This window comes from Streptomyces sp. NPDC059534, assembly GCF_042743475.1.
In the GTDB taxonomy this organism is placed as follows: Bacteria; Actinomycetota; Actinomycetes; order Streptomycetales; family Streptomycetaceae; genus Streptomyces.
This window is the reverse complement of sequence record NZ_JBHWAQ010000011.1, coordinates 1-55965: the sequence shown is the minus strand read 5'-3', so window position 1 is coordinate 55965 and position 55965 is coordinate 1. Positions and strand designations below refer to the sequence as shown.

Sequence of the window (55965 nt, the reverse complement as noted above, 5' to 3'; positions counted from 1 at the left end):
GGGCACTGGACGGATTCGGGCCGTGGAGCGCCACCGGCGTGCGCGGGGTGCTGGCCGCCGCCATCGCGCTGGTGGCCCTGCTCGTGACGCGCGCGCCGCTGCCGGCGCGGGCGGACTGGCCCGCCCTCGCCATCGTCGCGGGAGGCTGCGCGATCGGCTTCCCCCTGCTCACCACGCTCGCCCTGCAGACCTCGTCCACGGCGCACTCCGCGATCGTCATCGGCGCGCTGCCCATGGCCACGGCCGTCTTCTCCGCGGTCCTCACCCGCAGGCGCCCCTCGAAGGTGTTCTGGGCGGCGGCCGGTACCGGCGCCGCGACCGTCATCGCGTTCACGCTCACCCGGAACCACGGCCGGCCGACCCTCGCCGACCTCTACCTCTTCGGCGCCCTGCTGGTCTGCGCCGCCGGCTACGCCCACGGCGGGCGGCTCTCCGCGCGCATGCCGGGCTGGCGGGTCATCGCCTGGGGCGTGGTGCTGGCCGCGCCCGTCAACCTCGCCGTCGCCGCCTGGGCGCTCCCGCACGAGCCGGTCCACCTCACGGCGAAGGCCCTCCTCGGCATGGCGTACATCGCGGGCATCTCCCAGTTCGGCGGATTCGTCGTCTGGTACAAGGGCATGGGCCTCATCGGCGTGGCGCGGGCCAGCCAACTGCAGCTCGCCCAGCCGCTGCTGACCCTGGTGTGGGCGGTCCTCCTCCTCGGCGAACAGGTCGGCCCGACGGTTCCCCTCACCGCCGCGATCGTCCTCGCCTGCATCGTCGTCACCCAGCGGGCCAGGGCCGCCTGACCCGGCGGGCCCTCGCCCTCGCCCTCGCTCTCCTCCCCGACGGAACCCCGGGTCGCCGACCCGGGGCCCCGCGCGTGGGCCCGCGTCTCGAGTTGAGGCATCGCGCCACCGGCGTAGCGTAAGGAGAGCGGAGTTCTGCGACAGGGCGCGTGGTGGCGTGCGAGATCCCACGGAGAGTGCAGACGCCCGCCCCCGCCGGGATCGCGTCCGCGTGGCAGGGCCGGCGGCGTACCGGCACGAGGAGCGATCGCTATGGGCAAGATGTCGATCGAGCAGTTGCGCGAAAGTGTCCGCGGGGCGGTCACCACCCCGGACGACTACGGCTACGACCAGTCGCGCACGGTCCACAACGCCATGATCGACAAACGGCCGGCCGCCGTCGTGCACTGCGTCAACGCGGGCGACGTCATGGCCGCGGTCGCCTTCGCACGGGAGAACGACATCGACCTGGCGGTGCGCGGCGGCGGGCACAGCGTGCCCGGCTTCGGCACCTGCGACGGCGGCGTCGTCGCCGACCTGTCCGGGATGCGCGGCGTGCGCGTCGACCCCGGGCGGCGGACGGCACGCGCCGAAGGCGGCGCCACCTGGGGCGACTTCAACGCGGCGACGCACGCCTTCGGCCTCGCGACGACCGGCGGGATCATCTCGACCACGGGTGTCGGCGGGCTCACCCTCGGTGGCGGCATCGGCTACCTCGCCCGCGGACTCGGCCTGAGCTGCGACAACCTCGTATCCGCCGACGTGGTGACCGCCGACGGCCGGCTGCTCGTCGCGAGCGAGGAGGAGCACGACGACCTCTTCTGGGCCCTCCGCGGCGGCGGCGGCAACTTCGGCGCCGTGACCTCCTTCGAGTACCGGCTCGGCCCCGTCAAGGACATCTACGGCGGACCGATCCTCTACGAAGTGGAAGACGCCGCCACCGTCCTGCGCTCCTTCGCCGACTACATCGCCGACGCGCCGGAGGAACTCGGCGGCTTCCCGGCCTTCCAGCTGGCCCCGCCGCTCCCGTTCATCCCCGAGGACCGGCACGGCGACCCCTTCATCCTGATCGTGGCCTGCTGGGCCGGGCCACTGGACGAGGGGCCGCGCGCCCTCCAGGCGTTCCACGACTTCGCGCCGGTGGTCGCCGAGCACGTCGGACCCATGCCGTACCCCGCGCTCAACAGCGCCTTCGACGCGCTGGTCCCGCCCGGCCTCCAGCATTACTGGAAGGCCAACTTCGTGACCGAGCTCACCGACGCCGCGATCGAGGCCCACGTACGGTACGGGCCGCGGCTGCCGGCCGTGAACTCGACCGTCCACATCTACCCCGTCAACGGCGCCTGCCACCGTGTCGCACCGGACGCGACGGCCTACGCCTACCGGGACGCCTCGTTCGCCACCGTCATCGCCGGCATGTGGCCCGACCCGACGGCCAACGAGGCCAACATCGCCTGGGTGCGCGACTACTACGAAGCGACCGCCCCGCACTCGGAGGAAGGCGGATACATCAACTTCATGGCCGACGACGACCAGAGCCGCATCAAGGCCAACTACAAGACCAACTACGACCGCCTCGTCGAGGTCAAGCGGACCTACGACCCGGGCAACCTCTTCCACCTGAACCAGAACATCAAGCCGTAGGCCCCCCTCCCGGCGTCCGGCAGACGGCCCGCACCCTCCCGAGGGCCCCCACGGCCCTCGGGAGATCTTGGTGTGCGGGGCCGACGGAACCGGGTAACGTCCTTGTCATGTTCTTCCAGACGCCGATTCACGAGTGAGAGCGTGATGGGCCCCCGCTGACGTCCTTCGACGTCGCCGCGCCCGTCCCCCACCGATGAATCCGTAGATCACCTCACCTCGATACCGGGAGAACCCATGACCGTCAGCAAGAACATCAACAACCCCGTGGGCCAGGGCGGCGGCCAGCGCAAGCGGCAGTCCCGCGCCGAACGCCAGAACAACGGCCCGCACCGCAACCTCGACCGCCAGGGCGCCGCCGACCAGAAGGCGGAGCTCCTCCGCAAGATGCGCGAGAAGACCGCCGCAACCCAGGCCCAGCCGGACGAGGACGCCGCACAGAGCTGACACGCCACCGCCGCGGGGCGGCCGCGCCCATGTGTCGGACAACGAAGAAGGCCCAGGTCGATGACCTGGGCCTTCGCCGTCAGGCGTCCGAGCGTCGGCCGAGGATCTCGCGGGCTCGCAGGCCGGCCTGGAAGCGGGACCGCGCGTCCAGGGCGGTCATGAGGGCGGCGACCCGTCGGCGGTAGGTGCGCAGGGACACTCCCAGGCGGCGGGACGCGGTCTCGTCGGTATGGCCGGCCGCCAGGGCCCGCAAGACGGCCCGCTCGGCGTCACCGAGACGGGGAAACGGCAAGCGACGGTACGTGGCGAGGTCCGCCGAGGTCTCCCAGGCCGTCTCGAACAGGGCCCGCACCCCTGCCACCACACCCGGCTCCCGGACGACGCTGTACGTACGGGGTTCCCCTGCGGCGGACTGCGGGGCCGCCAGGACCACGAGGCGCCGGTCGACGACGATCGCCTCGTGGGCCGGGGGTGCGGGCGAGATCCGGATCTCCGCGCCTGCCTCGCCGAGCCGCTTGAGCAGCTCCCGGCCACCGGGAGCCTGGAAGACGCCAGGCCCGTACAACTTGCGCACGACGAGACCGGGCGGAAGCGCGCGACGTGCACGCGGGGCGGCTGCCGACCATGTTTCGGGTTCCCCGGCGGCACAGAGGAACTCCTCCCGCACTCCCTCGAACAGGGCACCCGCACGCCGCGCCAGCTCGGCCTCGCCCCGCAGCGTCACGATGCCTTGCGCCGTCATGGCACCAAACTGCCACGCGTTCGCCTTCGACACGAGGCTTCCCGAGGATCTGGAGGCATGACCACGACCCGTGAGAACCCGCCCTCCGCCTTCCTTCTCGGCGGAGACCTTCCCGTCGCCCGCATGGGCTTCAGTGCCATGCGGCTTCCGGCCCGCGAGATCGCCGGTCCCGCGAACGATCCGGAGACGTCGGCGGCCGTGCTGAGGCGGGCCGTCGAGCTGGGTGTGAACCACATCGACACCGCCTGGTTCTACTTTCACGGCGGGCTCTCGGCCAACGGCCTGATCCGCCGCGTCCTGCACCCCTACGCGCCGGATCTGGTCCTGGCGGCCAAGGTCGGCCCGGTCCGGCACCCCGACGGCAGCTGGGGAGCCCCGGCCGGTCCCCGGGAACTCGTCGCCGGCGTCCATCGCACGCTGCGGGAACTCGGCCGGGACCGCCTCGACCTCGTCTACCTGCGCCTCCACGAGGACGACGACGACACCGTGGCCGAACGGTTCGGCGCGCTCGCAGCCCTGCGCGAGGAGGGCCTGATCAGGCACCTCGGCCTCAGCAACACCACCACCGGCCGGCTCGCCAGGGCGCAGCGGATCGCCCCCGTGGCAGCCGTGCAGAACATGTACGGCCTCCTCCACCGCCGGAACCCGGACGTCCTCGACGCCTGCACGGAGCAGGGCATCGCCTTCGTCCCCTTCTTCTCCCTGGAAACCCTGGGCCGCCCCGAACCGTCCGAGCCGCTCACCCGGATCGCCACCCGGCACGGAGTGACCACGGCGCAGGTCAAACTCGCCTGGACGATGGCCAGGTCACCGGTAGTCCTCCCGATCCCCGGCACCTCCTCGGTCGCCCACGTGGAGGACAACATCGCGGCAGCCGACCTGCTCCTCGCCCCGGAGGACCTCGCCGCCCTGGACGCACTGCCGGCCTGAGCCACGGTCCCGGACAACGACGAAGATCGACGCCGGCCTGCGCCTGGACGCGGCACCGACCGACGCGAGCTTCGCGCGGAGCTGCTAGCCGATCTGGGCGTAGTTGTAGTACCTGTCGAAGCGCGGCACCCAGATGGTGGGCCAGGGCACGCCGGTGGTGCCGCAGGCCCCGAAGACCACGGGCGAGCGGCGGCCGGTGTCGTTCAGGCACAGGCCGGTGCCCACCTCCTGCATCTCCCAGTGGTCGCCCTGCTCACCGCCCTGGAAGACCCACGTGAAGGTGGCGCAGCCCCAGCCGTCCGCCTGGATCAGGGAGACGCCCTGGTAGACCGATCCGCCCTGCGCGCCGAGGCAGCGCGCGCCGCCCCAGGTGCCGATCGCGAAGTTGCCGTTGCCCAGGCTGTGGAAGGTGAAGCGCTGGTGCAGCGCGCCCTTGCAGTCGTACGTCTGGATGATGGCACCGGCGCTGGTGGACTCGCCCCGGATGTCGAGGCACTTCCAGCTGTACCCGGCCCGGATCTCGTAGATGGGCGCGTTGTACGGGGTGGTGCTGTAGCGGATCGTCGGGTTCTCGGCGGCCTGCGCGGACGCAGGCAGCAGCATGACGAACAACGCCGTGAGAGCGGATATGACCCCGCTGCCGAACCGGCGGAACTTTTGCGCCACGTTCTCTCCTGACTGGAAACAACTGACCGGGGACGAGCTTGACGCCGGAGAAGCTACCGAGATCCACTGAGCCTCCGGTACCCACCCTTTCAGGGGGGTGTGTTCACTGCGGAGGCTGTGGTGAGGGTGGGCTCGGGACTGCAGCGAGCCCAGCGGTTCATGATGCTCGCGACCGGCCTGTACCGGGCCAGCCACTTGACGGCGGGGTTCGCGGCCGTGTTGCGGAAGGCGCCGGGCGAGGTCCTCCCCTGGGCGGTGTTCGGCGGAATCCTCGCGTCCAGTGCGTGGTTGTACGGGAACGCGTACGCACGGGGCTGGTTCGACCGGCGCTGGGTGTGGGCCGACGTGCTGGTGACCGGGTGCTCGGTGCCGCTGCTGATGTGCCTGGCGACCGGTGCGCGGTCGGGCGGCGGCTGGGTGCCCGGGGGCGCCGAAGTGGCCGTGTACGGATGGCTGTTCCTGCTGGGCGGGTCGGTGAGCGCGGCGGCGGGCGTCGCTCTGGCGCCGCGACCGGCCGTGGGGGCCGTACTGCTCCTGCTCGGCACCACGCTGGTCGCGTACCTGTGGGCGATCGGGCCGGAGGCGACTTCGGGGTCCGCGCTCGTCGGGCACCTCAACTCGGTGGTCTCCTCGGCCGTGATGGCCAGGGTCTTCTGGTGGTACCTGCGCCGCCAGGGCACCCAGCTGGACGAGGCCAAGGAGCGGGCGCTGACCGCCGAGGCCGCGCGGGCCCGGCAGGCGGAGCGGATCGCGCACCACCGGGCCCTTCACGACACCGTGCTGGCCACGCTGACCACCATCGCCGCCGGCCGGGTGGACGCCAACGCGCCCCTGGTGCGCGAGCGGTGCGCCCGCGAGGCCGCGTACCTGCGGCGGCTGATCCAGCGCGAGGACGACCCGGAGGCCGCCGGTGCGGAGGCCGCCGAGGTGGCCGTCGCGATCGCGCTGGAGGAGGCGGTGCACTCGGCCGAGTGCCTGGGCCTGAAGATCACCGCCCAGTACCACGAACTGCCCACGGTGCCCCGCCCCGTGGCCACCGCCCTCGCGGCCGCCGTGTCCGAGGCCCTGAACAACGTACGGTGCCACGCCGCGACCGGACAGGCATTCCTGACGGCCGTCGGGGTGGGCGAGGGCGTGTCCGTCACGGTGGTGGACCGGGGCGCCGGCTTCGATCCGTGCGCCCCGGGGGGCGGCACGCCGGTCGGGTCCGGGTCCGGGCTGCGGCGCTCCATCCACGCCCGGCTGGCCGAGATAGGCGGACAGTCCGAGGTCGACAGCGCCCCCGGCGAGGGCACCAGCGTGCAGCTGCGGTGGCCCGCGTGATCACCGTGGCCGTGGTGGACGACGACCGGATGCTGCGCGAGGGCCTGCGCTCCTGGCTGGCCGGGGTGGAGCGGCTACGGTTGCTGGCCGCGGTGGAGACGGTGGACGAGCTGCTTGCGGTGGGAGGCCGGCCCGCCGACGTGGTGCTGCTCGACCTGGTGCTGCGCGACGGATCCGTCCCCGAGGAAAACGTCCGGCGGCTGTGTGCGGCGGGCAGCCGGGTGCTGGTGATCAGTACGGTCGCGGACCGGGCCCGTATCGTCGGGACAGTGGCGGCCGGGGCGGACGGCTACCTCACCAAGGACCACTCCCTGGAGACGCTCGTGGGCGCCGTGGAGACGGTGGCCGGGGGCGGTACGGCGCACTCCGTCGAGCTGGCCTTCGCCTGGGCGCACGACACCGGCCCGGCCCGGCCGCCGCTGGCGCCGCGCGAGCTCCAGGTCCTGCTCGACTACGCCTCCGGGCTCACGCTGAAGGCCACCGCGCGGCGGGCGGGCGTCAGTCCGAACACCGCCAAGTACTACCTGGACCGGGTCAAGGAGAAGTACCAGCGGGCCGGTCGCCCGACGTACACGAAGATCGACCTGGCCCTGCGGGTGCGGGAGGACGGGTTGAGCCCTCAGGACCGCCCCCAGCACCGCCCTTAGCCCCCATGCCGGTGACGTGGCCCCTGTCCTGCCGGGTGATGGTGACAGGCGGTGGCAGTGCGTGACGATTCCGCGCCCAATCTGACGTCCTGTTACGGCACTTATGGCACGCGAATGGCACGCGGGCCTGAGAGGTCCGGACAACAAACAAGCCCCAGGTCGCTGACCTGGGGCTTTGTCGTGGAGCGGATGACGGGAATCGAACCCGCGCTATAAGCTTGGGAATCACCACTGCCTAAGGTGTTGATGTGCCCTCTGACCTGCGCATATCGACTGTCAGGTGACTTGTGGTGAGGGTTCTGACGCGCCCATGTTGACCGCTGTTATCCGCTGCTGAGGGCACGGATGGGGCACGTTTCTGCCCGATGCCTTGCCAATGTCGGGCGCCCGGTCAGGTCCTCCCCGGTGCCGGCGGTTTCCGCGACTAGCCTCCGCATCATGCTGCGTATCGTCGACACCCGTACCGGCCACCTCGTGGAGATTCCCTCCGTACGCCGACATCTGCTGAGCATCTGCGTCCACCTGCCGGCCGGCGACGTCGGGATCGGCCTGGCGGACCTGCGGGCGCTCCTGGTCGGTGACGTACTGGCGCGCACAGCGGAGCTGCACGGCCTGCAGTCCCGCACGTTCCTCACCACGCCGGACCTGCCGCCTGAGCAGGCCCGGGCGCTTGATCGCGCCATGTCCGACCTTGGCATCCACCCGCCCGCCACCGTCGGTGTCCACCATCCGAACGGAACGCTCTGTGCTGCCGCCGACGTACACGTCCACGCGTACAGGACCGCGGCACAGGACGCGGTCGGCGGGGTCCGTATCGACGTGGGCCAGGCCGGCCCGGCATCGGGGGAGAGGGGCGTTCCGGACCGTGCCCACCTCCCGTCCCCAGGGCTCCTGGAGGTCGTCGCCCCGGAGGGGGTCGATCCGCTGGCCGTGAGGATGCTGATGCTCGGCCACGCCTACCGCACGCCGGTCGTCGTCACCAGTACCGCGCTCGAAGAGGCCCGGCGGACGCTGGGGGACTGGCGGCAGCTGGTGGCCGACTGGGCACAGGAGCCGTCCCGGCCGATCCCCGCCGATGTGCTGCGGCACGCCCATGACGTGCTGGCGGATGATCTCGGCGTCCCCGCCGTCCTGGAGGCGCTGGTCACCGTGGCGACGCGCGCCGACGTACCGGCCGGTGCCAAGTTCGAGACGTTCGCGTTTCTCGACCGCGTCCTCGGACTGGACCTCGCGCGCGAGGTGGGTCACCAGCACCGGGCGGCGACATGACGTCGGGTGCGCGGGCCTCGTGGCGGCGGTCGTCACAACGGCCCCAGCGCATTCACTCCGCCGAGGCCGCCCTTCCGGATCGCCACACGTGAGCGTGCTCGATCCACTTCAATTCTACGACCGCGGGCCGGACAGGACGAGAGGGGAGCGGGCCCGTGGGCAGTCCGGCTCAGCCGCGTTCTTCCTCTTCGGCTTCCATGCGGCGGATTCCCTGGTGGGTCAGGGAGACCATCGCGGGGGTGTTGCCCGGTTCCCAGTCGACGGTGATCAGGCCCTCGCCGGCGAGGTAGGTGCAGGCGGCGGCCAGGTCGTCCTCCGGGATGCGCAGGTCGTTCCGCAGCTTCCGTCCCGGGATGCCGAGGAGACGGTTGCCTTCGCTGGCTTCGTAGAGGGCGGCCAGGACCCGTTCGCGGTAGACCTGTCGCTCGCGGAGTGTCGCCATGACCGAGTCCTTTCATGCGGGTGAGGAACGGCCGGCGCTCCTCACACCTCGTCGACGTGGGCGCCGGTGAGAGAGGACGGTCTGCTGGTGGCGAGCCAGGAGAGGGCGGGTTCCGCGCCGGATCCGGTGTCGACGGTGAGGTGGAGCCGTGTGCCGCCCTCGGGCACGGGATAGCTGCGCTGTTCCGCCCCGGCGAAGGAGCATCGGATCACTTGGGCGACCGCGCGGGCGGCTTCGGGGGTGGCGGCGACGATACGGATCTCGGCGTGTCCGGCCGAGGGCAGGGTCGCGGTGTCGATGGGGTACAAGGTGCGTGGTCCCTTCGGAGGGCGAGCGAGAAGCCGGCGGGTGGGTTGTCCCGGGTGTCGGGTGCCCCACCCGCGGCCTTCGGCCGGAGGAATGGTCTGAGGCGATCAGGGCCAGGTGCCCGTGAGCCTGCGGCGGGAGGCTTGCCCTGTCGGGGTGTCCTGCTCCGTCGGCGTGGGGTGGCTGTGGCCGGGCGGCCGGCGAATGGCCGGGAAGGGGGCGTCGAAGTGGTGGGCGGCGATGCGTGCGTCGTGCTGGGCGTTGAGCCGGTGGATCAGGCGTGTGCCGAGCGCGATCAGCAGGGCGATCGCGGCGAGCGTGATCAGGGTTTCCATGGGGTCACCTCCGCAGGTGCCTCGGCATGGGGATCATCCGCGCGCCGATGAGTGGGTGTCGCAGGGGCGTCGGGGCGGCTCCGCCGTCGGTCTCCCAGGCGTCCTCGCCGCTTCGGGCGTCTCGCATACGGCGGCCGGTCGCGGTCTCGTCGGACATCAGGGCACCGGCGGCCAAGACGCTGCCGGGGAGGGCGGCGGCGGTCATGAGCCGGGCGGCCGCGGCGGGTTCGGTCTCGGGCGGGATCACCAGGAGGTCGCAGCGGCCGATGGTGTAGGAGAGCAGGATCATCTTGTCGGGATCCTGTTCGGTGAACCAGCCGACGTGCACGGTGTGCCCGGTGACGCCGACCTTGTGCGGGACGACGGGCCAGCGGGTGGGGTTCACCGTGACGCGTGTGATGCGTCCGTAGTGCTCCTCCAGCGCGTCGACCAGGGGCGGAAGTTCGGCGGCGAGGTCACGCGAACGAGGCCACCAGGCGCCGTCCAAGAGGCCGGCGAGGGTGGTCTTCGGTGTCAGCGAGAGGCGCGCCGAAAGCAAGGGCGCGAGGGTGGTGGTCATGATCGCGGACCCGTCTCCGGGCCGCCCTGCAGGGCGGCCCAGTGTCATGATCGCCGGAAACGACGTCCGCGTGGGAGCGGGTGCTCGACTTACTCCCGGTACTTTCAGCGTACTCCGCCCACCAGTCGGACGAGCCGTTCTGACCAGGCGATTTCCCGCGGAGCACGCCGTCCGGCCGATGGCCGCGGATACGACCGCCGGCACGCGTAGTGCCGTGTGACCACGCCGGACGAGATACCCCGTCGGTGACGACACCGTCCTCATCCGCGCCACTCGACCAGGACCAGCGTGGCGTCGTCCGAAGTGGCGTTGCCCCGTGCCCGCTTGAGGGTGTGGGAGAGGTCCCGTACCACCGCGCGGACCTCTCGGTCCGCCCGCTCCAGCTGGTTCACCCAGTCGATCAGCTGGTCCTCGCCGAACTCCTCCTGTCCGCTCTCGTGTTCCTCGATCAGCCCGTCGGTGAAGCAGAGGACGCGATCCCCCGGTTCGAGCGTCACCCCGCTGACCTGCGGCTGTGCTCCTCCGAAGCCGACGGGCAGGGTCGTGGGGCTGTCCAGGCGGCCTACGACGCGGTGGTCGCGGATCAGCATGGGGGCGGGGTGCCCGGCGTTGACCCACTGGAGGCGGCCGGTGTTCGTGTCCAGCCGCATCATCTGCGCGGTCACGAAGTGGTCGGGTGCGAACTGCTCGGCCACGGCCCGGTCCATGAAGAGGTAGATCTCCGACAGTTCGATGCTGATCCGCCGGGCGTGCCGGTACGCGCCGATGGCCACCGTGGCCATCGTGGCCGCGTCCAGGCCGTGGCCCATGGCGTCGATCACGGCGAGGTGGAAGGTGTCCCCGTTCAGGGCGTAGTCGAAGCTGTCGCCCGCCACGTCGTAAGCGGGTTCCAGAACGCCGGCGACGGCGACGCGCGGCGTCGCCATCGTCAGCGGTGGCAGCAGCGACCACTGGATCTCGGCGGCGACGCTCATCGGTTCGCTGCGACGGGTGCGGAAGAAGAGGTCGGTATGGCCGTTCTTGGTCTGCATCATGTCGGCGATCAGCCCGGCGATCCTGCGCAGCAGACGGCGGTCGTCGTCATCGACGGCGTCCAGCGTGACGGCCAGGACACCCGCCTGGTCGCCGCCGTCCAGCAACGGCAGCAGGACCCGTACGCCGTCGGCCAGCACGAGTTCGACCGGCCGCGAGGTGAGGAAACACCGGCCGGCCTCGGAGCCGTCGATGGACTGCGGCGCGCCGCCCGCCAGCCCTTCGCCCGGCAGGGCGACCAGTCTCTGCTGCCCGTAGTCCTGGAGCAGGATCTGCGGATCCCGTCCCCCCAGCCGTGCCACCGTTTCGGCCAGGATCGACCCGACCAGATGCGGCGGCAGCTCGTGGGCCCGGTCCAGCAGCCCGCCCAGCAGCTCTTCTCCGAAGCTCTCCGAGCGATCCGCGTCCCCGGGCGATCCGACGGTCATCCCGCTCCCTTCCGCAGGGCGACGGAGGGGCCGTGCAACGCCTGCGCCGCAGCCCGGCAGGCACGGGAGCCAGACCCGTTACCGGCAATCTCGCCACCAGGATGCGCCTCGGAGACAGAACACGCCACACGGGTGCCGTCGAAGGCCGCCCCATCTGTCTCCAGGCTCCGTCCGTGCCCGGGGGGGGCCGCTGTTTACCGGTCTGAAGGGCACGGAAGGGGAGCGCGCGGCAGCGGGTGAGGGCGTGAGGGTGGGTTCCGGGCGGTGCCCAGCCGGATGGCGATCATGCGCTGTCCGGCGGATGGCACTCCTGGTGAGTGTCGGCCTGGCCCTGACGGGCCAGCTCGACGTACTGCCGGATCATCGCCAGGGGCATGCCGGAGGAGCGCAGCTTCGTACAGATGGCCAGCCACTCCAGGTCTTCTTCGTGATAGATCCGGCGGCCGTTGGACAGGCGGCGCACGGGGTTGGCGAACAGGCCCTCCCGCTCGTAGAACCGCAGCGCGTGCACGCTCAGCCCACTGCGTCGTGCCATCTCGCCGATGCGCAGGTCCATGAGCGCCCTCCCCCACGCGGCTGTTGATCTAGCCCCGACTCTAGGTTCTAGCGTCGAGGTGTCGGCCCATCGGGCCCTGGCGAAATTCGGCGGGCTCGACATCGTGGCCAACAACGCCGGTTACGGCCTCGTGGGCGCGATAGAGGAGACCTCCGACAAGGCCGTCCGGGCACTGTTCGACGTCAACGTCTTCGGCGCACTCAACACGCTGCGGGCGACCCTGCCGACGCTGCGCGCCCAGCGCTCCGGACACGTTCTGAACATCGGCTCCGTGGGCGGCTTCGCCACCGCGCCGGCGGTGGGTTTGTACGGCGCGTCGAAGTTCGCCCTCGAGGGCATCTCCGAGGCGCTGCACGGCGAGCTGGCCCCGCTCGGTGTCCGCGTCACGATCGTGGAGCCGGGCGGGTTTCGCACCGACTTCCTCAGCAAGCTGAGCATGCAGGTCGAACCGGCCTCCATCGCTGACTACGCCGCCGGCGCGGGGCCGGTGCGCGAGGCACTGGCCGGACACGATGGCCGTCAGCCAGGCGATCCGGTGAAGGCGGCGAAAGCCATCGTCGACATCAACGAGGTCGCCGAGCCGCCGCTGCGCCTGCAGCTGGGCGCGGACGCAATCGAGCGCGTCGAGGCGAAGCTGGATCTGGTGCGGCGCGAACTTGACCAATGGCGCCACGTGGCACTCTCCACCGGAACCGGAGAAGCCGTCTGATCACGAGACGCTGTCCGCCATGCACGAGGCCGTGCGGCAACCTGACGCCGCATGAGGTCGGTTATGGCACGCGAAGGGCACGCGGGGCCCGACAGGTCTGGACAACGACGAAGCCCCAGGTCGCTGACCTGGGGCTTCGTTCAAGAGCGGATGACGGGAATCGAACCCGCGCTATAAGCTTGGGAAGCTCATGTTCTACCATTAAACTACATCCGCGGAGCGGCCTGGTTGATCAAAGCCGCATCGTCGCACACTCTACCCCATGGGTCGGGGGAGGCGAAGCTTGCGCGTCTGCGTGTCGGAGCGTCGCCTGGAGGGTGTCCTGTTGATCCCCTAATGTGGCTGTCTCGTCCACCGCATGTGTAGGGGAAGGGACTTGATGGGTTCCATGGAGAGCACCGTCGTCCGCTGTGCCGAGGGGCATGTGTTCAGTACCGCGTCGTTCCCGCTTCAGCAGCTGGGGGCCGCGCGGATCGGGCCCGGACGGCTGATCCGGTGTCCGCGGTGCGCGCGGTTGCGGCATGCGGTGCCGGTGGAGACCGGGCGGCGCTGAGCCGGGGTGCGGGGGCGTGGACGCCTGCCGATTGGGGCAGGTCCGCGCCCTCTGCGTATCGTGGGGGCGTGCTTCTCTCAGACAAGGACATCCGGGCCGAGATCGATGCCGGACGCGTGCGCATCGACCCGTACGACGAATCCATGGTGCAGCCCTCGAGCATCGACGTGAGGCTTGACCGCTTCTTCCGGGTGTTCGAGAACCACCGTTACCCCCACATCGACCCCGCCGTCGAGCAGCTCGACCTGACGCGCGAGGTCGAGCCGGAGGGCGACGAGGCGTTCATCCTGCACCCGGGCGAGTTCGTGCTCGCCTCGACCTACGAGGTCATCAGCCTCCCGGACGACATCGCGTCGCGTCTGGAGGGGAAGAGCTCGCTGGGGCGGCTCGGTCTCGTCACGCACTCGACGGCCGGGTTCATCGACCCCGGTTTCTCGGGGCACGTGACCCTGGAGCTGTCGAACCTGGCCACCCTGCCGATCAAGCTCTGGCCGGGGATGAAGATCGGGCAGCTGTGCATGTTCCGGCTCAGCACGCCCGCCGAGTTCCCGTACGGGAGCGAGCGCTACGGCTCGCGGTACCAGGGGCAGCGGGGGCCGACGGCCTCCCGTTCGTTCATGAACTTCCATCGGACTCAGGTGTGAGGCGGTCGCAGGCATGAGTGAGGTACGCGAGAACCTGACCTACGAGGGATTCGGGAACGCCGTACGCCAGCTGGCGCAGACCATCGCCGACGACGGCTACGAGCCCGACATCGTGCTCTCCATCGCCCGCGGCGGCGTCTTCGTCGCCGGCGGTCTGGCCTACGCCCTCGACTGCAAGAACATCCACCTGGTGAACGTGGAGTTCTACACCGGCGTCGGGACGACCCTGGAGATGCCGGTCATGCTGGCGCCCGTGCCCAGCGCGATCGACTTCTCCGACAAGAAGGTCCTGATCACCGACGACGTCGCCGACACCGGCAAGACGCTCAAGCTCGTCCACGACTTCTGCGTCGACCATGTCGCCGAGGTCCGTTCGGCCGTCATCTACGAGAAGTCGCACTCCCTGGTGAAGTGCGAGTACGTGTGGAAGAAGACCGACGAGTGGATCAACTTCCCCTGGTCGGTCGAGCCGCCCGTGGTGAAGCGTGAGGGCCAGGTCCTCGACGCCTGAGCCGAGGGTCCGGCCCCGCCGTCCGGCTGGGTCGGACAGGTCGGCCCGGCCGGCCCGGTCGGTTCAGTCGACCAGGTTGGCCAGGGCCCGGTAGGTGTTCGGGCCCGGGACGCCGTCGAGCGGCCCGGTGTAGCCGCCGGTCTGGGCGAGCCGCTGGAGCGCCACGTACGTGGCCCTGCCCGGGGCGCCGTCGATCAGGCCGGAGTAGCCGGAGCCGCGCAGGCATGCCTGGACGCCGGCCCAGCCGAACGAGCCGAGGACCCCGTCGGCCGGGCCCGTGTAGCCGCCGAGGACCGCCATCCGCTGGAGGGCCGCGTACGTCCGGGTGCCCGGGACGCCGTCGAGGGCACCCGTGTAGCCGAAGCGCCGCATCACGGTCTGGACGCCCTTCCAGCTGTTCACGCCCATGACGCCGTCGATCGGGCCGGTGTAGCCGCCGGCGGTCGCGAGGGTCTGGAGCCCCTTGTACGTGGCCGTGCCCGGGGCTCCGTCGAGCGGGCCGGTGTATCCGTAGCCCCGCAGGACGGTCTGGACGCCCTTCCAGCCGTTGACGCCCATGACACCGTCGAGGGGCCCCGTGTAGCCGCCCGCCTTGGCGATCCTCTGCAGGGTCGTGGCGTCGGCCGCCGGGATCGGGCCCGGTCCGGCGCCCGTCACGCTCAGGTAGGTGCGGACGGCCGCGAAGGTGTTCGGTCCGGGGACGCCGTCGACGGGTCCGGTGTAGCCGTAGTCGGCGGCCAGCAGCTGGAGCGCCTTGTACGTGTTCGTGCCGGGGGCGCCGTCGACCGGGCCGTCGTAGTGGCTCTGCGCGAGGACGGTCTGCACGCCCTTCCACGAGGCGGTGCCCAGGACCCCGTCGATCGGGCCCGTGTAGCCGCCGCGCTGGGCGAGCTGCTGGAGGGTCTTCGCGTCCTCCGCCGGGATCGTCACGCCGCCGGCGGCCTGGGCGAGGTAGCCGCGCAGCCCGGCGTACGTGTTCGGTCCGGGGACGCCGTCGACGGGTCCGGTGTAGCCGCCGCGCTGGGCCAGCTGCTGGAGTGCCTTGTACGTGTTCGTGCCGGGGACGCCGTCGACCGGGCCGCTGTAGAGGCCGAGCTGGGTGAGCAGGGTCTGGACGCCCTTCCAGCTGTTCGGCCCGAGGACGCCGTCGAGGGGGCCGGTGTAGCCGCCGAGCTGCGCGATCCGCTGGAGGGTCACGCCGTCGGCGAGGGGGATGTCCGGGACCGGGTCGGGCACCGGGTTCGCGCCGGGTGGCGGCAGGACGGCCGCTCCGAAGGCGTCCGGCCTCGCCTGGTTGAGGTCGACGGCGACGCCCTTGACCGACCCCGTGTCACTGAACTGGTGGATCGCCCAGTCCGGGTACGCGGTGCCGATCCGCGGGCTGCCCGCGGCGGCCCCGTAGTCCGCGATCCACAGCTTGGCGCCCGTCGCGCGCGTCAGCGGCCAGCCGCGCGAGGTGAGCAGGGAGGAGTACGTGTAGAGGAAGGGGGTCGTGCCCAGGCGGGCCTTCACGATGTCGACGAACTGCGCCGTCTGGGCGTCCGTCCACACCGGGCTCTGGTCGACGCCCTCGACGTCGACCATGAGCGGCTCGCCGGGGCGGTAGTCGCGCAGGTGGGCGAGGAAGTACTCGGCGTCGGTGGCCGCCGCTCCCCAGCCGGTCATCCAGTAGTGGCCGACGAGGAACCCCGCCGCCCTGGCCTCGTCGACCTGCCGGACGTAGTGGGGCGAGGTGTAGGGCTGGTGGGTGCCGTCGTTGGAGCCGCCGGCCTTGACGAAGCAGAACCGGAAGCCGGCGCTGCGGGCGGCCAGGAAGTCCAGGGCGGCCTGGCTGGTGCCGACGTCGATCCCGTACACCGCGCTCGTCGGCGACGGGGTGGGGGCCGGGCCCGGTGCCGGCGTCGTCGACGGGGGGTGCGCCGACAGCCAGTCCGAGACGCCGCGGATCGTGTTCGGGCCGAGGAGGCCGTCGACCGGGCCGGTGTATCCGCCGTCCCGGGCCAGGGCCTGGACGGCCTTGTACGTCTCGGCGCCGGGCACGCCGTCGGCGGGGCCGGTGTAGCCGTAGCCGCGGACCGCGGTCTGCACGCACTGCCAGCCGTTGACCCCGATCGCGCCGTCGACGGGGCCCGTGTAGCCGCCGCGCCGGGCGAGCGTCTGCAGGACCCGCTGGTCGTCCGCGGTCAGGGTGTACGTGGCGCCCCCGGGGCCGGGGGCGCCGACGTCGGCCGTCCGCGAACCCACGTTGTCGAGCGTCCAGCCCAGGTACACCAGGCCGGCGAGCGCGTTGTACCGGGCCACGGACTGGGTCCCGATCCGGTAGCCGCCGGGGGCGAAGTCCTCCCCGCCGGACAGGTGCGTCGTCGCCATCAGGCAGCGGGTGCCGCCGCCGTCGAGGTCGAGGGCCACGTGGCCGGGGGTGAGCCGCACCGCGTTGGCCCACCAGTGGAAGGCCCCGCGGGGCGCGGCCGAGTAGTCGGGCCGGCCCTCGCCGGACGCCTCCCACGCGTCGTACGCCGTCCCCCGCGAGCTGCTCAGGTCGCAGGACCGGAACATCAGGGACTGGCACATGTCGGACCAGTTGTAGCCGTTGTCGAAGCCGGCGGCACCACCGTCGGTGGTGTGCTGGCGGGCCCACTGCTCGGCCCCGGCGACCGTTCTCGTCAACTCGCGCCCCTCAGGTCGGTGTCAGGAATCAGGAAACGGAAAGGTGTGCCGAGGCGAGGAGGGTCTCCGACCCCACCAGCTGGGCCCGTACGACCGGGTGGGTTCCCGTCGCGGTGGTCGGCAGCGCGCCGTGCCGGAGCCAGGGATCGAGGACGACCGTCCCCTCCGCGTCCGTGTCGAGGTCCAGATAGCCGTGCCGGCCCGCCGACTTGCGGCCCTCCGACACCTCGAACCAGAGGGCGGGGCGGGCCGCGTGGAACGCGCCGAGGGAGAACCGCACCCGGCGGCCGGCCAGCGGGCGGCCGTCCGCGGTGAGCGCGAACACCACTCCGGTGGCCGGGGCTCCGGCGGGGCCTCCCGCTCCCGCGGCCGGCCAGGCGTAGCCGGGCGCCGAGAACGCTCCCCGGACACGGGCGGCGGCGCCGGCGCCGGCGGCCCGGGGGACGCCCGCCTCGACGGCCGCGGCGGCCGTGCCGCCCCCGCCGAAGCCCAGGACCAGCGCCGGCAGCAGCGCGCCGGCCGTCCGCAGGACGGAGCGCCGGGACGGGCCCGGCCCGGGCTCCCGCCCCCGTGAGCCCGCCTGTGCGTGTGTCACGTCGTCAACCCGCTCCGGCACCGGACCTCCTGGAGTCTCCCGGTCCGCGGCCGAACCGCGGACCGGTCAAGACCACCCCACGACCCGGGCGCGGACAACCCAACGAACCCGCGGAACGGCGGGGACCCGATTCCGCGTTTTCGTTGGGTTGTCGGCGCCGGGGAGGCCGGATGGGATGAGCGGGCTCGCGAACTTCCCCACGTACCCCGTCAGTAGAGCCGGCTCAGGGAGATGCGTTGACCGAGAACGAGGCACGGCACCGTTGTGGCGGCCAGGACGACCACCACGTCCCGGCGGGCGTCAGCCGCCGCGCCCTGCTGCGCGGGGCGGTGGTGGGCGGCGGAGCGCTGGCCGCCGGTGGGCTCGTCCTGCCGACGAGCGCGTACGCCGTTCCCGCGATCTACAACCCGTTCGCCGCCTACGCCGTCACCGGCCCGTGGGACCCGCCGAACCACAACGGCGTCGACTTCGGCATGGCCGTGGGGACCTCACTGCCCGCCTGCGCCGCCGGAACGATCCAGAACATCCCGTACAACGGCACCGGCGGACACACCGTCACCATCCACCACGCCGACGGATACCGCAGCCAGTACATGCACCTGTCGAGGTTCCTGCTGGCCGACGGTGCCTCCGTCGGCTCCGGGACGGTCGTGGGGCTCTCCGGCGGGGCCGCGGGAGCCGACGGCGCGGGCAACTCGACCGGCCCGCACCTGCACTGGCACGTCATCAACCCGAGCGGTGTCCGGGTCAACCCGCTCTCCTTCGGGTCCACGCCGCCGCCCGTGCAGGGGGAGGGGCTGACGCTGCAGAAGATCGCCGGCGCCGGCGGCTACACCGGAGCCCTGGACGGCGTGCCGGGCACGAACACCTGGCTCGGCGTGCAGCAGGTGATGCGGGGGTACGGGTACGCCGGCCCGCTCGACGGCGCGCCCGGCACCAACACGTACGCCGCGCTCCAGAGACTGGCCCAGAAGGGCGGCTACGGCGGTCCGATCGACGGCGTGATGGGCGCCAACTCCTGGAAGGGCGTGCAGACCGTCCTGCGGCGGTTCGGCTACACCGGCCCGATCGACGGCGCGCCCGGCACCAACACCTGGGCCGCGCTCCAGCGCCTCGCCAAGCTCGGCGGCTACACCGGCCCGGCCGACGGCGTGCTGGGCGCCCTGTCGTGGAAGGGCGTGCAGAAGGTGCTCTCCGGCTACGGCTACACCGGCCCGATCGACGGCGCGCCCGGCACCGGCACGTACGCAGCCCTGCAGCGGATGGCCCAGCTCGGCGGCTACTCGGGCCCGGTCGACGGAGTCCCGGGCACCAACACCTGGGCCGCGCTCGCCAAGCTCGTCTGACCGATCACTCCGTACGCCCGCTCCATCAGCTCCATCAGCTCCGCCCGTCCGCTCCGTCCGACGCGACGCGGCGGCGTCCCGCCACCGTCGTGAGGGCGGGGTCTCCCCGGAGGCCCCGCCCTTCGTCGTCCCCTTCCGGCGGGGCCCGGTGAGGAGTCGCCGGAACCGCACTTTCCGCAATCCGGCCACCCTCGACCGGTCTTGCTCATATCTTCATCGTTGCGTGTCACGGGGCGTTCGCGCCCGACACATCCGCGCACCTTCCGGTGGCCCTGGCCGCCCGGAGCCGAGGAGGACGATGAGGAGCCGCAACGGGCTGTGGCGGGTCGCGGAACTGCCCACGACCAGTGCGGGTGTCGAGCGGGCCTTCTCCTACTTCACCGCCGGGGTCCGGCTCGGGACCGTCGCGCAGATGGTCCCCGCGGTGCGGCTCGGGGCGGAACGCTCGCCGCACGACGCCGCCTACCTCCTGTGCTGGGGCGCCGCCGCCCTGACGGCGGTCGCGGTGAGCGTGGTGACACTGGTGCGCCGGCGGCCGCCGGGCACGGTCGTGTCCGTGCTCGACTTCGGACTGGCCTGCGCCCTGCTCGTGATCGGCCCGCTCGTCCTCGCGCCGTGGGACCGGTTCGGCACCTGGACCGCGTTCCAGCCGGGGTACGCGCTGTCCGTGATCATCACCGCCGGCGGCGTGCGGGGCCTCGCCGTCTGGGCGGTCAGCCTGCTCGCCGTCTCCGCCTGCTACCTGGTCTACCTCGGCGGCGACGTCGGGCGCGACATGGCCTCGACCGCCGCCGGCAACGTCATGACCTACGTGGTGTACGCGCTGGTCGCCCGCATGTTCTTCGGATACACCCGCCGCATCGCGCACGACGCCGACGCCTCACGGGCGCGCGCCGCCGAACTGGCCCGGCGCGAGGAGGAGCGGCGGGCCCAGGTGATGATGCACAACGGCGTCGCCGTCATGCGGCTGCTCACCGAGCAGGGGGACGACGACGCACGGGCCCGGCTCGTCGGCCAGGCCGAGGTGGAGCTGCGGCGGATGCGGTCCTATCTGCGCGGCACGAGCACGGACGGCGCCGGATGCGATGCGCGGCCCGACCCCGGCACCGTCCCCACGGTGGCGCTCGCCCCGATGGTCGGACGGGTCTGCGACCGCTTCGCCGACCTGAACGTCGTCGCGTCGCTCGGCCTCGGCACTGGCCTGCGGATTCCCGCCGCACAGGCCGAGGCGGTGGAGCGCGCGCTCGAAAGCCTGCTGCTGAACGTCCGGGTGCACGCCGGCGCCCACGAGGTGGTGGTCCACCTCGACGGGGACGACGGCTGGACGCTGACCGTGCACGACGACGGCGTCGGCTTCGACCCGGCGTCGGTGACCGCCGGGGTCGGGCTGCGCGAGGTGGTCGTCGGCGAACTGCGCCGACGCGGCCTCGGCGTCGGGATCGCGTCGGCCGTCGGGGAGGGGACGACCGTGACCCTCCGGTCGCTCCCGGAGCCCGCGGCCGGTCCGGTGCGCCCGAAGGCCCCGACGGTACGGGCCGCCTTCGCGGACGCCCTGTGAAGCGCGCCGTGGCGGTCGTCGACGACGCGTGGCTGATCCGCGAGTCGATCGGCCTGCTCATGCCCGGATTCGAGGTCGTCGCCGCGGTCGCGACGGTCGAGGAGCTGGTGCGCCGCGCCCCCGCCGTCGACCTCGTCCTGCTCGACCTGCACCTGGCCAACCTCGAACAGCAGCCCGACGTCCGCCAGGGCGTCGCCGCCGTCCGCACCCTGACCCGCCACGGCTACCGCGTCTGCGTCTACAGCCAGGAGGAGCGTCCGTTCGTCCTCGCGGCGTGCATCGCGGCGGGCGCGAGCGGCGTCGTCTCGAAGGCGACGCCGCGCGCCCGGACCGAAGCGCTCTTCCTCGACGTCGCCGCCGGCGGCACCGTCGTGCCGCAGCCGGTCGTCGGCATCCTCGAAGTGCTCGTCCGACGCGACTGCATCACCCTGCTGAGCGAGCGCCAGCGCCAGATTCTGCACGGCCGGGCCCGCGGGCTGAGCTACGCCCAGGTCGCCAGGGAGCTCTTCGTGAGCGAGTCGACGCTGCGCGGCTACTGGTTCGAGCTGACCAGGTCGCTGTCGGAATCGCTGCGCGGACTCACGCCCGGCGAGATCGAGCACGCCCTCGGGCTCGCGCCGGGCGACCTGCTGGAGTTCTGGGCCGACGGGACGGCGGACCGCAGGGAGTGGTGGCGCATCGGGCGGGGGCCGCTGGGCCGGGGCGGCGCGCGGAAGGCGGGAAGGCCCCCCACCGGCGTGCGGTGAGGGGCCTTCCGGGATGTCCGTGGTGCGGTGAAGCCGTGGCGCCGTGAAGCCACGGCGCCGTGACGGCGGCAGGTCGTCAGGCCGTCAGAGCGTGCCCAGCTTGATCAGGCTCAGCAGTGCGACGAGCTGGATGGCCGAGGCGCCCAGCGCCTTCGGCCACGGGAGGTCGTGCGAGCGGCTGACCATCACGGTGAAGAGGGCGCCGGCGGCGAGCCAGGTCAGCCAGCCGACGACCTGGACGAGGCCGTTCTCGCCGCCGAGGAAGAGGGCGAAGACGAGGCGGGGGGCGTCGGTGATCGACATGATCAGCATGGAGAGGCCGACGGTCGGCTGCCAGGCCCCGTCGCCGCCGAGCTGGCGCGCGAGGGTGTGGGTGACGGCGCCGAGGATGAGTCCGCCGACGACGAAGCCGAGGGCGGTCATCAGCACGTACGGGATCGCCGTCGACAGGGTCGCGTTGATCGCCTCGTCGCGGGCCTTGTCGAAGCCGAAGATCGCGAGCAGGCCGTAGAGGAAGGTGACGATCAGGGCCGGGCCCCAGACGGCGTGGTCCCGCATCCGCAGGAAGGTGTCCGCGGGGCGGAGCACGATGCCGCTCAGGAGCGGCTTCCAGGAGAGCCGGGGGCCCGTGGGGACGGGTGCGGCGCCGGACCGGTGGGCCGTGGCGTCACCGTAGGGGTCGTCGACGCTGAACATCTGCGTGTGGCCCGGGTTGTTCGCCGCGGCGGCCTGCGGATGCTGCGGCCGGCCGTACGGCTCCCCGAAGTACTCGGGCTCGCCGTAGGGCTGCTGCTGTCCCTGTTGCCCGTACTGCTGCCCCTGCGGGGGCTGCTGCCATTGCCCCTGCGGGTACGGCGGCGGGGCCGCGTTGTACCCGTAGGGCGCCTGCTGCGGTTGTTGTTGCGGGGGGCGGTTGTCCCGGCCGCGTCCGTTCCTGAATCCAGCCACGTCGTCGAACGTACCCGCTTCCCCTGTGCGGGCGCTCCTCGGACCGGTGCTTGCCACTGAGCTGTGACATCCCCTAGGGGGCGCCGGGGGCCGTGACACGGTCGCGGGGGAGGCGCCGGAGGGCCCGTCGCGCACCGGCGTATCAGGTGTCCCGGCACGGCCGAGGCGCGCGGAAAGGGCCGCCCCGCGTCGATCGCGGGGCGGCCCTTTCCGTGGTGCGGGACGTTACGAGGCGGGCTCCGGCTCCGGCTCGACGACCGGCTCCTCCGGCTCGGCCGGGGTCTTCACCGACTCGAGGAGCAGCTGGGCCACGTCCACGACGGTGACGGACTCCTTGGCCTTGCCCTCGTTCTTCTTGCCGTTGACCGAGTCGGTCAGCATGACGAGGCAGAACGGGCAGGCGGTGGAGACGATGTCCGGGTTGAGGGACAGGGCCTCGTCGACGCGCTCGTTGTTGATGCGCTTGCCGATCCGCTCCTCCATCCACATCCGGGCGCCGCCGGCGCCGCAGCAGAAGCCGCGTTCCTTGTGGCGGTGCATCTCCTGCTGGCGCAGGCCGGGGACGGCGGACATGATCTCGCGCGGGGGCGTGTAGACCTTGTTGTGCCGGCCCAGGTAGCAGGGGTCGTGGTAGGTGATCAGACCGTCGACCGGGGTCACCGGGACCAGCTTGCCCTCGTCGATGAGGTGCTGGAGCAGCTGGGTGTGGTGGATGACCTCGTACTCGCCGCCGAGCTGCGGGTACTCGTTGGCGATGGTGTTGAAGCAGTGCGGGCAGGTCGAGACGATCCGCTTCGCCGACTTCGGCTTCTTGGTCGACTCGTCCTCGTCGTCCTCGCCGAACGCCATGTTCAGCATGGCGACGTTCTCCTGGGCGAGCTGCTGGAACAGCGGTTCGTTGCCCAGGCGGCGGGGGGAGTCACCGGTGCACTTCTCGTCGCCGCCCATGATCGCGAACTTGACGCCCGCCATGTGCAGCAGCTCGGCGAATGCCTTGGTGGTCTTCTTGGCCCGGTCCTCCAGGGCGCCGGCGCAGCCGACCCAGTAGAGGTAGTCGAACTCGGAGAGGTCCTCGACGTCCTTGCCGACGATGGGGACCTCGAAGTCGACCTCCTTGGTCCACTCGACGCGCTGCTTCTTGGCCAGGCCCCAGGGGTTGCCCTTCTTCTCCAGGTTCTTCAGCATCGTGCCGGCCTCGGACGGGAAGGCGGACTCGATCATCACCTGGTAGCGGCGCATGTCGACGATGTGGTCGATGTGCTCGATGTCGACCGGGCACTGCTCGACACAGGCGCCGCAGGTGGTGCAGGACCACAGGACGTCGGGGTCGATGACGCCGTTCTCCTCGGCGGTGCCGATGAGGGGGCGCTCGGCCTCGGCGATCGCGGCGGCGGGAACGTCCTTGAGCTGCTCCTCGGTCGCCTTCTCGTTGCCCTCCATGTCCTTGCCGCCGCCGGCGAGGAGGTAGGGGGCCTTGGCGTGCGCGTGGTCGCGCAGCGACATGATGAGGAGCTTCGGGGAGAGCGGCTTGCCGGTGTTCCAGGCGGGGCACTGCGACTGGCAGCGGCCGCACTCGGTGCAGGTGGAGAAGTCGAGGATGCCCTTCCAGGAGAACTGCTCGACCTGGGAGACGCCGAAGACGGCGTCCTCGGCCGGGTCCTCCCAGTCGATCTCCTTGCCACCGGTGGACATCGGCTGGAGCGCGCCCAGCGCGGTGGAGCCGTCGGCGTTCCGCTTGAACCAGATGTTCGGGAAGCCGAGGAAGCGGTGCCAGGCCACGCCCATGTTCGTGTTCAGCGAGACCGTGATCATCCAGGTGAAGGACGTGACGATCTTGAGGCACGCGAAGAAGTAGGTGAGGTACTGGATCGTGCTCAGGTCCAGGCCGTCGAGCAGCGCGATCAGCGGGTACGAGGCGAAGAAGCCGGGCTCCCAGCTCGTCACGTGGTGCTGGACGCCCTCCAGGGCGCGCAGCGTCATGATGCAGACGCCGACGATCAGGATGACGGCCTCGACGAAGTACGCCTGGCCGGTCTTGGAGCCCGCGAAGCGGGACTTGCGGCCCGCCTTGGTCGGCTTGCTGAGCTGGCGGATCACGATGAGGGTCACGATGCCGAGGACCGTCATCAGGCCGAGGAACTCGGTGAAGATCTCGTACGGCAGCCAGTCGCCGATGATCGGGATCAGCCAGTCGGCCTGGAAGAGCTGGCCGAAGGCGTTCACGATCGTGAGGAGCAGCGAGAAGAAGCCCACCGCCACGAACCAGTGTGCGAAGCCGACGATGCCCCAGCGGTTCATCCTGGTGTGGCCGAGGAACTCCTTGACCAGGGTGATGGTGCGCTGCTTGGGGTCACCGGTGCGCGTGCCGGCGGGCACCGGCTGACCGAGCCGCACGAAGCGGTAGATCTGCACGGTGGCGCGGCCGAACAGCGCGACGGCCACCACCGTGATGGCGATCGACACGATGATCGCGGCGAGTTGCATGAAGGGCTCCTCGGGCGGGCCTACTAAGCGGTAACTTATTGAGTTCCTGCTGAGATTACCCGGTCGCGGCTCCGCGCTGTAGCGGCGCTCGCGGTGATATGTGTCGCTCAGGCAAACCTTGCCGCGCGACGCCTGCGTACTGCTGGAAGCGTACGCGCAAGGATCGCCAGGTCCATCCCGAGCCAGTGGTGGTCCACGTAGTGGAGATCGAGCAGCTCGCGCTCCTCCCACGGCAGCTCCGAACGCCCGCTGATCTGCCACGGGCCGGTGAGTCCGGGGCGCACCGAGAGGCGGCGGCGGCCCTCGCCCGCGCACTCGCGGTGGGTGGGGGTCAGCGGGCACGGCCCGACCAGCGACATCCGGCCGGTGACGACGTGCAGCAGCAGTGGCAGCGCGGCCAGCGGGCTCTTCGTGCGGAAGGTCAGCATCGTGAAGGGCCGGCCGTCCAGGCCCGCCACCGTCCGCCGGCGCAGCAGGCCGCGGCCCGGGGTGGCCGAGGCGAGCGCGACCGAGAGGGCGACGGCGAGGACCAGGGGCGAGAGGAGGGCGAGGAGGGTCACTCCGCCCGTCAGGTCGAGCGTGCGCTTCGCCGTCATGCGCCCTGCCTCCGTGCTTCGACGAGATCGACCGCGTGGGAATGGGATCGACCGAGATCGACAAGTTCCGACGAGAATCATGGGATATTCGTGGGATATGCCTGCTTTGCCCGGCCAGGGGCATCCGGACTCTCTCATGCCGCCCCCCGCCCGACCCGGCATCGACGCGCTCACGACCGCTCTTTGAGTGGGATGACGGGCGAAGAGTTGAGTCGACTCCACTCAGGTCTGTTGACGCACGCCGGAGCGTCATGCATCCTTGAGTCAGTTCCACTCAAGTACGTCAGCAGGAGGAATCGAAATGGCACGTGCGGTCGGCATCGACCTGGGCACGACTAACTCCGTCGTCAGCGTTCTCGAAGGCGGCGAGCCCACCGTCATCACCAACGCCGAGGGCGCCAGGACCACGCCGTCCGTCGTCGCCTTCGCGAAGAACGGCGAGGTGCTCGTCGGCGAGGTGGCGAAGCGTCAGGCCGTCACCAACGTCGACAGGACCATCCGGTCGGTCAAGCGCCACATGGGCACCGACTGGAAGATCGAGATCGACGGCAAGAACTTCAACCCGCAGCAGATGAGCGCCTTCATCCTGCAGAAGCTGAAGCGCGACGCCGAGGCGTACCTGGGCGAGAAGGTCGTCGACGCGGTCATCACCGTCCCGGCGTACTTCAACGACTCCGAGCGTCAGGCCACCAAGGAGGCCGGTGAGATCGCGGGCCTCAACGTCCTGCGCATCGTCAACGAGCCGACCGCCGCCGCCCTGGCGTACGGCCTGGACAAGGACGACCAGACGATCCTCGTCTTCGACCTCGGTGGCGGCACCTTCGACGTGTCGCTCCTGGAGATCGGCGACGGCGTCGTCGAGGTGAAGGCCACCAACGGTGACAACCACCTCGGTGGCGACGACTGGGACCAGCGCGTCGTCGACTACCTGGTGACGCAGTTCCAGAACGGCCACGGCGTGGACCTGGCCAAGGACAAGATGGCTCTCCAGCGTCTCCGCGAGGCCGCGGAGAAGGCGAAGATCGAGCTCTCGTCCTCGACCGAGACCTCCATCAACCTGCCGTACATCACGGCCTCCGCCGAGGGCCCGCTGCACCTGGACGAGAAGCTCACGCGCGCCCAGTTCCAGCAGCTGACCTCGGACCTGCTCGACCGCTGCAAGGTGCCGTTCCACAACGTCATCAAGGACGCGGGCATCGCGCTGCGCGAGATCGACCACGTCGTCCTCGTCGGTGGCTCGACCCGTATGCCGGCCGTCGCCGAGCTCGTCAAGGAGCTGACCGGTGGCCAGGACGCCAACAAGGGCGTCAACCCGGACGAGGTCGTCGCCATCGGCGCCGCCCTCCAGGCCGGTGTCCTCAAGGGTGAGGTCAAGGACGTCCTGCTCCTCGACGTGACCCCGCTGTCCCTCGGCATCGAGACCAAGGGCGGCATCATGACCAAGCTCATCGAGCGCAACACCACGATCCCGACCAAGCGGTCCGAGATCTTCACGACGGCCGAGGACAACCAGCCGTCCGTGCAGATCCAGGTCTACCAGGGCGAGCGCGAGATCGCGGCGTACAACAAGAAGCTCGGGATGTTCGAGCTGACCGGTCTGCCGCCGGCCCCGCGCGGTGTCCCGCAGATCGAGGTCGCCTTCGACATCGACGCCAACGGCATCATGCACGTGACCGCGAAGGACCTCGGCACGGGCAAGGAGCAGAAGATGACCGTCACCGGCGGCTCCTCGCTGCCGAAGGACGAGGTCGACCGGATGCGCCAGGAGGCCGAGCAGTACGCGGACGAGGACCACCGTCGCCGCGAGGCCGCCGAGTCCCGCAACCAGGGCGAGCAGCTCGTCTACCAGACGGAGAAGTTCCTCAAGGACAACGAGGACAAGGTCCCCGGTGACGTCAAGGCCGAGGTCGAGGCCGCGCTCGTCGAGCTGAAGGAGAAGCTCAAGGGCGAGGACACCGCGGAGATCCGCACCGCCACCGAGAAGGTCGCGGCCGTCTCCCAGAAGCTCGGCCAGGCGCTGTACGCCGACGCCCAGGGCGCGCAGGCCGCGGGCGACGCCGGTGCCGGCCAGGCGCAGGCCGACGACGACGTCGTCGACGCCGAGATCATCGACGACGAGCCCAAGAAGGGTGGTCAGGCGTGACCGAGGAGACCCCGGGCTTCGAGGAGAAGTCCGACGTCCCCTCCGGCGCCACCCCTGACGACGCCGCCGAGGCCGTCGAGAACTCCGCCAAGGAGGACTCGACGGCCCCGGCCGGGGACGCAAGCAACCAGAAGTCGGCCGGTACCGCGGGCCTCACCGCCCAGCTGGACCAGGTCCGTTCCGCGCTCGACGAGCGCACCGCGGACCTCCAGCGGCTCCAGGCCGAATACCAGAACTACCGCCGCCGCGTGGAGCGGGACCGGATCACCGTGAAGGAGATCGCCGTCGCGAGCCTCCTGAGCGAGCTGCTCCCGGTGCTCGACGACGTCGGCCGGGCCCGGGACCACGGCGAGCTCGTGGGCGGGTTCAAGTCGGTGGCCGAATCGATGGAGACCGTCGTCGCCAAGATGGGTCTGCAGCAGTTCGGCAAGGAGGGCGAGCCCTTCGACCCGACGATCCACGAGGCCCTGATGCACTCGTACGCGCCGGACGTCACCGAGACGACCTGCGTGGCGATCCTGCAGCCGGGGTACCGGATCGGCGAGCGGACCATCCGGCCCGCCCGCGTGGCCGTCGCCGAGCCCCAGCCGGGCGCGGCTCCGGCCAAGGACGAGAAGAAGTCGGCCGACGAGGAGAGCGGTGCCCCCGAAGAGGGGTGACGCAACGATCGTCCGGAAGGAGGGACGTCGATGAGCACGAAGGACTTCGTCGAGAAGGACTACTACAAGGTTCTCGGCGTCCCCAAGGACGCCACCGAGGCCGAGATCAAGAAGGCGTACCGGAAGCTCGCCCGCGAGAACCATCCGGACGCCAACAAGGGCGACACCAAGGCGGAGGAGCGCTTCAAGGAGATCTCCGAGGCCAACGACATCCTCGGTGACGCCAAGAAGCGCAAGGAGTACGACGACGCCCGCGCCCTCTTCGGCAACGGCGGCTTCCGCGCGGGCGGCCCCGGCGGCGGCTCGTTCAACTTCGACCTGGGCGACCTCTTCGGGGGCGCCCAGGGCGGGGCGGGCGGCGGCTTCGGCGGTGGCGGTGGGGGCATCGGCGACGTCTTCGGCGGGCTGTTCAACCGCGGGGCGGCCGGGGGCACCCGTACCCAGCCGCGGCGCGGCCAGGACGTCGAGTCCGAGGTGACGCTCAGCTTCACCGAGGCCATCGAGGGCGCGACCGTACCGCTGCGGATGTCCAGCCAGCAGCCGTGCACGGCGTGTTCGGGCACCGGCGACAAGAACGGCACGCCCCGGGTGTGCCCGACCTGCGTCGGCACCGGTCAGGTCTCGCGCGGCAGCGGCGGCGGCTTCTCGCTCACCGACCCGTGCGTCGACTGCAAGGGCCGCGGCCTCATCGCCGAGAACCCCTGCGAGGTCTGCAAGGGCAGCGGGCGGGCCAAGTCCTCCCGCACCATGCAGGTCCGCATCCCGGCGGGCGTCTCCGACGGGCAGAAGATCCGGCTGCGCGGCAAGGGAGCGCCGGGCGAGCGCGGCGGGCAGAACGGCGACCTGTACGTCGTCGTGCACGTCGACACCCACCCGGTCTTCGGCCGCAGGGACGACAACCTCACCGTCACGGTGCCGGTCTCCTTCACGGAGGCGGCGCTCGGCGGCGAGATCAAGGTCCCGACCCTCGGCGGCCCCTCGGTCACCCTCAAGCTGCCCGCGGGCTCGGCGAACGGTCTGACCATGCGCGCCCGGGGCAAGGGCGCGGTCCGCAAGGATGGCACCCGCGGCGACCTCCTCGTGACGGTCGAGGTCGCGGTGCCCAAGGAGCTGGACGACAAGGCACGCGAGGCCCTGGAGACCTATCGCGAGGCGACCGCCTCCGAGGATCCCCGGGCGGAGCTGTTCCAGGCCGCGAAGGGAGCGTGACCCGATGGACGGACGCCGACGTAATCCGTACGAACTGACCGACGAGTCGCCGGTGTACGTCATCTCGGTGGCGGCCCAGCTCTCCGGTCTGCACCCGCAGACCCTCCGGCAGTACGACCGGCTCGGCCTGGTCTCCCCGGACCGTACGGCCGGCCGGGGCCGGCGCTACTCGGCCCGTGACATCGAGCTGCTCCGCCAGGTGCAGCAGCTGTCGCAGGACGAGGGCATCAACCTGGCCGGAATCAAGCGCATCATCGAACTGGAGAACCAGGTCGCGGCGCTGCAGAGCCGGATCGCCGAGCTGTCGGCCGCGGTCGACGGCGCGGCGGCGGCGATGCGGCAGCGCGAGGCCCAGGTGCACGCCTCCTACCGGCGCGACCTGGTGCCGTACCAGGACGTGCAGCAGGCGAGCGCCCTGGTGGTGTGGCGTCCCAAGCGCGGCGAGTAGGTCCCCGCGGTATCCGCCGAGGCCCTGTCCACAGCTGTGGACAGGGCCTCGCGCGCGTCACGGGATGAGTTCGCCCACGATGCCGCCGACCGTCTCCCACCAGGGCGCCGCCCCGGTCCCGAACCCGGCGGCGAGGGCGGTGCCGAGGACGCGGTCGAGGGGGTCCGGCGTGCCGTCCCACTCGTCCTGGACGCGGCCGTTCCCCGACGACAGCAGGGTGCCGATCCGGCGTCCGTCGCGGGAGAAGGCGCTGTAGTCGTAGCCGCAGGGCACCAGCCGGTAGCGGACGCCGCCGACCCGGGCGTCGACCCGGTAGGAGCGGCGCAGCAGCCGCCCCCTGGCCGCCCGGACCGTCGCCGGCTCCCCGTCCACGGAGAGCGTCAGCAGGCCGGCCCGGCGGGTCCCGATCGGCGTGTGGGCGTCCGCGCGGCTGCCGGGGGCCCGCAGGAGCTCCACGACGGGCAGTCCGTACCCGGACACCCGGAGCGTCCCCGCGGCCCTGTCGAGGTCGATCTGTACGTACACGTCGGTCAGTCGTCCCGTTCGAGAATGCCGGACTGCGCGATCAGGTACCCGAGCTGCGCCCGGCTGCCGCTCCCCAGCGCGGTCGCCAGCTTGGCGATGTGGGCACGGCACGTCCGCACGTTCATCCCGAGCCGCCGTGCGATGGCCTCGTCGACGTGTCCCTCGACGAGGAGTTTGGCGATGGAGTGCTGGACGCCGCTTATCCCGTCCCGGGGCTGTGCGTTGGGCAGCTGCTCGCCGAACGGGGTGGCCCGCGCCCAGGACTGCTCGAACACCGACGCCAGGTACTCGACCAGGCCGGGGTGCCGCAGCTCCAGGGCGACCTGCCGGTCCTGGCGGGCGGGTATCAGGGCCACCGAGCGGTCGATGATGATGAGCCGCTCGATGCTCTCCTCCAGGGTGCGGACCTGGAGCCGGTCCATGCCGGCCTGTTCGAGGTAGACCTGCATGCCGGGGCTGTGCCGCGCGGTGTGCTGGTAGAGCGTGCGCACATGGACGCCGCGGTCCAGCAATGGCTGGATCCGGTTGAGCGCGGTGTTGAGGGTGTGCTCGCTGCGCGCGCCGCCCGGCTGGACGGTGAGCAGTTCCTTCGAGCACTCGGCGGTGGCCCGGCTCAGGACGGCGTCGATGCGGTGGATGCCTTCGAGGACGGTGATGGCGTGGGTCGTCGAGGGGTCCTGCGCGCTGATCGCCATGAACTGCTCGAACGTGCTGGACAGCCCCATGGCCAGGGAACGCCGCTCCTGGATCTCGCGTTCCAGAGGGTGGACGAGCCGCGCGAGGGCCGCGGAGGGGGGAACCGGACGGAGCCATGCCGGGTCGTCGGGGTCCGGGTGGAGCAGATCGAGATCCATGAGGCACGGTGCGGCTTCTGCCTCGCTCCGCGTGATTCGCCCGATGCGCAACGCACGTGCGTACAAGTCCGATCCGGCTGCACAGAGGTCGACATGCCCGTGAGGATGTGGCCCATCTATGTGATTTTGCGCCATTTGCACACCCCCCAGGATCCTGTATTTCAGGAACATGATGCATTGCCCTGGTGGTGTGCGCGCAAAGAGTGAGCCATCGTCTAGTACGCGGGGGAGAGGAAACCATCAAGTGAGGTCGAAGCCGCTCATGTCCAGGAAAATGCTTCGCTCGATACTTGCTTCCGTCTTCATTGGGGCGGCGGCAGTAGGAGCGCTGGCCGTCAGCGACCCGGTGTGGGACAGCGCGCCCGCCCAGGTCGTCGCAGCCCCGATCGACCCGGTGTGGGACGTCGCCCCGGCGGGCCGGCCCGACCCGGTGTGGGACGTCGCCCCGGCGCGTCCGATCGACCCGGTGTGGGACGTCGCCTCGGCGAAGGTCACCGACCCGGTGTGGGACTCCGCCCCGGCGGACGCGGAAGTATGAGCGTCCCGCCGGACGACCCCAGGTTCCGCCGGGAGATGGCTTCGGCCTACCGGTCCGGATGGCACTTCGTCGACCTCGCCACGGCCATCCCCCACCGTGGCGACGCGCTGAAGGTCACCCTCTTCGGCGAGCCCATCGTCGTGGCACGGGAGCAGGACGAGGACGTCCGCGCCTACCGCTGCCTGCGCCGCCCCCGGGGCGCTCCGCAGCCGATCCGCTGTGCCATCCGGTACGGCATGATCTTCGTCAACCTCGACCAGCGGGACCACCAGCTGATCGAGCCCGAGACCATCACCGCCACCCCCCGCAGTGCCTGAGCGATTCCCCCGTCGTTGTAGATCGCTCAGGCACTTCCCCCACACAGCGGCGCCATCGCGGACCTGAAACGCGATGGCGCCGCTGTGCTGCCCGCGCACTTCTCAGGCGCGGCCCATCGCCCGGGTGAGGGCGATCTCGATGACGACCCGGTCCGGGTTGGGGGCCGGCGTGCGGCCGTAGCGCTCGGCGTAGCGGGCGACGGCGTCCGCGACGACCTCCGCCTCGGTGCGGATGCGGGCGACGCCCTCCAGAGTGGCCCACCGCCCCTTGTCGACCTGGCAGACCGCGACCCGCGCGCCCTCCGCGCCCGCCGCCAGGACGTTGGCGACCTTCCGGCTGTTCTTGTTGGTGATCACCCGTGCGTACCCGCCCTCGGGGTCGTACGTGACGCCGACGGCCACCACGTGCGGGGTGCCGTCCGGGCGTGGGGTGGTCAGGGTGCTCATGTGGTACTCGCGCCAGAAGCCGATGTACGCGTCGGAGGGGTTCCTCGGATCTGTGGCCATGCCCGGAAACTACCCGGGGCGGGGCTCCCTCCGACACCTTGAGCGGGTTCGACTCAACTTTGTGTACTCTGGAGAAGTCATAGAAGGAGAGGACCCACGAGAACCCAGGAGGAGCACCGCACGTGGACGCCGAACTGACCAACCGGAGCCGGGACGCGATCAACGCGGCGAGCAGCAGCGCCGTGTCCGCCGGGCACGCCGACCTGACCCCCGCCCATCTGCTGCTCGCGCTGCTGACCGGTCAGGACAACGAGAACATCACCGACCTGCTCGCCGCCGTCGAGGCCGACCAGGCCGTCGTACGCGCCGGTGCGGAGCGGCTCCTCGCCGGTCTGCCGAGCATCACGGGGTCCACGGTCGCGCCCCCGCAGCCCAACCGCGAGTTCCTCGCCGTCATCGCCGACGCCGACAAGCGGGCCAAGGAGCTCGGAGACGACTACCTCTCCACCGAGCACCTGCTCGTCGGTATCGCGGACAAGGGCGGGCGGGCCGGTGAGATCCTCGACCGGCAGGGCGCGAGCGCTTCGAAGCTGCTCGACGCGTTCGAGAAGAGCAGGGGAGGACGCCGGGTGACCACACCCGACCCGGAAGGGCAGTACAAGGCGCTGGAGAAGTTCGGCACGGACTTCACGGCCGCCGCGCGCGAGGGCAAGCTGGACCCGGTCATCGGCCGCGACCACGAGATCCGCCGCGTCGTGCAGGTGCTGTCCCGCCGCACCAAGAACAACCCGGTCCTCATCGGCGAGCCCGGCGTCGGCAAGACAGCCGTCGTCGAGGGCCTCGCCCAGCGGATCGTGAAGGGCGACGTGCCCGAGTCGCTGAAGAACAAGCGGCTGGTCTCGCTCGACCTCGGCGCGATGGTCGCGGGCGCCAAGTACCGCGGCGAGTTCGAGGAGCGCCTGAAGACCGTCCTCTCCGAGATCAAGGCGAGCGACGGCCAGATCATCACGTTCATCGACGAGCTGCACACGGTCGTCGGCGCGGGCGCCGGCGGCGACTCCGCCATGGACGCCGGCAACATGCTCAAGCCGATGCTGGCCCGCGGCGAGCTGCGCATGGTCGGCGCGACCACCCTCGACGAGTACCGCGAGCGGATCGAGAAGGACCCCGCCCTGGAGCGCCGCTTCCAGCAGGTCCTGGTCGCCGAGCCGACCGTCGAGGACACCATCGCGATCCTCCGCGGCCTCAAGGGCCGGTACGAGGCCCACCACAAGGTGCAGATCAACGACTCCGCGCTGGTGGCCGCCGCGACCCTCTCCGACCGGTACATCACCTCCCGCTTCCTCCCCGACAAGGCCATCGACCTCGTCGACGAGGCCGCCTCCCGGCTCCGCATGGAGATCGACTCCTCGCCCGTCGAGATCGACGAGCTCCAGCGTTCCGTGGACCGGCTCCGCATGGAGGAGCTCGCCCTCAAGAACGAGACCGACGCCGGGAGCAGGCAGCGCCTGGAGAAGCTGCGGCGCGACCTCGCCGACCGCGAGGAGGAGCTGCGCGGCCTCACCGCCCGCTGGGAGAAGGAGAAGCAGTCCCTCAACCGCGTCGGCGAGCTGAAGGAGCGCCTCGACGAGACCCGAGGCCGCGCCGAGCGCGCCCAGCGCGACGGCGACTTCGACACCGCCTCCAAGCTGCTCTACGGGGAGATCCCGGCCCTGGAGCGGGAGCTGGAGGAGGCGAGCGAGGCCGAGGCCCAGCAGGAGTCCTCGAAGGACACCATGGTCAAGGAGGAGGTCGGTCCCGACGACATCGCGGACGTCGTCGGCGCCTGGACCGGCATCCCCGCCGGCCGCCTCCTGGAGGGCGAGACGCAGAAGCTGCTGCGCATGGAGGACGAGCTCGGCCGGCGGCTGATCGGCCAGTCCGAGGCCGTCCAGGCCGTCTCCGACGCCGTGCGCCGCACCCGCGCGGGCATCGCCGACCCCGACCGGCCCACCGGCTCGTTCCTCTTCCTCGGCCCGACCGGCGTCGGCAAGACCGAGCTGGCGAAGGCGCTCGCCGACTTCCTCTTCGACGACGAGCGGGCCATGATCCGCATCGACATGTCGGAGTACGGCGAGAAGCACAGCGTCGCCCGCCTGGTCGGCGCCCCTCCCGGCTACGTCGGCTACGAGGAGGGCGGCCAGCTCACCGAGGCGGTCCGCCGCCGCCCGTACAGCGTCGTCCTGCTCGACGAGGTGGAGAAGGCGCACCCGGAGGTCTTCGACGTCCTGCTCCAGGTCCTGGACGACGGACGGCTCACCGACGGACAGGGCCGGACGGTGGACTTCCGCAACACCATCCTGATCCTGACCTCCAACCTCGGCAGCCAGTACCTGGTCGACCCGCTGACCTCGGAGGACGTCAAGAAGCAGCAGGTCCTGGACGTGGTCCGGGCGACCTTCAAGCCGGAGTTCCTCAACCGGCTCGACGACCTGGTGGTCTTCTCCGCCCTCGACCGGGCCGAGCTGGGCCGGATCGCCCGGCTCCAGATCGACCGGCTCGCGAAGCGGCTCGCCGACCGGCGGCTCGTCCTCGACGTCACCCCGGAGGCCCTGGAGTGGCTCGCCGAGGAGGGCAACGACCCCGCGTACGGCGCCCGGCCGCTGCGCCGCCTGATCCAGACGGCGATCGGCGACCGGCTGGCGAGGGAGATCCTCGCCGGCGAGGTCCAGGACGGCGACACGGTCCGGGTGGACCGCTTCGAGGACGGCCTGATCGTCGGGGCCGCCCGGTAGCTCAGGTGTCGAACGCCTGCACACGTACGAGGGCGGTGTCACCGTCCTCGTACGTGACCCGCAGGTGCACGTACAGCAGCTCGTCGAACGACACGTCCACGCACAGGTCCCGCTCGCAGGAGAACGGGGGCTTCCCCGTCGGATAGGTCGCTTCCAGCCACCCCCCGAGCTCGGAGCGCGGCATCCGGAACTCGGCCGTGGCCTGGGTGTCCTGCCAGTGGGCCGCCGTGCAGCGGGCGTCCTCGGCGCTCATCGGGAGGCTTCCCCGCGCGAAGGTCATCACCTCGGCGCAGTCGACCTCTTTCGTCTCGCCGATCTCGCTCCAGGCCATCGCGCCCCAGGCCAGCACGGCCGCCGGACCGCCGCAGAACACGGTCACCGCCACCAGGACCCACAACCAGGTCCACCTGCGCGGCTTCACCGGTCCCGACTTCTTCCCCGATTTCTCCCCCATGAGGCCCAGATCTTGTCAGCCCGCAGCGGATCGCGGGAGGTGGGGGTTGCCACGTACCGCCCGGCATGGGAGAGGATGGCGGGCATCCGTACGAAGGGAAATACACGGTGAGCATCGACCCGTCCTCGATTCCGAATTTCGGGGGCCAGCCCCAGCCTCAGGCCGCAGGACCGGCGGGCCCCGTCGTCCCCGACCAGGACCTCGTCAAGCAGCTCCTCGAGCAGATGGAGCTGAAGTACGTCGTCGACGACGAGGGTGACCTCGCGGCGCCGTGGGAGGAGTTCCGCACCTACTTCATGTTCCGCGGCGAGGACGAGCAGCAGGTCTTCTCGGTCCGGACGTTCTACGACCGCCCGCACTCGGCCGACGACCGCGCGAAGGTCCTCGACGCGATCGACGACTGGAACCGCCGCACCCTGTGGCCCAAGGTCTACACGCACCTCCACGAGGAGGAGGACGGCTCGGCCACCCTCCGCCTCATCGGCGAGGCCCAGATGCTGATCGGCACCGGCGTCGCCCTGGAGCACTTCGTGTCCTCCACGGTCAGCTGGGTCCGCGCCTCCATCGAGTTCGACAAGTGGATCGTGGAGCAGTTCGGCCTGGAGTCCCCCGAGGACAAGGCGGGCGACGAGGAGGACTGAGCCTCCCCGCCCCGCACGCCACGAGAGCCCGGCACCCCCTCCCAGGGGGTGCCGGGCTCTCGTGCGTCCCGGGAGGCGGCGCCTCAGGCGAGCCGCTTGAGCCGGGCCACCGCCTCCTCCAGGACCTCGGTCTTCTTGCAGAAGGCGAAACGGACGAACGGCGCGCCGGCCTCGCGGTGGTCGTAGAAGACGGCGTTGGGGATGGCGACGACGCCGGCGCGCTCGGGCAGGGAGCGGCAGAAGGCGAAGCCGTCGTCGGCGCCGAGCGGGCGGATGTCGGTGGTGACGAAGTAGGTGCCGGCCGGGCGGTACACCTCGAACCCGGCCTGCGCGAGCCCTTCGCTCAGCAGGTCCCGCTTGGCCTGGAGGTCGGCGCGCAGGCCGTCGAAGTAGGCGGCCGGGAGGCGGAGCGCCTCGGCGATCGCGTACTGGAAGGGGCCGGCGGAGACGTACGTGAGGAACTGCTTGGCGGACCGGACGGCGGAGGTCAGCGCGGGGCTCGCGGTGATCCAGCCGACCTTCCAGCCCGTGAACGAGAACGTCTTCCCGCTCGAACCGATGGTGACCGTGCGCTCCCGCATGCCGGGCAGGGTCGCGATCGGCACGTGCGCGGCGTCGTCGAACACCAGGTGCTCGTACACCTCGTCGGTGACGACGAGCAGGTCCCGCTCGACCGCCAGCTCGGCGATCGCGGTCAGCTCGGCCCGGGAGAGGACGGTGCCGGTGGGGTTGTGCGGGGTGTTGAGCAGGATCAGCCGGGTCCGGTCGGTGACGGCGGCCCGCAGCTCGTCCAGGTCGAGGACGTAGGCGCCCTCGTGGGGGCGGAGGGTGACGGGGACGCGGGTGCCGCCGGCCATCGCGACACACGCCGCGTACGAGTCGTAGTACGGCTCCAGGGCGATCACCTCGTCGCCCGGCTCGACCAGCGCCAGGAGGGCGGCCGCGATGGCCTCGGTGGCGCCCGCGGTGACCAGCACCTCCGTCTCGGGGTCGTACGCGAGGCCGTACCGCTCCCGCTGGTGGTCGGCGACGGCGGTCCGCAGCTCGGGGACGCCGGGGCCCGGCGGGTACTGGTTGCCGCGGCCGTCCCGCAGCGCCCGGACCGCCGCCTCCCGGATCTCCTCCGGGCCGTCGGTGTCGGGGAAGCCCTGGCCGAGGTTGATCGACCCGGTCCTGGCGGCGAGCGCGGACATCTCGGCGAAGATCGTCGTCCCGAACTCGGCGAGACGGCGATTGAGCAGCGGTCGTGTCATGACCGCCATCCTGGGGGGAAGCTCTGGACTTGCTCAAGTGCGCTTTGACGGTGTCCCTGCAAGGGGATCGCCCTGGCATGAACATCGCAGTCTTCATCCTCGGGATCGCGATCGTGATCGCGGTCGTGGTGTGGGTCGTCGGGCGGGCGCTGAGCGGCACGACGCGGGCGGGCGGCGTCGGCGACAGCTGGTGGGCCGGTTCGTCCTCCTCCACGTCCTCCTCGTCGTCCTCGTCCTGCTCCTCCTCCTCGTTCTCCTGCTCCAGCTCCTCGTGTTCGAGCTCCTCGTGCTCGTCGTCCTCGTGCTCCTCCTCCTCGTGCAGCTGAAGCTCTCGATTCGCTCAAGTCCGCTTTGACGGGGGGCCGTAGGGGGCATCCCCCTCGCACAGAAGAACGGGGGTAGTACTGATGGAGATCTTCATCGTGATCCTGGGGGCTCTGGTCGTCATCGGCCTGATCTCCACCGTCCGCGACCGGGGGCGCGGCAAGTGGCGCGGCGGCCGGAAGCGCGGCGGCTGGGCAGACGGCGGCGGCAGCGGGGGCGCCGGCTGCGGAGGGGGCGGCGGCTGTGGCGGCGGCAGCTCCTGCGGGTCGGGCTGCGGGGGCGGCGGCTGTGGCGGCGGCAGCTGACCGGGCGGGTCCGCGACGGCCTCGGCGGCCGGGCGCGACCGCTCCTGCGGCACGTGACATTGGCATTACGTGCCGACATGTCGATCAATTCTGATTGAACAATTGAACTGTGGGGTCCCCGAAGGGGTTGGAAAACACAGCAAGTTGGGTAAAAACGCTGCGAGTCGCCCGGCGTCCGTGGTTCTCTCGCTCCTGACAGAGACAGCCCTCGGACCGTGTGTGGAACCGAGCCGGCGATCCCCACTCCCGTTGGACCCTCTCCGGGGCGCCCCCGGCCCACCCGTCAAACCGTGTTTGCGGAGCCGACCCATGCTCACCACCCTGAAAACCACCTACACCGACACGCGTGCATCCGATCTGGCCTGGGCCCTCGGACGCGAGCCGCTGCCGGCCCTCGCCGTGCTCGACCTCGAACTCTCCGGCGCCAAGCTCCAGTTGAGACTGCTCGGCGCCTCCCACCAGGTCCTCCTCGAAGAGGAGGGCCGCAGCTGCTCGGAGACCGTGGCCTGCATGCCCGGCAGCAGCACCCCGCTCCCGCTCGGCGTCTCCAAGCGCGTCGGCGAATGGGAGTACGAATTCGCCGCACGCGTCGAGACGCTCTCGCAGGGCTCCTTCGCGGGCCGCGCCCAGGAGCTGCTCGCGCTCGTCGCCGACCACCCCAACGGACTCGCGGGGACCTTCCCCGGCTCCCCGCACGCCTTCACGGCGATGCTGGCGCAGCGTCACGAGGGGCAGGTGCGGTGGCGCACCTGGCACGCCTACCCGCAGGAGGGGCAGTTGGTGGTGACCAGGACCCGTATCGGCGCGCGTATGCCCGCAACGCTCTGATCCACCCCTCCGGAGCCCCAGGTGCACTCGTGTGGGTGACAAAGGGTCTGTCAGTCGTGACGTAGCGTTACGGTCATGATCGAGCCGACCGTGACCATGCCACCCAGGAGGGTGCGTCGGCCGCCCGTGCGGCGGCCCGCGCGGCCGGGCGAGACGGTCCGGTTCCCGGTCCTCGCGGTGGTGTTCGTCTGCGCCGCCTGCGGCCTGGTCTACGAACTCGAACTGGTCGCGCTCGCCTCGTACTTGATCGGCGACTCGGTCACCCAGGCATCCGTCGTGCTCTCCGTCATGGTCTTCGCGATGGGCGTCGGCTCGCTGCTCGCCAAGCGGCTGCGCTGCCGTGCCGCCGTCGGCTTCGGCCTGGTCGAGGCCGGGCTCGCGCTGGTCGGCGGCTGCTCGGCGATGGTGCTGTACGCGGCCTTCGCCTGGCTGGGCGAGTCGCGGTACGTGCTGGTCGCGTTCTCGCTCGCCATCGGGGTGCTCATCGGCGCGGAGATCCCGCTCCTGATGTCGCTGATACAGCGGGCGGGCCGCTCCGGGCAGGCGGATCGTTCTTCCGACCCCGGGGACCGCTCCGGACGCGCGGGCCGCAAGGCGTCGCTCGGGGATCCGGACGACGCGGCGGGCACGGTCGCCGACCTCTTCGCCGCCGACTACGTCGGCGCGCTGGTCGGCGGCCTCGCCTTCCCGTTCCTGCTGCTGCCCTGGCTCGGCCAGCTCACCGGCGCGCTCGTCACCGGCGCGGTCAACGCGGTGGCGGGCGGCGGTCTCGTCCTGTGGGTGTTCCGCCGCGACCTGACCCGCCGCTCCCGGGCCCTCCTCCTGACCGTGAACCTGTGCGTCCTGGCCGTCCTCGCCACGGCGACCGTCCTCGTCGACGACTTCGAACAGGCGGCGCGCCGGGCCGTGTACGGGGACCGGGTGCGGGTCGCCGTCCACACCGACCTCCAGGAGGTCGTGGTGACGGGCGGCCGCGAAGGGCCGCCCGACCTCTTCCTCGACGGCCGGCTCCGGGTCGCCGGCGAGGACGAGTACCGCTATCACGAGGCCCTCGTCCACCCCGCCATGAAGGGCGGCCACCGGCGCGTGCTGATCGTCGGCGGCGGGGACGGACTCGCCGCCCGGGAGGTCCTGCGCTACCCGGGGGTCCACGCCGTCACCGTCGTCGAACTCGACCCGGGCGTCGTCCGCCTCGCCCGCACGGACCCGGCCCTCGCCACCCTCAACGCGCAGGCGTTCCGCGACCCGCGCGTCCGGGTGGCATACGCGGACGCGTTCGACTGGCTGCGGGACGCCGCCGACCGGGCGCGGGAGCGGTACGACGTGGTGATCTCCGACCTGCCCGACCCCGGCATCACCCCCAGCACCAAGCTGTACTCCGAGGAGTTCTACGGCCTGGTGGCCCGCGTCCTCACCGACACCGGACGGTTCGCCGTGCACGCCGGATCGGCCGACGACCGGCCCCGCACCTACTGGACCGTGGACGCCACCCTGCGCGCCGCCGGTTTCGCCACCCGCCCCTACAGCGCGAGCGGCCGCACCCCCGGCTTCGCCGCCGGACCCGACCGCGCCGACCGCACCAGCGGCACCGGACGGGGGCCAGGTGACTGGGGCTTCCTCCTCGCCGTGCCGGGCGACCGGCCGCCCGTCCTCGGGCTCGCCCCCGACGCACCCCGTCTGCGCTCCCTCGCCGCGGACACCCTGGCGACCGCCGCACGCCGCGCCGAACGGACCCGGGGCGCCGCACTGCCGCCCTCCACGCTCGTCCACCCGCGGTACGGCTCCTGAGCGCGGCGCCCCGGGCCGCGCGCCCCGGGGGAAACAGGCGACGCCGCGCCCCGGCCTGAGTAGGCTCGGCTTCCATGGAGCATGAGGTGTTCGTTCCCGTCCCGGCCGAGGCCCTGCGTGCGACGCTCACGGACCCGGCCCGGGTGGTGCGCTGCGTGCCCGGCCTCCAGCGCGACGCCGACGCGGCGGCGGGCCCCCTCACGGGACGGCTCAAGGTCCGGGTCGGCGGCAACACCATCACCTACCGCGGCGCCCTGAAGGTCGTCGAGCGGGACGGCGCCATCACCTACGAGGGCCAGGGCACCGAGGCCCGCGGCAAGGGGGCGGCCGAGCTGTCGCTCACCGTCGTCCTCACTCCGGTGGCCGAGGGCACCAGCCTGAGCTTCACGGGCGCCCTCACGGTGGAGGGCCGGCTCGCCGAGGCGTCGGACGGGGCGAGGTCCCTGGCGGGCGCCAAACTGCTCGACAGGTTCGTCGAGGCGCTGGCCGCCCTGGCGGAGGAACCGGCGGAGGAACCGGCAGAGGCGGACGAGCCCGCCGGTACCGCCGGTACGGAAGAGACCGCCGACACCGCCGGTACGGGAAAGACCGCCGACACCGACGACACCGCCGGTACCGACCACACCACCGACACCACCGACACCGACACCGACGACGACGGCGTCGACGACGGTGTCGAGGAGCCCGGCCGCGGTGCCGTGTTCGACGCCCCGGTCCCGCCGCCCGCCCTCGACCCGCTCCTCGACGAGGGCCTCGGCGAGACCCCGATCGAGTTCCCCGCCCCGCAGCCCGCCGCCGAGGCCGCCCACGCCCGCCGCACCATGATCGGGCGGAGCGCCGAGGAGGTCGACCACGCACCGCCGCGCGGCCGGTACGCCCCCATGCCCGCGCCCGAGGCGACGAGCGCGGGTGCCACCCTGCGCTGGATCGCACCCGCCGCGGCCCTTGCCCTCGCCTCCGCCGTCGTCGTCGGCCGGGCCCTGCGCCGCCGTCGTTGAAACGGTCCAACCGGGGCTAGGGTCGGGGCGTGACGATGCAGACGCGACTGACGGCGGGCGACGCCGAGTTGACCATCAACCCCGAGCACGGGTGCCGGATCGAGAGCCTGCGCATCGGCGGCACCGAGGTGCTCCGCCAGGGCGAGCGGTACGGGAGCTTCCCGATGGTGCCCTGGTGCGGGCGGACCGAGAACGGCCGCTTCCGCAACGGCGCCACCACGCACCGACTGCCGGTCAACGCGCCCCCGCACGCCATCCACGGCACCGTCCGCGACGTGGCCTGGAAGACCGCCCGGACCTCCGCCACCGAGGCGGTCTTCACCTGCGAGCTGGGCGACCCGTGGCCCTACCAGGCCAGGGTCACCCAGGTCTTCGAACTGGCCGAGGACTCCCTCACCCTCCGCTTCGGCGTCGAGACCTATGACGACTCGTTCCCCGCCCAGGCCGGCTGGCACCCCTGGTTCCTGCGCAACCTCGGCCGGGGCGGCCAGGACGTGGAACTCGGCTTCGCCCCGGCCTGGCAGGAGGAGCGCGGTGACGACCACCTCCCCACCGGCCGCCGGATCGACCCCCTCCCCGGCCCCTGGGACGACTGCTTCGGCATGCCCGACGGCGTCGACGTGACCCTCACCTGGCCGGAGGAGCTGGAGCTGAAGGTCACCAGCCGTGCCGAGTGGGTGGTGATCTACGACGAGCCGGCCGAGGCGGTCTGCGTCGAGCCGCAGTCCGGCCCGCCGAACGGCCTCAACACCCATCCGCGCCTCGTCACCCCGATCGACCCCCTGGAGGTCGAGAGCGTCTGGAGCTGGCGGCGGCTTTAAGCTGCTGACCATGACTGACGTACGCGCTGAACTGCTCCAGCAGATCAAGGACAAGGCCGTGGTGCACGGCAAGGTGACCCTCTCGTCGGGTCTGGAAGCCGACTACTACATCGACCTGCGCCGGATCACGCTGGACGGCGAGGCCGCGCCGATGGTGGGTCAGGTCATGCTCGACCTCACCGCCGACCTGGACTTCGACTGCGTCGGCGGGCTGACGCTGGGCGCCGACCCGGTCGCGACCTCGATGCTGCACGCCTCTGCCGCGCGCGGTCGGCGCCTCGACGCCTTCGTCGTGCGCAAGGCGCAGAAGGCGCACGGCATGCAGCGCCGGATCGAGGGCACGGACGTCAAGGGCCGTCGCTGCCTCGTGGTCGAGGACACCTCCACCACGGGCGGCTCGCCGTTGACCGCGGTCGAGGCCGTCCGCGAGGCCGGCGGCGAGGTCGTCGCCGTCGCCACGATCGTGGACCGGGGCGCCGCCGAGGCGATCGCCGGGGCGGGCCTGGCGTACCTCACCGGATACCAGCTGGCGGATCTCGAGCTGGCGTAACCGCCGCGAAGTCGTGACTTAGGTCCCGGACCGTGGTGGAAACGGTTCTGACCTGCTCTTTTGCCAAGGGGCGGGGTGTTTCACGTGAAACACCCCGCCCCTTGGCGTGCCGCGACCATGTGAGCCCGGACGAGAGTCTGAAAGGATGGGGGCGACGATGACGTCGCCCCCAGGTCAGGGACAGAAACGCACACACCCCGCACATCACAAGGAGCGGACGAATGCCCATCGCAACCCCCGAGGTCTACAACGAGATGCTCGACCGGGCGAAGGCAGGCAAGTTCGCCTACCCGGCCATCAACGTGACCTCGTCCCAGACCCTGCACGCTGCGCTGCGCGGCTTCGCGGAGGCCGAGAGCGACGGCATCATCCAGATCTCGACCGGCGGAGCCGAGTTCCTGGGCGGTCAGTACAACAAGGACATGGTCACGGGCGCCGTTGCCCTGGCCGAGTTCGCGCACATCGTCGCCGCGAAGTACGACATCACGGTCGCCCTCCACACCGACCACTGCCCGAAGGACAAGCTGGACGGCTACGTCCGTCCGCTGCTCGACATCTCCGCCGAGCGCGTCGCCCGTGGCGAGAACCCGCTGTTCCAGTCGCACATGTGGGACGGCTCCGCCGAGACCCTCGCGGACAACCTGGCCATCGGCCAGGAGCTGCTCGCGAAGGCCGTCGCCGCCAAGATCATCCTCGAGGTCGAGATCACCCCGACCGGTGGCGAGGAGGACGGCGTCACCCACGAGATCAACGACGAGCTGTACACCACCGTCGACGACGCGATCCGCACCGCCGAGGCCCTGGGCCTGGGCGAGAAGGGCCGCTACCTGCTCGCCGCGTCCTTCGGCAACGTGCACGGCGTCTACAAGCCGGGCAACGTCGTGCTCCGCCCCGAGCTCCTCAAGGACCTCCAGGCGGGCGTCGCCGAGAAGTTCGGCAAGACCTCCCCGTTCGACTTCGTCTTCCACGGCGGCTCGGGCTCCACGGCCGAGGAGATCGCCACCGCGCTGGAGAACGGCGTCGTGAAGATGAACCTCGACACCGACACGCAGTACGCCTTCACGCGTCCGGTGGCGAACCACATGTTCAAGAACTACGACGGCGTCCTGAAGGTCGACGGCGAGGTCGGCATCAAGTCGACCTACGACCCGCGCACCTGGGGCAAGCTGGCCGAGGCCGGCATGGCCGTCCGCGTGACCGAGGCGTGCGCCGCGCTGCGCTCGACCGGCACGAAGATGAAGTAACGAAGCAATCGTGTGAGCGAAGGGCCCGGTACCTCCCAGGTGCCGGGCCCTTTGTGCGTCGACCGACGGAAAGGGCCTGATGTACGACTTCGACCGCGAGATAGACCGGCAGGGCACCTGGTCGGTCCAGTGGGACGGCATCGCGGACCGCTTCGGCGTCTCCGACCTGCTCCCCTTCACCATCTCCGACATGGACTTTGCCTCCCCGCCGGAGGTGCTCGCCGCCCTCCGCGAGCGGGTCGACCACGGCGTCTTCGGCTACACCGACTGGAGGCTGGGCGGGTTCCGCGAGGCGATCCGGCACTGGTACGCGAGCCGGTACGCCACCGCGATCGACACCGACACGCTGGTGTACGCGCCGTCGGTGCTCAACCAGCTCTCCCAGCTGCTGCGGATGTGGACGGAACCCGGCGACGGCGTCGTGGTCCACACCCCCACCTACGACGGCTTCCGCAAGGCCGTCACCGGGCTCGGGCGCGAGCTGCGCGGCGTCCCCGTCGGGGACCTCGAAGCCCTCGAACGGGAGCTGGCCCGGCCCGACAGCCGGATGCTGCTGCTCTGCTCCCCGCACAACCCGACCGGACGGGTGTGGACCGAGGAGGAGCTCACCACCTTCGCCCGGCTGGCCGAGCGCCACGGCGCGGCCGTCGTCAGCGACGAGATCCACGCCGACCTGACCACCGACGGCCACCGCCACATCCCCTGGACCCGGGTCGCCGAACCGGGCCGGGGCCGCCGCTGGGCCCTGGTCACCTCGGGCACGAAGGCGTTCAACTTCCCGGCCCTCTCCGGCTCGTACGGGATGATCGGCGACCCTGACGAGCGCACGGCCTTCGTCCGGCGGATGGAGACGGGCGAGGGCCTGGCCTCGCCCGCCGTGCTCTCCCTGACCGCCCACATCGCCGCGTACCGGCAGGGCGCCCCCTGGCTGGACGAACTGCGCGGGTACGTCGCGGGCACGATGACCCTGCTCCAGGAGCGGCTCGCGGCCGGACTTCCCGAGGCCGGCTGGGCGCCCCCGCAGGCCGGCTACCTCGCCTGGATCGACCTGCGGCCGCTGGGCATCGAGGAGGCCCGGCTCCAGGAGGAGCTGGTGGCGGTGGAGAAGGTCGCGATCATGCCGGGCGGGGTGTACGGCACTCCCGGCTTCGTCCGGCTGAACGTGGGCTGCCCCCGGAGCAAGGCCGAGCGGGGCGTGGACGCGCTCGTCCGCGCGGCGAACCGGCTGCGCCGCAGCTGACGGGGGAGGCCGGGGCGCGGCGACCCCGCTGTGCGGGGCGCCCGTCCCCGTCCGCGGATACCGGGAGGCGAGTTGTCGGCGGCGTGATCTAGTCTGCGCTGACCGAGCCCCGATTCCGTGGGCCGGGGACCATGTGTTTTCTGGGGGTCTCTTCATCGTGCGCAAGCGCACTCTCTCGGCCGCGACCTCGCTCGCGGTTCTCTTCAGCTCCGCGGCGCTGGTCGCGGGCACGGCGGGCCAGGCGGCCGCCGACAGCAGCAAGGCGCTGGCGATGTCGTCCGTGGGCGACATGGTGGTGGACGGCGTCCACCGGAAGATCTTCATCAGCGACCCGTACCTCGGGAAGGTCGTCGCGACCGACTACGCGGGCACGGTGCTGAGCACCGTCACCGGCCTGCCCGGCGTCACCGGGCTCGCGCTCTCCGCCGACGGCGGGAGCCTGTACGCCGCGGTCCCGGGCGCCGACGCCGTCGTCGCCCTGGACGCGCAGGCGGTGACCGAGACGGCCCGGTACGCCACCGGTGAGGGCACCGACCCGGCGTACGTGGCTCTGGCGGGCGGCAGGATCTGGTTCGGCTACGGCACGAACGAGGACGGCGACATCGGCTCGATCGACGCGTCCGGCGAGCAGCCCGTGGTGACCCTGGGCCAGGACGCGGAGATCGACTACTCCGGCGCCCCGCGGCTCGTCTCCTCGCCCACGGACCCGAACGCCATCGCCGCCGTGTCCTCGTACTACCACTGGTTCCGGATCGGCGCGTACGACGTGAGCACGGGCACCGCGGTCCGCACCGCGCGGTCGCCCGAGTCCGAGTCGTCCAGCGGTGGCATGGTCAGCGACCTCGCCTACACCCAGGACGGCAGCCGTCTGATCACGGCCACCGCGGGCAACCGGCACCGGGTCTGGCAGACCTCCGACCTCACCCAGGTGGGGGCCTACGCCAGCGAGTACCACGGCGCGGCCGTGGCCGTCGCCCCCGACGGCACCGTGGCGGCGGGCTCCGACGCCTGGTACGGCCCGGACGTGTTCGTCTACCGGCCCGGCGAGACGAAGGCCGTGCGGCAGTACGACTTCCCCAACACCGGGACCACCGGCGCCGGCGACAGCCTCGCCGACAGCGCCCTCGCCTGGGAGCCGGGCGGCAGCCGCCTCTTCGCGGTGACCATGGCCAGCGGCGGCAGCGCGCGGCTGCACGTCCTGGACGAGCCCACCAGGTCCGTCCCGGTCGTCACCGTCAAGGCCCCGGCCACCGCGCCGGTCGCCAAGGCGCTCACCGTGTCCGGCACCATCGCGGCCACCCTGCCGCTGCCGGCCGGGACGCCGCTCACCGTGACGCGGTACGACGTCGAGGCCAAGCAGGGCAAGGCGCTCGGCACCAGGGCGCTGGGGGCGAACGGGGCGTTCTCGTTCCCCGACACCCCGACCGCCGCCGGGAACGTCACGTACAAGGTGGCCTATGCCGGGGACGCCACGCACGCGGCCGCCACCGGGACGGCCGTCGTCAAGGTGGCCCCGAACAAGACCGCGCTGACCCTCGACCGGCACGGGCTCGTCGTCAACTTCAACACCACCGTGACGTACACGGCCACCCTCGGCCCGACGTACCGGAACCGTGTGGTGGAGCTCTGGGCCGACCCGGTCGGGGCGGAGCCCAAGCGGCTGCTCAAGCGCGGCACGGTGAACTCGGCAGGCAAGCTGTCGGCATCGCTCAAGATGACCCGGGACACCTGGGTGAGCGCGGTCTTCGCCGGTGACACCCGCAGCGCCGCGGCCTCGGCCGCGTCGGCCGTGAACACGCGGGCGGGCCTGGCGACCACGCTGTCCCGCCACTACAAGTGGACGCGGATCGGCAACACCTCGTACCAGACCTACCACCAGACGGCCGACCCGATGATCGCCGCCTGGCTCAACAGCTACCCGGGCCGCAAGACCCGGCTGGACCTCCAGCTCTGGTACCAGGGCGCCTGGCGCAGCGCCGGCTCGGACTTCTTCCGGCTGAACGCCAACGGCATGGCGTACGTGACGATCGACGGCGACGGCGCGGCCGGCTACAGGTTCCGGGTCCGTTCCGCGTACATCGACGGCACGTCCGGCGACAACGTGAACTCGACGGTCTACGGCTCCTGGAAGTACTTCAACTTCACCCGCTGAGGCGCCGCTGAGGTGCTTTCGAGTGATCCGACGAGCCCCGTCCGCCCTTCCGGCGGGCGGGGCTCCGGCGTTCGCGGGACCATGCAGGCATGGGTGTGCGGGACGTGCGGATGGCCTCGGGTACGGGCCGGTGGATCTTGTTCACGACCGTGCTCGGGTCCGGGATGGCGCTGCTCGACTCCACCGTCGTCAACGTCGCCCTGCCCCACATCGGCGAGGACCTGGACGCCGACCTCGGCGCGCTCCAGTGGACCGTCAACGCCTACATGCTGACCCTGGCCGGGCTGATCCTGCTCGGCGGGGCGCTCGGCGACCGCTACGGCCGCCGCCGGGTCTTCGTGATCGGCGTGGTGTGGTTCGCGGTCGGCTCGCTGCTGTGCGGCCTCGCCCCGAACACCGGGGTGCTGATCGCGGCCCGCGCCCTCCAGGGCGTGGGCGGGGCGCTGCTCACCCCCGGTTCGCTCGCGCTGATCCAGGCCAGTTTCCACGAGGACGACCGGGCCAGGGCGGTCGGGCTGTGGTCCGGCTTCGGCGGGGTCGGGGCGGCGATCGGGCCGTTCGTCGGGGGCTGGCTGGTGGACGGCCCGGGCTGGCGATGGGTGTTCCTGCTGAACGTGCCGCTCGCCGCCGTCTGCGTACCGGTCGCCCTCCGGCACGTGCCGGAGTCCCGGGACGAGACGGCGCACGGCCGCTTCGACGTGCTCGGCGCCGTCCTCGGGGCGGCGGCCCTCGCGCTCGTCACGTACGGGCTGATCGGCGCGGCATGGTGGGCCGGGGTGGCCGGGGCCCTGGTGGGAGCCGGGTTCGTGGTGGTGGAGCGGCGGCGCGGCGAAACGGCGATGACACCGCCGTCGATCTTCCGCTCCCGGATCTTCACGGCCGTCAACCTGGTCACCCTCTGCGTGTACGCGGCCTTCGGCGGCTTCTTCTTCCTGGCCACGCTCCAGCTCCAGGTGGTCTCCGGCTACTCGGCGCTCGCCGCCGGTACGGCCCTGCTGCCGACGACCGTGCTGATGCTGCTGCTCTCGGCCAGGTCCGGTGAGCTGGGGGAGAAGATCGGCCCCCGGATCCCGCTCACGGTGGGGCCGCTGCTGTGCGCCGCCGGCATGCTGCTGATGCTGCGGGTCGGCGAGGACCCCTCGTACGTGCAGGACGTGCTGCCGGCCCTCCTCGTGCTCGGACTCGGCATGACGGCCCTGGTCGCGCCGCTGACCGCGACCGTCCTCGCCTCGGTGGACGTGGCCCGGGCGGGCCTCGCCAGCGGCATCAACAACGCGGCGGCCCGGGCGGCCGGGCTGCTGGCGGTGGCCGCGCTGCCACTGCTCGCCGGGATGGGCCCGGAGTCGTACCGTTCGGCGGCGGAGTTCGACGAGACCTTCCGGCGGGCGATGCCGATGTGCGCCGTCCTCCTGGTGGCCGGCGCGGTCATCGCCTGGACGACGCTGCGGACGCCGCCCGCGCGGGCCGACTGCCACCCCGAGTGCCGGGTGCACTGCGGGGTGACGTCGCCACCGCTGGACCCGGGGGAGCGGGGACGCCCCGGAGAGTCGGGGGAGCGGGGAAGCGGGGGAGATCCGGGGGAGCGGGGAGGCCCGGGGCCCGCGGCCTGAGGCAGACTGGGCCCATGGCCATCCACGAGAACCTCCTGGGGGGACCGGCCCCCACCCACCTGCCCGACGACCCGGGGCCGCGCGAGCTGCTCGCGAACGGCACGGCGCCGGCGGACGTCGCCGCGAAGTACCCGACCTCCTCGCTCGCCTGGGCCCGGCTCGCCGACGACGCCTACGAGCGCGGCTCGGTCGTCGAGTCGTACGCCTACGCCCGTACCGGCTACCACCGCGGCCTGGACGCGCTGCGCCGCAGCGGCTGGAAGGGCCACGGCCCGGTGCCGTGGGAGCACGAGCCGAACCGCGGCTTCCTGCGCGCGCTGCACGCCCTGGCCCGCGCCGCCGGCGACATCGGCGAGAAGGACGAGTTCGAGCGCTGCACCACCTTCCTGCGGGACTCCTCGGAGACGGCGGCCGAGACGCTCGGCTGACGTTCACCGCCTGCTCGCACGCCCTTTCCTCCGCACGGGGGAAAGGGCGTTCGACATGGCCGGTACGATCCCCGGGACCGCAGGACTCAGGGGGGAAGTCTGTCGTGGGGAGACGAGCCGCACCCGCGGGACGGCGGGGAACGGGCGGGAAACGCAGGTCGGGCACGCGCTTCGGGCTGCCGGCCCTGGTGCTGACGACGGTCGTGCTCGGAGCCGGGGCCGCCCTCGCGGACCTGGACGACACGGCGGGGAAGACGACGGCGGCCCCCACGGCCGAGCGGACGACGGCCACCGCGAGCCCCCGGCCCACGCCGACGGGACCGACGCGTACGGCGGCACCGCCACCGGCGCGTCCGGCGCCCGCCACACCCACCCCGGAGTCCGGGCCGAAGCCCAGGGCCACCCCGAAGCGGACCGCCGTGAAGAGGCCCCAGGTGCCCCGGTCCGGTGCCGGGACGTTCACCACCGCCCGGTCCTCCGGGGCTCCGACCGGCTCCGGCGGCACCCTGCGCCGCTACCGGGTCCAGGTCGAGGACGGCATCGCGCTGTCGGCGCGGGACACGGCCGCCGAGATCCAGCGGATCCTGGCCCATCCGCGCAGCTGGGCCGCGCACGGCCGGGGCCGCTTCCAGCTGGTCTCGGAGAACGCCGACTTCGTCATCAGGATCGCCACCCCGGACACCGCCGACGCGCTCTGCCTCCGCCAGGGGCTCCGTACCCGCGGCGAGCTGAACTGCGAGACCGCGGACGGCGTCGTGGTGAACCTCAGACGGTGGATGCTCGGCTCGCCGACCTTCGCCGGGGAGGCGGAGGAGTACCGGCACCTGATCATCAACCACGAGGTCGGCCACGAGATCGGCATCCGCACGCACCTGGGCTGCCCGGGTCCGGGCAGGCTCGCCCCGGCGATGATGCAGCAGATCAAGGGTCTGCACGGCTGTCGCTCGAACGCGTTTCCGTATGACGAAGGCGGTAGCTACATCACTGGGCCGATCGTGTCATGATGCGCTTGGGACGGCGCGCGACGAAGCACGCCTCCCGAGGGGACCGGGGCTCCCGTGCCGGACGACGTGCCGCACGGAGGAGCAGACCGCTACCCGGTAGTACGTATCGAGGAGACAGCAATGTCCACCTTCCCCGATGCCGGAGCCGGTTCGGTCACCCATGACCCGAACCTCGACTTCGCGGGTACCACGCCGTACGAGGACTATGTCCAGGCGGACGTCCTCACCCACCTCCAGCACCTCCGCTCGGACGACCCGGGCGAGATGGTCTTCCTGGTCACCACCCAGGTCATGGAGCTGTGGTTCACGGTCATCGTCCACGAGTGGGAGACGGCGAGCCGCGCACTGCGCGAGGACCGCGTCCCCGTCGCGATGGACGCGCTCAAGCGCTCCGTGCGCGAGCTGGAGGCCCTCAACCACTCCTGGCGGCCGCTGGCCCAGCTCACCCCCGCCCAGTTCAACGCCTACCGCGCCGCGCTCGGCGAGGGCTCCGGCTTCCAGTCGGCGATGTACCGGCGGATGGAGTTCCTGCTCGGCGACAAGGCCGCCTCCATGCTCGTGCCGCACCGGGGCGCGCCCCGCGTCCACGCCGAGCTGGAGAAGGCGCTCCAGGAGCCCAGCCTGTACGACGAGGTCCTCGCGTTCCTGGCCCGCCGCGGCCTGCCCGTGCCGGCCGAGGTCCTCGGCCGCGACCTGTCGCAGCGCTACGAGCCGTCCCCCGAGGTCGAGGCCGTCTGGGCCGGGATCTACGCGGACCCCGACCAGAGCGGCGAGCTCGTCCGCCTCGGCGAGGCCCTCAGCGACGTCGCCGAACTCGTCTGGCGATGGCGCAACGACCACCTGGTCGCCACCCGCCGCGCGATGGGCGCGAAGACCGGCACCGGCGGCTCGGCCGGCGTGGCCTGGCTGGAGAAGCGGGCCCAGAAGAACGTGTTCCCCGAGCTCTGGACGGCCCGCAGCCATGTCTGACCTCCTCGGTAACCGGGCGCTGGAACTCGACGCCGCCGACGGTCTCGCCAAGCACCGCGAGAAGTTCGCCCTCGACGCCGGGACCGTCTACCTCGACGGCAACTCCCTCGGCGCGCTGCCCGCCCACGTGCCGGCCCGCATGGCCGACGTCATCACCCGCGAGTGGGGCGAACTGCGCATCCGCTCCTGGGACGAGTCCGGCTGGTGGACCGCGCCCGAGCGGATCGGCGACCGGATCGCGCCGATCGTCGGCGCCGCCCCCGGACGGATCGTCGTCGGCGACTCGACCAGCGTGAACGTCTTCAAGGCCGTCGTCGCCGCGGCCCGGCTCGCCGGCGACGACCGGGACGAGATCCTCGTCGACGCGACGACCTTCCCCACGGACGGGTACATCGCGGAGTCCGCGGCGCGGATGACCGGGCACCGGATCGTGCCCGTCGACCCCGCCGCGATACCCGGCGCGGCCGGTCCGCGCACGGCCGCCGCGCTCGTCAACCACGTCGACTACCGCAGCGGCCGGCTCCAGGACCTGCCCGGCATCACCGCCGCGCTCCACGCGGCGGGCGCGCTCGCCGTCTGGGACCTGTGCCACAGCGCGGGCGCCCTGCCCGTCGGACTGGACGCCCACGGCGTCGACCTGGCCGTCGGCTGCACCTACAAGTACCTGAACGGCGGCCCCGGTTCGCCCGCGTACCTGTACGTCGCCGAGCGCCACCAGGCCGCCTTCGACTCGCCCCTGCCCGGCTGGAACTCGCACGCCGACCCGTTCGCGATGACCCCCGGGTACACCGCGGCCGAGGGCGCCGTACGGGGCCGGGTCGGCACCCCCGACATCCTCTCCATGCTGGCCCTCGAGTCGGCCCTGGACGTCTGGGACGACGTCTCCGTCGAGGACGTGCGGGCCAAGTCCCTCGCCCTGACGGACTTCTTCCTGGAGTGCGTGCGGGCGTACGCCCCCGAGGGCCGGGTCGAGTCCGTGACACCCGCGGAGCACGGCGAGCGCGGCAGCCAGGTCGCCCTGAGCTGCGCCGAGGCCCCGGCCGTCATGGCCGAACTGATTCGGCGCGGGGTCGTCGGAGACCTGCGCCGCCCCGACGTGCTGCGGTTCGGCTTCACCCCGCTGTACGTCGGCTTCGCGGACGCGGAGCGGGCGGCGCGGGTCCTCGCGGAGGTCCTGACCGACCTCGCGTCCTGAGGCCGTGTCCGGAAAGTCCCGCCCGGCCCGCGGCCGGACGGGGCTCCTTCCCGGACACGACCCAGCGGGACGACCGTCCGATGATCGCCTGATCTGCGGGGGCTCCGGTCCTGATACCGTCCCCGCAGGTCAGGCCAATTCGGCCCCGTACCCGAGAGGTTGGAACAGCATGCCGGACCCCGCCGCGCGCGATGCCGCCGAAGAGGCGTCGGCCTTCTCGCACCCGGCCGTCCCCCCGGACGCCTCCGCCGCGTACGGCGACCACCCGGATCAGGTGGTCGACTTCTACGCCCCGCGCGACGGACGCACCCGGGCCCCGCTCGTCGTCGCCCTGCACGGCGGCGCCTGGCGTGCCCCGTACGACCGGCAGCACCTGACCCCCTTCGTGGACTTCCTGGCCCGCCGGGGCTTCGCCGTGGCCAACGTCGAGTACCGCCGCGGCAGCGACATCCCCCGTCAGGGCGGCGCCGCCCCGGTCGCCGGCCGCTGGCCCGAGACCTTCGACGACGTGGCCGCCGCGCTCGACGCCCTCCCCGGGCTGGCCGCCGAGCACCTGCCGCAGGCCGACACCGGCCGCATCGTCCTCACCGGCCACTCGGCGGGCGGTCACCTCGCCCTGTGGGCCGCCGCCCGCCACGTCCTGCCCGCCGGCACCCCGTGGCGCCTCCCCGCCCCGCCCGCGCTCCGCGGGGTCGTCGCCCTCGCCCCGATCGCTCACTTCGGCCGCGCGGTGGAACTCGGCGTGTGCGGCGGCGCGGTCACCGAACTCCTCGGGGGACCGGCCGAGTCCGAGACCCGCGCGGCCCTCGCGGACCCCGCCGTCCTCCTTCCGACCGGCATCGCGACCACCGTCGTCCACGGCCGCGCGGACCTCGTCGTCCCCTGCGACGTCGCCGAGGCGTACGCGGACGCGGCCGGCAAGGCGGGCGAGGAGACCGGCCTGACCTTCCTGGAGGACGTCGGCCACTTCCCCCTCATCGACCCGGCCGCCGACGCCTGCGCCGTGGTCGCGGAGGAGATCGCCCAGCTGGCCTTCTAGGGCCGACCCCGGAACCGCAATCGAACGGATCATCGGGAACCCGTACAACCCTGCGACCCGATCGCGAGTCTGATCAGGCACGGCTCTCCCGTGTCCGATCTTCCCGTGGGGGTTTCACCTTGCAGTTCCGTTCCTCCGGCATCCGTCTCGCCTCCGCCGTCACCGCAGTCCTCGCCGTCACGGCACTCGGCGCCGGCACCCTGGCCACCGCACCGGCCGCCTTCGCCGCCACCACGGCCCCGGCGCAGGCCGCGGAGGCCGAGGGCCTGCCCGTCTTCCCCAAGGACTCCGACCTGGCGGGCGTGGGCAGCACCGGCTTCCTCAGCTACTCCTTCGGCGACGGCGAGCGGAAGGCGCTCTGGACTCCGTACGACGGGAGTGCCCCGACCTGGATCCAGGAGCCCGAGGGCGGCGCCGCCGTCATGGGCAGCGGCGACGTGGTCGTCATCGGCGACGACGGCTGGACCCTCCAGATGCGGTCCCTCACGCTGAGGAACATGGCGGACCCGTCCGCCCCGGGCGTGGACATCGACCTCCGCCCGCTGAACGGCACCTACGTGGCCTCGCTGAGCCCGACGAGCGTCCTCGCACAGGTGACGAAGGGCGACGGCACGTTCGAACTGCACGTCGTGAGCAAGGACGGCGCCGCGACGACCAGCCACCAGGTCTCCGGACTGCCCGCCGACGCCGCCGAGTTCGTCGGCGGGCAGGTCCGGGACGGCTCCGTCCTCACCGGATACGCGACGGGCCCGGCGAACGCGCGGACCGGCGGCAGGGCCCTGATCGACGTGGCGACCGGCACGGTCACGGAGACCTACGCCTCCGTCGAGTCCGGGCACGACTTCACCAGCCTGATGACCTCCGGCTCGCACGTGGCCTGGGTCGACTACGACTCCTCGACCGGGCTCTACGTCACCTCCGTCGACCGCACGACGCGCGAGGAGAAGAAGACCGTCCTGGGCCTCCGCGGCGACAAGTGGTACCACGAGCTCGTCGGCGGGTGGCTGGTCTACGGCAACCCCTCGAAGCCCGCCCGGGCCGTCTCCCTGACCAGCGGCGAGACCCGCGACCTCGGCATCGCCGCCTCGGGCTTCGCGGCGCCGGCCGACGGCGCCGCCGTGCTGAGCGGCAGCCGCGGGGCCGACGGCGACGGGCTGTTCCGGATCGCGGCCGCGGCGGACGGCTCCCCGACGGTCACCAAGGTGGCGGAGACGGGCCCGCTGCCGGCGGAGAAGGCGCTGGAGATCGAGCAGGTCCACGTCCCCGACGTGGCGGACCTCGACCGGACCGGCGGCAAGGTGACGCTGGGGTGGACCCTGTCGCGCGCCGACGCCTCCCTGGACGTCACGCTCACGCACATCGCCACCGGCAAGGAGTTCACGCAGCGCGTGCCCGCCCCCGCGACCGGCACGCGCTTCTCCTTCACCTGGGACGGCACCATCGACGGTGTGGACGCGCCGAACGGCAGGTACGGCGTGGAGGCCGAGGCCGTGCTGAGCGACGGCACCGGCGACCCCGCCTACCAGGGCTGGCTCATGACCGTCGTGCGCCAGGCGAACCCGCACGACTACAACGACAACGGCTCCACCGACCTCCTCGCCCGCGACGCCGCGGGCGTGCTGTGGCGCGACGACCTGCGGGACTGGCCCGTGGGCGGCCAGATCGTCCCCGCCAAACGGACCCGACTCGGCGCCGGCTGGCAGGTCTACAACCAGATCGAAGCCGCCGGAAACCTCGCCGGAGCCCCCGCGGGCGACCTCA

At 71.8% G+C, this 55965-nt stretch carries 56 protein-coding genes and 1 tRNA gene (1 of these 57 only partly in view); 38 read left to right on the top strand and 19 right to left on the bottom strand.

What is annotated here, in order from left to right:
• The 3 genes from ACFVZH_RS15760 to ACFVZH_RS15750 all read left to right on the top strand — a co-directional run.
• Positions 1 to 788, top strand: the 3' portion of a protein-coding gene (locus ACFVZH_RS15760; protein WP_384897751.1) for a DMT family transporter. Its footprint begins 37 nt before the window's first position; only the last 788 of its 825 coding nucleotides appear in the window; the start codon falls outside the window, past its left edge; it ends in the stop codon at positions 786 to 788.
• Between the two features lie 252 nt (positions 789 to 1040).
• The gene (locus ACFVZH_RS15755; protein ID WP_384897500.1) at positions 1041 to 2411 is read left to right on the top strand and encodes an FAD-binding oxidoreductase; all 1371 of its coding nucleotides are present in this window, start codon (positions 1041 to 1043) and stop codon (positions 2409 to 2411) included.
• Between the two features lie 234 nt (positions 2412 to 2645).
• Entirely contained in the window at positions 2646 to 2855 is a 210-nt protein-coding gene (locus ACFVZH_RS15750) for a DUF6243 family protein (RefSeq protein ID WP_384897498.1), read from the top strand.
• Positions 2856 to 2934: 79 nt separating this feature from the next.
• Here ACFVZH_RS15750 and ACFVZH_RS15745 read toward each other — a convergent pair whose 3' ends face one another.
• Positions 2935 to 3597, bottom strand: a complete 663-nt coding sequence (locus ACFVZH_RS15745; protein WP_384897496.1) for a DNA-binding response regulator — start codon at positions 3595 to 3597, stop codon at positions 2935 to 2937.
• Positions 3598 to 3654: 57 nt separating this feature from the next.
• On the opposite strand from ACFVZH_RS15745, the gene ACFVZH_RS15740 reads away from it, so the two are divergent.
• Positions 3655 to 4527, top strand: a complete 873-nt coding sequence (locus tag ACFVZH_RS15740; RefSeq protein ID WP_384897494.1) for an aldo/keto reductase — start codon at positions 3655 to 3657, stop codon at positions 4525 to 4527.
• Between the two features lie 84 nt (positions 4528 to 4611).
• Here ACFVZH_RS15740 and ACFVZH_RS15735 read toward each other — a convergent pair whose 3' ends face one another.
• Positions 4612 to 5193, bottom strand: a complete 582-nt coding sequence (locus tag ACFVZH_RS15735) for an RICIN domain-containing protein (RefSeq protein WP_384897492.1) — start codon at positions 5191 to 5193, stop codon at positions 4612 to 4614.
• A gap of 120 nt (positions 5194 to 5313) precedes the next feature.
• Between ACFVZH_RS15735 and ACFVZH_RS15730 the strand changes: the two genes are divergently transcribed.
• From ACFVZH_RS15730 to ACFVZH_RS15720, 3 genes are all read left to right on the top strand, one after another.
• Positions 5314 to 6516, top strand: coding sequence for a sensor histidine kinase (locus ACFVZH_RS15730; RefSeq protein ID WP_384897490.1), 1203 nt, complete (start codon positions 5314 to 5316; stop codon positions 6514 to 6516).
• The gene (locus ACFVZH_RS15725) at positions 6513 to 7163 is read left to right on the top strand and encodes a response regulator (RefSeq protein ID WP_384897488.1); all 651 of its coding nucleotides are present in this window, start codon (positions 6513 to 6515) and stop codon (positions 7161 to 7163) included. Before ACFVZH_RS15730 ends, ACFVZH_RS15725 begins: the two co-directional genes overlap by 4 nt.
• A 438-nt stretch (positions 7164 to 7601) precedes the next feature.
• Positions 7602 to 8432 carry a hypothetical protein gene (locus ACFVZH_RS15720; RefSeq protein WP_384897486.1) on the top strand — a complete coding sequence of 277 codons (831 nt, stop codon included), beginning with the start codon at positions 7602 to 7604 and terminating at the stop codon, positions 8430 to 8432.
• Positions 8433 to 8601: 169 nt separating this feature from the next.
• Here the strand turns inward: ACFVZH_RS15720 and ACFVZH_RS15715 are convergent, their stop codons facing one another.
• The 6 genes from ACFVZH_RS15715 to ACFVZH_RS15690 all read right to left on the bottom strand — a co-directional run bounded on the left by ACFVZH_RS15715 (position 8602) and on the right by ACFVZH_RS15690 (position 12090).
• On the bottom strand, positions 8602 to 8874 hold the full coding sequence (locus tag ACFVZH_RS15715) for a hypothetical protein (protein WP_384897484.1): 273 nt from the start codon (positions 8872 to 8874) through the stop codon (positions 8602 to 8604).
• 41 nt (positions 8875 to 8915) lie between these two features.
• Positions 8916 to 9182: a hypothetical protein gene (locus ACFVZH_RS15710; RefSeq protein WP_384897482.1), complete on the bottom strand. Its 267-nt coding sequence runs from the start codon at positions 9180 to 9182 to the stop codon at positions 8916 to 8918.
• 105 nt (positions 9183 to 9287) lie between these two features.
• Positions 9288 to 9515: a hypothetical protein gene (locus ACFVZH_RS15705; RefSeq protein ID WP_384897480.1), complete on the bottom strand. Its 228-nt coding sequence runs from the start codon at positions 9513 to 9515 to the stop codon at positions 9288 to 9290.
• 4 nt (positions 9516 to 9519) lie between these two features.
• A complete protein-coding gene (locus tag ACFVZH_RS15700) occupies positions 9520 to 10074 on the bottom strand; it encodes a DUF5994 family protein (RefSeq protein ID WP_384897478.1) in 555 nt (184 codons plus the stop codon).
• Between the two features lie 260 nt (positions 10075 to 10334).
• Positions 10335 to 11534 carry a PP2C family protein-serine/threonine phosphatase gene (locus ACFVZH_RS15695; protein WP_384897476.1) on the bottom strand — a complete coding sequence of 400 codons (1200 nt, stop codon included), beginning with the start codon at positions 11532 to 11534 and terminating at the stop codon, positions 10335 to 10337.
• Between the two features lie 283 nt (positions 11535 to 11817).
• Positions 11818 to 12090, bottom strand: a complete 273-nt coding sequence (locus ACFVZH_RS15690) for a MerR family transcriptional regulator (RefSeq protein ID WP_384897474.1) — start codon at positions 12088 to 12090, stop codon at positions 11818 to 11820.
• Between the two features lie 58 nt (positions 12091 to 12148).
• On the opposite strand from ACFVZH_RS15690, the gene ACFVZH_RS15685 reads away from it, so the two are divergent.
• On the top strand, positions 12149 to 12799 hold the full coding sequence (locus tag ACFVZH_RS15685; protein ID WP_384897472.1) for an SDR family NAD(P)-dependent oxidoreductase: 651 nt from the start codon (positions 12149 to 12151) through the stop codon (positions 12797 to 12799).
• A 145-nt stretch (positions 12800 to 12944) separates the two neighbouring features.
• On the opposite strand, the gene ACFVZH_RS15680 is transcribed toward ACFVZH_RS15685, so the two are convergent.
• A tRNA-Gly gene (locus tag ACFVZH_RS15680) sits at positions 12945 to 13015 on the bottom strand.
• A gap of 405 nt (positions 13016 to 13420) precedes the next feature.
• Between ACFVZH_RS15680 and dcd the strand changes: the two genes are divergently transcribed.
• Complete coding sequence (dcd, locus tag ACFVZH_RS15675; protein WP_125747087.1) at positions 13421 to 13996, top strand: dCTP deaminase; 576 nt, start codon at positions 13421 to 13423, stop codon at positions 13994 to 13996.
• 13 nt (positions 13997 to 14009) lie between these two features.
• Positions 14010 to 14507 (top strand): phosphoribosyltransferase, encoded by a 498-nt coding sequence (locus ACFVZH_RS15670; protein ID WP_366302755.1) that lies wholly within the window; start codon positions 14010 to 14012, stop codon positions 14505 to 14507.
• Between the two features lie 63 nt (positions 14508 to 14570).
• On the opposite strand, the gene ACFVZH_RS15665 is transcribed toward ACFVZH_RS15670, so the two are convergent.
• Positions 14571 to 17174, bottom strand: a complete 2604-nt coding sequence (locus ACFVZH_RS15665; protein WP_384897469.1) for a peptidoglycan-binding protein — start codon at positions 17172 to 17174, stop codon at positions 14571 to 14573.
• 28 nt (positions 17175 to 17202) lie between these two features.
• The gene (locus ACFVZH_RS15660) at positions 17203 to 17769 is read right to left on the bottom strand and encodes a hypothetical protein (RefSeq protein ID WP_384897468.1); all 567 of its coding nucleotides are present in this window, start codon (positions 17767 to 17769) and stop codon (positions 17203 to 17205) included.
• A gap of 236 nt (positions 17770 to 18005) precedes the next feature.
• Between ACFVZH_RS15660 and ACFVZH_RS15655 the strand changes: the two genes are divergently transcribed.
• From ACFVZH_RS15655 to ACFVZH_RS15645, 3 genes are all read left to right on the top strand, one after another.
• Complete coding sequence (locus tag ACFVZH_RS15655; protein WP_384897466.1) at positions 18006 to 19115, top strand: peptidoglycan DD-metalloendopeptidase family protein; 1110 nt, start codon at positions 18006 to 18008, stop codon at positions 19113 to 19115.
• Between the two features lie 298 nt (positions 19116 to 19413).
• Entirely contained in the window at positions 19414 to 20673 is a 1260-nt protein-coding gene (locus ACFVZH_RS15650; protein ID WP_384897464.1) for an ATP-binding protein, read from the top strand.
• Complete coding sequence (locus tag ACFVZH_RS15645) at positions 20670 to 21419, top strand: response regulator (protein WP_384897462.1); 750 nt, start codon at positions 20670 to 20672, stop codon at positions 21417 to 21419. The genes ACFVZH_RS15650 and ACFVZH_RS15645 overlap by 4 nt, the downstream gene beginning before the upstream one ends.
• 84 nt (positions 21420 to 21503) lie before the next feature.
• Here ACFVZH_RS15645 and ACFVZH_RS15640 read toward each other — a convergent pair whose 3' ends face one another.
• The 3 genes from ACFVZH_RS15640 to ACFVZH_RS15630 all read right to left on the bottom strand — a co-directional run bounded on the left by ACFVZH_RS15640 (position 21504) and on the right by ACFVZH_RS15630 (position 25447).
• The gene (locus ACFVZH_RS15640) at positions 21504 to 22367 is read right to left on the bottom strand and encodes a Yip1 family protein (RefSeq protein WP_384897460.1); all 864 of its coding nucleotides are present in this window, start codon (positions 22365 to 22367) and stop codon (positions 21504 to 21506) included.
• A 225-nt stretch (positions 22368 to 22592) separates the two neighbouring features.
• The gene (locus ACFVZH_RS15635) at positions 22593 to 24851 is read right to left on the bottom strand and encodes a (Fe-S)-binding protein (protein ID WP_384897458.1); all 2259 of its coding nucleotides are present in this window, start codon (positions 24849 to 24851) and stop codon (positions 22593 to 22595) included.
• 107 nt (positions 24852 to 24958) lie between these two features.
• Positions 24959 to 25447, bottom strand: a complete 489-nt coding sequence (locus ACFVZH_RS15630; protein WP_384897456.1) for a sugar transferase — start codon at positions 25445 to 25447, stop codon at positions 24959 to 24961.
• A 301-nt stretch (positions 25448 to 25748) separates the two neighbouring features.
• Between ACFVZH_RS15630 and dnaK the strand changes: the two genes are divergently transcribed.
• From dnaK to ACFVZH_RS15610, 4 genes are read left to right on the top strand one after another with little or no spacing between them, the layout of a single operon-like run.
• The gene (dnaK, locus tag ACFVZH_RS15625) at positions 25749 to 27590 is read left to right on the top strand and encodes a molecular chaperone DnaK (protein WP_384897454.1); all 1842 of its coding nucleotides are present in this window, start codon (positions 25749 to 25751) and stop codon (positions 27588 to 27590) included.
• The gene (gene grpE, locus ACFVZH_RS15620; protein ID WP_384897452.1) at positions 27587 to 28249 is read left to right on the top strand and encodes a nucleotide exchange factor GrpE; all 663 of its coding nucleotides are present in this window, start codon (positions 27587 to 27589) and stop codon (positions 28247 to 28249) included. Before dnaK ends, grpE begins: the two co-directional genes overlap by 4 nt.
• 30 nt (positions 28250 to 28279) lie before the next feature.
• Entirely contained in the window at positions 28280 to 29458 is a 1179-nt protein-coding gene (gene dnaJ, locus ACFVZH_RS15615; protein ID WP_384897450.1) for a molecular chaperone DnaJ, read from the top strand.
• A 4-nt stretch (positions 29459 to 29462) separates the two neighbouring features.
• Entirely contained in the window at positions 29463 to 29906 is a 444-nt protein-coding gene (locus ACFVZH_RS15610; RefSeq protein ID WP_015034631.1) for a heat shock protein transcriptional repressor HspR, read from the top strand.
• A 57-nt stretch (positions 29907 to 29963) separates the two neighbouring features.
• Here the strand turns inward: ACFVZH_RS15610 and ACFVZH_RS15605 are convergent, their stop codons facing one another.
• Positions 29964 to 30431: a hypothetical protein gene (locus ACFVZH_RS15605; RefSeq protein WP_384897448.1), complete on the bottom strand. Its 468-nt coding sequence runs from the start codon at positions 30429 to 30431 to the stop codon at positions 29964 to 29966.
• A gap of 5 nt (positions 30432 to 30436) precedes the next feature.
• Positions 30437 to 31420, bottom strand: a complete 984-nt coding sequence (locus ACFVZH_RS15600; RefSeq protein ID WP_384897446.1) for a helix-turn-helix transcriptional regulator — start codon at positions 31418 to 31420, stop codon at positions 30437 to 30439.
• Between the two features lie 139 nt (positions 31421 to 31559).
• Between ACFVZH_RS15600 and ACFVZH_RS15595 the strand changes: the two genes are divergently transcribed.
• On the top strand, positions 31560 to 31823 hold the full coding sequence (locus ACFVZH_RS15595; protein WP_384897444.1) for a 5'-nucleotidase: 264 nt from the start codon (positions 31560 to 31562) through the stop codon (positions 31821 to 31823).
• Positions 31820 to 32140, top strand: a complete 321-nt coding sequence (locus tag ACFVZH_RS15590) for a (2Fe-2S)-binding protein (RefSeq protein ID WP_366302744.1) — start codon at positions 31820 to 31822, stop codon at positions 32138 to 32140. The genes ACFVZH_RS15595 and ACFVZH_RS15590 overlap by 4 nt, the downstream gene beginning before the upstream one ends.
• 102 nt (positions 32141 to 32242) lie before the next feature.
• On the opposite strand, the gene ACFVZH_RS15585 is transcribed toward ACFVZH_RS15590, so the two are convergent.
• The gene (locus tag ACFVZH_RS15585) at positions 32243 to 32647 is read right to left on the bottom strand and encodes a pyridoxamine 5'-phosphate oxidase family protein (protein ID WP_384897442.1); all 405 of its coding nucleotides are present in this window, start codon (positions 32645 to 32647) and stop codon (positions 32243 to 32245) included.
• Between the two features lie 122 nt (positions 32648 to 32769).
• On the opposite strand from ACFVZH_RS15585, the gene clpB reads away from it, so the two are divergent.
• Positions 32770 to 35361 carry an ATP-dependent chaperone ClpB gene (gene clpB / locus ACFVZH_RS15580; RefSeq protein ID WP_384897440.1) on the top strand — a complete coding sequence of 864 codons (2592 nt, stop codon included), beginning with the start codon at positions 32770 to 32772 and terminating at the stop codon, positions 35359 to 35361.
• A 1-nt stretch (position 35362) separates the two neighbouring features.
• Here the strand turns inward: clpB and ACFVZH_RS15575 are convergent, their stop codons facing one another.
• A complete protein-coding gene (locus tag ACFVZH_RS15575; RefSeq protein WP_384897438.1) occupies positions 35363 to 35782 on the bottom strand; it encodes a hypothetical protein in 420 nt (139 codons plus the stop codon).
• A 140-nt stretch (positions 35783 to 35922) separates the two neighbouring features.
• Here ACFVZH_RS15575 and ACFVZH_RS15570 point away from each other — a divergent pair, with 140 nt between their 5' ends.
• Complete coding sequence (locus tag ACFVZH_RS15570) at positions 35923 to 36456, top strand: YbjN domain-containing protein (protein ID WP_384897436.1); 534 nt, start codon at positions 35923 to 35925, stop codon at positions 36454 to 36456.
• 83 nt (positions 36457 to 36539) lie between these two features.
• Here the strand turns inward: ACFVZH_RS15570 and ACFVZH_RS15565 are convergent, their stop codons facing one another.
• Entirely contained in the window at positions 36540 to 37718 is a 1179-nt protein-coding gene (locus ACFVZH_RS15565) for a pyridoxal phosphate-dependent aminotransferase (RefSeq protein WP_384897434.1), read from the bottom strand.
• Positions 37719 to 37899: 181 nt separating this feature from the next.
• Here ACFVZH_RS15565 and ACFVZH_RS15560 point away from each other — a divergent pair, with 181 nt between their 5' ends.
• The 17 genes from ACFVZH_RS15560 to ACFVZH_RS15480 form a co-directional block, all read left to right on the top strand.
• Positions 37900 to 38064 (top strand): hypothetical protein, encoded by a 165-nt coding sequence (locus tag ACFVZH_RS15560; protein WP_384897432.1) that lies wholly within the window; start codon positions 37900 to 37902, stop codon positions 38062 to 38064.
• A gap of 52 nt (positions 38065 to 38116) precedes the next feature.
• Positions 38117 to 38338, top strand: coding sequence for a hypothetical protein (locus ACFVZH_RS15555; protein ID WP_384897430.1), 222 nt, complete (start codon positions 38117 to 38119; stop codon positions 38336 to 38338).
• 309 nt (positions 38339 to 38647) lie between these two features.
• Positions 38648 to 39166, top strand: coding sequence for a DUF2617 family protein (locus ACFVZH_RS15550; RefSeq protein WP_384897428.1), 519 nt, complete (start codon positions 38648 to 38650; stop codon positions 39164 to 39166).
• 75 nt (positions 39167 to 39241) lie between these two features.
• Positions 39242 to 40954, top strand: a complete 1713-nt coding sequence (locus tag ACFVZH_RS15545) for a polyamine aminopropyltransferase (protein ID WP_384897426.1) — start codon at positions 39242 to 39244, stop codon at positions 40952 to 40954.
• A gap of 74 nt (positions 40955 to 41028) precedes the next feature.
• Entirely contained in the window at positions 41029 to 41952 is a 924-nt protein-coding gene (locus ACFVZH_RS15540) for an SRPBCC family protein (protein ID WP_384897424.1), read from the top strand.
• A 35-nt stretch (positions 41953 to 41987) separates the two neighbouring features.
• The gene (locus tag ACFVZH_RS15535) at positions 41988 to 42773 is read left to right on the top strand and encodes an aldose 1-epimerase (protein ID WP_384897749.1); all 786 of its coding nucleotides are present in this window, start codon (positions 41988 to 41990) and stop codon (positions 42771 to 42773) included.
• 10 nt (positions 42774 to 42783) lie between these two features.
• Positions 42784 to 43323 carry an orotate phosphoribosyltransferase gene (gene pyrE, locus ACFVZH_RS15530; RefSeq protein WP_384897422.1) on the top strand — a complete coding sequence of 180 codons (540 nt, stop codon included), beginning with the start codon at positions 42784 to 42786 and terminating at the stop codon, positions 43321 to 43323.
• 221 nt (positions 43324 to 43544) lie between these two features.
• Positions 43545 to 44567, top strand: coding sequence for a class II fructose-bisphosphate aldolase (gene fbaA, locus ACFVZH_RS15525; RefSeq protein ID WP_384897420.1), 1023 nt, complete (start codon positions 43545 to 43547; stop codon positions 44565 to 44567).
• A gap of 79 nt (positions 44568 to 44646) precedes the next feature.
• Positions 44647 to 45807 (top strand): MalY/PatB family protein, encoded by a 1161-nt coding sequence (locus ACFVZH_RS15520; RefSeq protein ID WP_384897418.1) that lies wholly within the window; start codon positions 44647 to 44649, stop codon positions 45805 to 45807.
• A gap of 157 nt (positions 45808 to 45964) precedes the next feature.
• Complete coding sequence (locus ACFVZH_RS15515; RefSeq protein ID WP_384897416.1) at positions 45965 to 47959, top strand: Ig-like domain repeat protein; 1995 nt, start codon at positions 45965 to 45967, stop codon at positions 47957 to 47959.
• An 89-nt stretch (positions 47960 to 48048) separates the two neighbouring features.
• On the top strand, positions 48049 to 49569 hold the full coding sequence (locus ACFVZH_RS15510; RefSeq protein ID WP_384897414.1) for an MFS transporter: 1521 nt from the start codon (positions 48049 to 48051) through the stop codon (positions 49567 to 49569).
• A gap of 14 nt (positions 49570 to 49583) precedes the next feature.
• On the top strand, positions 49584 to 49997 hold the full coding sequence (locus tag ACFVZH_RS15505) for a DUF3151 domain-containing protein (RefSeq protein WP_367823425.1): 414 nt from the start codon (positions 49584 to 49586) through the stop codon (positions 49995 to 49997).
• Positions 49998 to 50101: 104 nt separating this feature from the next.
• On the top strand, positions 50102 to 51001 hold the full coding sequence (locus tag ACFVZH_RS15500) for a DUF3152 domain-containing protein (protein ID WP_384897412.1): 900 nt from the start codon (positions 50102 to 50104) through the stop codon (positions 50999 to 51001).
• Between the two features lie 120 nt (positions 51002 to 51121).
• Positions 51122 to 51970 carry a tryptophan 2,3-dioxygenase gene (locus ACFVZH_RS15495; RefSeq protein WP_384897410.1) on the top strand — a complete coding sequence of 283 codons (849 nt, stop codon included), beginning with the start codon at positions 51122 to 51124 and terminating at the stop codon, positions 51968 to 51970.
• On the top strand, positions 51963 to 53165 hold the full coding sequence (kynU, locus tag ACFVZH_RS15490; RefSeq protein ID WP_384897408.1) for a kynureninase: 1203 nt from the start codon (positions 51963 to 51965) through the stop codon (positions 53163 to 53165). Before ACFVZH_RS15495 ends, kynU begins: the two co-directional genes overlap by 8 nt.
• A 169-nt stretch (positions 53166 to 53334) precedes the next feature.
• Complete coding sequence (locus ACFVZH_RS15485; protein ID WP_384897406.1) at positions 53335 to 54204, top strand: alpha/beta hydrolase; 870 nt, start codon at positions 53335 to 53337, stop codon at positions 54202 to 54204.
• 119 nt (positions 54205 to 54323) lie between these two features.
• Positions 54324 to 55965, top strand: a 1642-nt coding sequence (locus ACFVZH_RS15480; protein WP_384897404.1) for a hypothetical protein, incomplete at its 3' end; no start/stop codon positions are given.

Excerpts from the sequence above, each read along its gene's own strand:
- ACFVZH_RS15540 (WP_384897424.1), top strand. The coding sequence starts at position 41,029 with ATGGAGCATGAGGTGTTCGTTCCCGTCCCGGCCGAGGCCCTGCGTGCG.
- ACFVZH_RS15520 (WP_384897418.1), top strand. The coding sequence starts at position 44,647 with ATGTACGACTTCGACCGCGAGATAGACCGGCAGGGCACCTGGTCGGTC.
- ACFVZH_RS15720 (WP_384897486.1), top strand. The coding sequence starts at position 7,602 with ATGCTGCGTATCGTCGACACCCGTACCGGCCACCTCGTGGAGATTCCC.
- ACFVZH_RS15695 (WP_384897476.1), bottom strand. The coding sequence starts at position 11,534 with ATGACCGTCGGATCGCCCGGGGACGCGGATCGCTCGGAGAGCTTCGGA.
- ACFVZH_RS15700 (WP_384897478.1), bottom strand. The coding sequence starts at position 10,074 with ATGACCACCACCCTCGCGCCCTTGCTTTCGGCGCGCCTCTCGCTGACA.
- ACFVZH_RS15485 (WP_384897406.1), top strand. The coding sequence starts at position 53,335 with ATGCCGGACCCCGCCGCGCGCGATGCCGCCGAAGAGGCGTCGGCCTTC.
- ACFVZH_RS15585 (WP_384897442.1), bottom strand. The coding sequence starts at position 32,647 with ATGGCCACAGATCCGAGGAACCCCTCCGACGCGTACATCGGCTTCTGG.
- kynU (WP_384897408.1), top strand. The coding sequence starts at position 51,963 with ATGTCTGACCTCCTCGGTAACCGGGCGCTGGAACTCGACGCCGCCGAC.
- ACFVZH_RS15755 (WP_384897500.1), top strand. The coding sequence starts at position 1,041 with ATGGGCAAGATGTCGATCGAGCAGTTGCGCGAAAGTGTCCGCGGGGCG.
- ACFVZH_RS15650 (WP_384897464.1), top strand. The coding sequence starts at position 19,414 with ATGAGGAGCCGCAACGGGCTGTGGCGGGTCGCGGAACTGCCCACGACC.
- ACFVZH_RS15705 (WP_384897480.1), bottom strand. The coding sequence starts at position 9,515 with ATGGAAACCCTGATCACGCTCGCCGCGATCGCCCTGCTGATCGCGCTC.
- dnaK (WP_384897454.1), top strand. The coding sequence starts at position 25,749 with ATGGCACGTGCGGTCGGCATCGACCTGGGCACGACTAACTCCGTCGTC.
- ACFVZH_RS15565 (WP_384897434.1), bottom strand. The coding sequence starts at position 37,718 with ATGGCGGTCATGACACGACCGCTGCTCAATCGCCGTCTCGCCGAGTTC.
- ACFVZH_RS15635 (WP_384897458.1), bottom strand. The coding sequence starts at position 24,851 with ATGCAACTCGCCGCGATCATCGTGTCGATCGCCATCACGGTGGTGGCC.
- ACFVZH_RS15670 (WP_366302755.1), top strand. The coding sequence starts at position 14,010 with ATGAGTGAGGTACGCGAGAACCTGACCTACGAGGGATTCGGGAACGCC.
- ACFVZH_RS15505 (WP_367823425.1), top strand. The coding sequence starts at position 49,584 with ATGGCCATCCACGAGAACCTCCTGGGGGGACCGGCCCCCACCCACCTG.
- ACFVZH_RS15715 (WP_384897484.1), bottom strand. The coding sequence starts at position 8,874 with ATGGCGACACTCCGCGAGCGACAGGTCTACCGCGAACGGGTCCTGGCC.
- ACFVZH_RS15630 (WP_384897456.1), bottom strand. The coding sequence starts at position 25,447 with ATGACGGCGAAGCGCACGCTCGACCTGACGGGCGGAGTGACCCTCCTC.
- ACFVZH_RS15545 (WP_384897426.1), top strand. The coding sequence starts at position 39,242 with ATGATCGAGCCGACCGTGACCATGCCACCCAGGAGGGTGCGTCGGCCG.
- pyrE (WP_384897422.1), top strand. The coding sequence starts at position 42,784 with ATGACTGACGTACGCGCTGAACTGCTCCAGCAGATCAAGGACAAGGCC.
- ACFVZH_RS15590 (WP_366302744.1), top strand. The coding sequence starts at position 31,820 with ATGAGCGTCCCGCCGGACGACCCCAGGTTCCGCCGGGAGATGGCTTCG.
- ACFVZH_RS15550 (WP_384897428.1), top strand. The coding sequence starts at position 38,648 with ATGCTCACCACCCTGAAAACCACCTACACCGACACGCGTGCATCCGAT.
- ACFVZH_RS15555 (WP_384897430.1), top strand. The coding sequence starts at position 38,117 with ATGGAGATCTTCATCGTGATCCTGGGGGCTCTGGTCGTCATCGGCCTG.
- ACFVZH_RS15745 (WP_384897496.1), bottom strand. The coding sequence starts at position 3,597 with ATGACGGCGCAAGGCATCGTGACGCTGCGGGGCGAGGCCGAGCTGGCG.
- ACFVZH_RS15690 (WP_384897474.1), bottom strand. The coding sequence starts at position 12,090 with ATGGACCTGCGCATCGGCGAGATGGCACGACGCAGTGGGCTGAGCGTG.
- ACFVZH_RS15610 (WP_015034631.1), top strand. The coding sequence starts at position 29,463 with ATGGACGGACGCCGACGTAATCCGTACGAACTGACCGACGAGTCGCCG.
- ACFVZH_RS15750 (WP_384897498.1), top strand. The coding sequence starts at position 2,646 with ATGACCGTCAGCAAGAACATCAACAACCCCGTGGGCCAGGGCGGCGGC.
- ACFVZH_RS15740 (WP_384897494.1), top strand. The coding sequence starts at position 3,655 with ATGACCACGACCCGTGAGAACCCGCCCTCCGCCTTCCTTCTCGGCGGA.
- ACFVZH_RS15535 (WP_384897749.1), top strand. The coding sequence starts at position 41,988 with ATGCAGACGCGACTGACGGCGGGCGACGCCGAGTTGACCATCAACCCC.
- ACFVZH_RS15510 (WP_384897414.1), top strand. The coding sequence starts at position 48,049 with ATGGGTGTGCGGGACGTGCGGATGGCCTCGGGTACGGGCCGGTGGATC.
- ACFVZH_RS15595 (WP_384897444.1), top strand. The coding sequence starts at position 31,560 with ATGCTTCGCTCGATACTTGCTTCCGTCTTCATTGGGGCGGCGGCAGTA.
- fbaA (WP_384897420.1), top strand. The coding sequence starts at position 43,545 with ATGCCCATCGCAACCCCCGAGGTCTACAACGAGATGCTCGACCGGGCG.
- ACFVZH_RS15600 (WP_384897446.1), bottom strand. The coding sequence starts at position 31,420 with ATGGCGCAAAATCACATAGATGGGCCACATCCTCACGGGCATGTCGAC.
- ACFVZH_RS15495 (WP_384897410.1), top strand. The coding sequence starts at position 51,122 with ATGTCCACCTTCCCCGATGCCGGAGCCGGTTCGGTCACCCATGACCCG.
- dnaJ (WP_384897450.1), top strand. The coding sequence starts at position 28,280 with ATGAGCACGAAGGACTTCGTCGAGAAGGACTACTACAAGGTTCTCGGC.